General features: G+C 34.4%; 56 protein-coding genes (2 of these 56 cut by a window edge). 42 read left to right on the top strand and 14 right to left on the bottom strand.

Annotated elements, in window-relative coordinates; genetic code table 11:
• On the top strand, positions 1-536 hold the 3' end of the coding sequence (locus tag BP17_RS09865) for an N-acetyldiaminopimelate deacetylase (protein WP_035053974.1). Its footprint begins 604 nt before the window's first position; 536 of the gene's 1,140 nt are visible here — the last part of the coding sequence; the start codon falls outside the window, past its left edge; it ends in the stop codon at positions 534-536.
• Between the two features lie 170 nt (positions 537-706).
• Here BP17_RS09865 and srtB read toward each other — a convergent pair whose 3' ends face one another.
• Positions 707-1,456 carry a class B sortase gene (gene srtB, locus BP17_RS13135; protein WP_051910517.1) on the bottom strand — a complete coding sequence of 250 codons (750 nt, stop codon included), beginning with the start codon at positions 1,454-1,456 and terminating at the stop codon, positions 707-709.
• Positions 1,457-1,580: 124 nt separating this feature from the next.
• Between srtB and BP17_RS09855 the strand changes: the two genes are divergently transcribed.
• A complete protein-coding gene (locus tag BP17_RS09855; RefSeq protein WP_084676345.1) occupies positions 1,581-2,219 on the top strand; it encodes a fasciclin domain-containing protein in 639 nt (212 codons plus the stop codon).
• 277 nt (positions 2,220-2,496) lie between these two features.
• Here the strand turns inward: BP17_RS09855 and BP17_RS09850 are convergent, their stop codons facing one another.
• The 3 genes from BP17_RS09850 to BP17_RS09840 are packed head-to-tail and all read right to left on the bottom strand — an operon-like array spanning position 2,497 to position 5,724.
• Positions 2,497-3,645 carry an MFS transporter gene (locus BP17_RS09850; RefSeq protein ID WP_035053971.1) on the bottom strand — a complete coding sequence of 383 codons (1,149 nt, stop codon included), beginning with the start codon at positions 3,643-3,645 and terminating at the stop codon, positions 2,497-2,499.
• Entirely contained in the window at positions 3,620-4,786 is a 1,167-nt protein-coding gene (locus BP17_RS09845) for an MGDG synthase family glycosyltransferase (protein WP_035053969.1), read from the bottom strand. Before BP17_RS09845 ends, BP17_RS09850 begins: the two co-directional genes overlap by 26 nt.
• 38 nt (positions 4,787-4,824) lie before the next feature.
• The gene (locus BP17_RS09840) at positions 4,825-5,724 is read right to left on the bottom strand and encodes a mechanosensitive ion channel family protein (RefSeq protein ID WP_035053966.1); all 900 of its coding nucleotides are present in this window, start codon (positions 5,722-5,724) and stop codon (positions 4,825-4,827) included.
• Between the two features lie 303 nt (positions 5,725-6,027).
• Here BP17_RS09840 and BP17_RS09835 point away from each other — a divergent pair, with 303 nt between their 5' ends.
• Positions 6,028-6,474, top strand: a complete 447-nt coding sequence (locus tag BP17_RS09835; RefSeq protein ID WP_035053964.1) for a DUF948 domain-containing protein — start codon at positions 6,028-6,030, stop codon at positions 6,472-6,474.
• Positions 6,475-6,520: 46 nt separating this feature from the next.
• Complete coding sequence (locus BP17_RS09830; protein WP_035053962.1) at positions 6,521-7,159, top strand: YtxH domain-containing protein; 639 nt, start codon at positions 6,521-6,523, stop codon at positions 7,157-7,159.
• Positions 7,160-7,251: 92 nt separating this feature from the next.
• On the opposite strand, the gene BP17_RS09825 is transcribed toward BP17_RS09830, so the two are convergent.
• Positions 7,252-8,346, bottom strand: a complete 1,095-nt coding sequence (locus BP17_RS09825) for a M24 family metallopeptidase (RefSeq protein ID WP_035053959.1) — start codon at positions 8,344-8,346, stop codon at positions 7,252-7,254.
• A gap of 228 nt (positions 8,347-8,574) precedes the next feature.
• On the opposite strand from BP17_RS09825, the gene ccpA reads away from it, so the two are divergent.
• Complete coding sequence (gene ccpA, locus BP17_RS09820) at positions 8,575-9,585, top strand: catabolite control protein A (protein ID WP_035053956.1); 1,011 nt, start codon at positions 8,575-8,577, stop codon at positions 9,583-9,585.
• 86 nt (positions 9,586-9,671) lie between these two features.
• On the opposite strand, the gene BP17_RS09815 is transcribed toward ccpA, so the two are convergent.
• Entirely contained in the window at positions 9,672-12,479 is a 2,808-nt protein-coding gene (locus BP17_RS09815) for a transglycosylase domain-containing protein (protein WP_084676343.1), read from the bottom strand.
• A 575-nt stretch (positions 12,480-13,054) separates the two neighbouring features.
• Here BP17_RS09815 and BP17_RS09810 point away from each other — a divergent pair.
• Genes BP17_RS09810 through BP17_RS09800 form a run of 3 tightly spaced genes read left to right on the top strand, consistent with a single transcriptional unit; the run spans position 13,055 to position 15,772 of the window.
• On the top strand, positions 13,055-14,041 hold the full coding sequence (locus BP17_RS09810; protein ID WP_035053954.1) for an ABC transporter substrate-binding protein: 987 nt from the start codon (positions 13,055-13,057) through the stop codon (positions 14,039-14,041).
• Between the two features lie 32 nt (positions 14,042-14,073).
• On the top strand, positions 14,074-14,967 hold the full coding sequence (locus BP17_RS09805; RefSeq protein WP_035053952.1) for an ABC transporter permease: 894 nt from the start codon (positions 14,074-14,076) through the stop codon (positions 14,965-14,967).
• Position 14,968: 1 nt separating this feature from the next.
• Complete coding sequence (locus BP17_RS09800; RefSeq protein WP_035053950.1) at positions 14,969-15,772, top strand: ABC transporter ATP-binding protein; 804 nt, start codon at positions 14,969-14,971, stop codon at positions 15,770-15,772.
• A 41-nt stretch (positions 15,773-15,813) separates the two neighbouring features.
• Here the strand turns inward: BP17_RS09800 and trhO are convergent, their stop codons facing one another.
• Positions 15,814-16,779, bottom strand: a complete 966-nt coding sequence (trhO, locus tag BP17_RS09795; protein WP_035053948.1) for an oxygen-dependent tRNA uridine(34) hydroxylase TrhO — start codon at positions 16,777-16,779, stop codon at positions 15,814-15,816.
• A gap of 143 nt (positions 16,780-16,922) precedes the next feature.
• On the opposite strand from trhO, the gene BP17_RS09790 reads away from it, so the two are divergent.
• A complete protein-coding gene (locus tag BP17_RS09790; protein WP_035053946.1) occupies positions 16,923-17,468 on the top strand; it encodes a DNA-3-methyladenine glycosylase I in 546 nt (181 codons plus the stop codon).
• Between the two features lie 145 nt (positions 17,469-17,613).
• A complete protein-coding gene (locus BP17_RS09785; protein WP_035053943.1) occupies positions 17,614-19,059 on the top strand; it encodes a C40 family peptidase in 1,446 nt (481 codons plus the stop codon).
• A gap of 61 nt (positions 19,060-19,120) precedes the next feature.
• Here BP17_RS09785 and BP17_RS09780 read toward each other — a convergent pair whose 3' ends face one another.
• A complete protein-coding gene (locus BP17_RS09780) occupies positions 19,121-19,501 on the bottom strand; it encodes a hypothetical protein (protein ID WP_035053941.1) in 381 nt (126 codons plus the stop codon).
• A 527-nt stretch (positions 19,502-20,028) separates the two neighbouring features.
• Between BP17_RS09780 and BP17_RS09775 the strand changes: the two genes are divergently transcribed.
• On the top strand, positions 20,029-20,925 hold the full coding sequence (locus BP17_RS09775; protein ID WP_035053939.1) for a diacylglycerol/lipid kinase family protein: 897 nt from the start codon (positions 20,029-20,031) through the stop codon (positions 20,923-20,925).
• Positions 20,926-21,004: 79 nt separating this feature from the next.
• Here BP17_RS09775 and BP17_RS09770 read toward each other — a convergent pair whose 3' ends face one another.
• Complete coding sequence (locus BP17_RS09770) at positions 21,005-22,816, bottom strand: M3 family oligoendopeptidase (protein WP_035053937.1); 1,812 nt, start codon at positions 22,814-22,816, stop codon at positions 21,005-21,007.
• Positions 22,817-23,028: 212 nt separating this feature from the next.
• Between BP17_RS09770 and BP17_RS09765 the strand changes: the two genes are divergently transcribed.
• The 20 genes from BP17_RS09765 to recN all read left to right on the top strand — a co-directional run bounded on the left by BP17_RS09765 (position 23,029) and on the right by recN (position 38,266).
• Positions 23,029-23,559 (top strand): VanZ family protein, encoded by a 531-nt coding sequence (locus tag BP17_RS09765; RefSeq protein ID WP_035053935.1) that lies wholly within the window; start codon positions 23,029-23,031, stop codon positions 23,557-23,559.
• 101 nt (positions 23,560-23,660) lie between these two features.
• Positions 23,661-24,386: a YebC/PmpR family DNA-binding transcriptional regulator gene (locus tag BP17_RS09760; protein ID WP_035053933.1), complete on the top strand. Its 726-nt coding sequence runs from the start codon at positions 23,661-23,663 to the stop codon at positions 24,384-24,386.
• Between the two features lie 158 nt (positions 24,387-24,544).
• Entirely contained in the window at positions 24,545-25,615 is a 1,071-nt protein-coding gene (comGA, locus tag BP17_RS09755; RefSeq protein ID WP_332248694.1) for a competence type IV pilus ATPase ComGA, read from the top strand.
• A complete protein-coding gene (gene comGB / locus BP17_RS09750) occupies positions 25,563-26,627 on the top strand; it encodes a competence type IV pilus assembly protein ComGB (protein WP_332248693.1) in 1,065 nt (354 codons plus the stop codon). The genes comGA and comGB overlap by 53 nt, the downstream gene beginning before the upstream one ends.
• Positions 26,624-26,944 (top strand): competence type IV pilus major pilin ComGC, encoded by a 321-nt coding sequence (gene comGC, locus BP17_RS09745; RefSeq protein ID WP_035053928.1) that lies wholly within the window; start codon positions 26,624-26,626, stop codon positions 26,942-26,944. Before comGB ends, comGC begins: the two co-directional genes overlap by 4 nt.
• Positions 26,944-27,381, top strand: coding sequence for a competence type IV pilus minor pilin ComGD (comGD, locus tag BP17_RS09740; protein ID WP_035053926.1), 438 nt, complete (start codon positions 26,944-26,946; stop codon positions 27,379-27,381). Before comGC ends, comGD begins: the two co-directional genes overlap by 1 nt.
• Positions 27,359-27,709 (top strand): prepilin-type N-terminal cleavage/methylation domain-containing protein, encoded by a 351-nt coding sequence (locus tag BP17_RS09735; protein ID WP_035053924.1) that lies wholly within the window; start codon positions 27,359-27,361, stop codon positions 27,707-27,709. Before comGD ends, BP17_RS09735 begins: the two co-directional genes overlap by 23 nt.
• Positions 27,654-28,160, top strand: a complete 507-nt coding sequence (gene comGF, locus BP17_RS09730) for a competence type IV pilus minor pilin ComGF (protein ID WP_035053923.1) — start codon at positions 27,654-27,656, stop codon at positions 28,158-28,160. Before BP17_RS09735 ends, comGF begins: the two co-directional genes overlap by 56 nt.
• Positions 28,153-28,542, top strand: coding sequence for a hypothetical protein (locus BP17_RS09725; protein ID WP_035053920.1), 390 nt, complete (start codon positions 28,153-28,155; stop codon positions 28,540-28,542). The genes comGF and BP17_RS09725 overlap by 8 nt, the downstream gene beginning before the upstream one ends.
• A 136-nt stretch (positions 28,543-28,678) precedes the next feature.
• Positions 28,679-29,743, top strand: coding sequence for a M24 family metallopeptidase (locus BP17_RS09720; protein WP_269544566.1), 1,065 nt, complete (start codon positions 28,679-28,681; stop codon positions 29,741-29,743).
• A 91-nt stretch (positions 29,744-29,834) separates the two neighbouring features.
• The gene (efp, locus tag BP17_RS09715) at positions 29,835-30,392 is read left to right on the top strand and encodes an elongation factor P (RefSeq protein WP_035053916.1); all 558 of its coding nucleotides are present in this window, start codon (positions 29,835-29,837) and stop codon (positions 30,390-30,392) included.
• A gap of 47 nt (positions 30,393-30,439) precedes the next feature.
• Complete coding sequence (locus BP17_RS09710; protein ID WP_035053915.1) at positions 30,440-30,865, top strand: Asp23/Gls24 family envelope stress response protein; 426 nt, start codon at positions 30,440-30,442, stop codon at positions 30,863-30,865.
• Positions 30,865-31,308 carry a transcription antitermination factor NusB gene (gene nusB, locus BP17_RS09705; protein ID WP_035053914.1) on the top strand — a complete coding sequence of 148 codons (444 nt, stop codon included), beginning with the start codon at positions 30,865-30,867 and terminating at the stop codon, positions 31,306-31,308. Before BP17_RS09710 ends, nusB begins: the two co-directional genes overlap by 1 nt.
• 339 nt (positions 31,309-31,647) lie before the next feature.
• A complete protein-coding gene (locus BP17_RS09700; protein ID WP_035053913.1) occupies positions 31,648-32,517 on the top strand; it encodes a bifunctional methylenetetrahydrofolate dehydrogenase/methenyltetrahydrofolate cyclohydrolase in 870 nt (289 codons plus the stop codon).
• A gap of 41 nt (positions 32,518-32,558) precedes the next feature.
• Entirely contained in the window at positions 32,559-33,899 is a 1,341-nt protein-coding gene (gene xseA / locus BP17_RS09695; RefSeq protein WP_035053912.1) for an exodeoxyribonuclease VII large subunit, read from the top strand.
• Positions 33,896-34,132 (top strand): exodeoxyribonuclease VII small subunit, encoded by a 237-nt coding sequence (locus BP17_RS09690; protein ID WP_035053910.1) that lies wholly within the window; start codon positions 33,896-33,898, stop codon positions 34,130-34,132. The genes xseA and BP17_RS09690 overlap by 4 nt, the downstream gene beginning before the upstream one ends.
• A 21-nt stretch (positions 34,133-34,153) precedes the next feature.
• Positions 34,154-35,053 (top strand): polyprenyl synthetase family protein, encoded by a 900-nt coding sequence (locus tag BP17_RS09685; protein WP_035053908.1) that lies wholly within the window; start codon positions 34,154-34,156, stop codon positions 35,051-35,053.
• An 18-nt stretch (positions 35,054-35,071) separates the two neighbouring features.
• Positions 35,072-35,896 (top strand): TlyA family RNA methyltransferase, encoded by an 825-nt coding sequence (locus BP17_RS09680; protein ID WP_035053905.1) that lies wholly within the window; start codon positions 35,072-35,074, stop codon positions 35,894-35,896.
• A gap of 167 nt (positions 35,897-36,063) precedes the next feature.
• Positions 36,064-36,513, top strand: coding sequence for an arginine repressor (argR, locus tag BP17_RS09675; RefSeq protein WP_035053903.1), 450 nt, complete (start codon positions 36,064-36,066; stop codon positions 36,511-36,513).
• A 34-nt stretch (positions 36,514-36,547) separates the two neighbouring features.
• The gene (gene recN, locus BP17_RS09670; RefSeq protein ID WP_035053901.1) at positions 36,548-38,266 is read left to right on the top strand and encodes a DNA repair protein RecN; all 1,719 of its coding nucleotides are present in this window, start codon (positions 36,548-36,550) and stop codon (positions 38,264-38,266) included.
• Between the two features lie 82 nt (positions 38,267-38,348).
• Here the strand turns inward: recN and msrA are convergent, their stop codons facing one another.
• From msrA to BP17_RS09660, 3 genes are all read right to left on the bottom strand, one after another.
• Positions 38,349-38,996: a peptide-methionine (S)-S-oxide reductase MsrA gene (msrA, locus tag BP17_RS09665; RefSeq protein WP_035053899.1), complete on the bottom strand. Its 648-nt coding sequence runs from the start codon at positions 38,994-38,996 to the stop codon at positions 38,349-38,351.
• 74 nt (positions 38,997-39,070) lie between these two features.
• The gene (locus BP17_RS13295) at positions 39,071-39,223 is read right to left on the bottom strand and encodes a DUF4044 domain-containing protein (protein WP_156956027.1); all 153 of its coding nucleotides are present in this window, start codon (positions 39,221-39,223) and stop codon (positions 39,071-39,073) included.
• Between the two features lie 52 nt (positions 39,224-39,275).
• On the bottom strand, positions 39,276-40,232 hold the full coding sequence (locus BP17_RS09660) for a magnesium transporter CorA family protein (RefSeq protein WP_035053897.1): 957 nt from the start codon (positions 40,230-40,232) through the stop codon (positions 39,276-39,278).
• A gap of 282 nt (positions 40,233-40,514) precedes the next feature.
• On the opposite strand from BP17_RS09660, the gene gndA reads away from it, so the two are divergent.
• The 3 genes from gndA to BP17_RS09645 all read left to right on the top strand — a co-directional run bounded on the left by gndA (position 40,515) and on the right by BP17_RS09645 (position 44,480).
• Positions 40,515-41,951, top strand: a complete 1,437-nt coding sequence (gndA, locus tag BP17_RS09655; protein ID WP_035053895.1) for an NADP-dependent phosphogluconate dehydrogenase — start codon at positions 40,515-40,517, stop codon at positions 41,949-41,951.
• 292 nt (positions 41,952-42,243) lie between these two features.
• The gene (locus BP17_RS09650) at positions 42,244-42,936 is read left to right on the top strand and encodes a response regulator transcription factor (protein WP_035053893.1); all 693 of its coding nucleotides are present in this window, start codon (positions 42,244-42,246) and stop codon (positions 42,934-42,936) included.
• 146 nt (positions 42,937-43,082) lie between these two features.
• Entirely contained in the window at positions 43,083-44,480 is a 1,398-nt protein-coding gene (locus BP17_RS09645; RefSeq protein WP_051910575.1) for a sensor histidine kinase, read from the top strand.
• Positions 44,481-44,635: 155 nt separating this feature from the next.
• On the opposite strand, the gene yidC is transcribed toward BP17_RS09645, so the two are convergent.
• Together yidC and BP17_RS09635 are read right to left on the bottom strand one after the other, a co-directional pair.
• Positions 44,636-45,559, bottom strand: a complete 924-nt coding sequence (gene yidC / locus BP17_RS09640) for a membrane protein insertase YidC (protein WP_156956026.1) — start codon at positions 45,557-45,559, stop codon at positions 44,636-44,638.
• Between the two features lie 68 nt (positions 45,560-45,627).
• Positions 45,628-45,999, bottom strand: a complete 372-nt coding sequence (locus tag BP17_RS09635) for an acylphosphatase (protein ID WP_198022530.1) — start codon at positions 45,997-45,999, stop codon at positions 45,628-45,630.
• A 213-nt stretch (positions 46,000-46,212) separates the two neighbouring features.
• On the opposite strand from BP17_RS09635, the gene BP17_RS09630 reads away from it, so the two are divergent.
• The 8 genes from BP17_RS09630 to yfmH all read left to right on the top strand — a co-directional run.
• The gene (locus tag BP17_RS09630) at positions 46,213-48,288 is read left to right on the top strand and encodes a DNA topoisomerase 3 (protein WP_035055399.1); all 2,076 of its coding nucleotides are present in this window, start codon (positions 46,213-46,215) and stop codon (positions 48,286-48,288) included.
• Positions 48,289-48,612: 324 nt separating this feature from the next.
• The gene (locus BP17_RS09625; protein WP_035053891.1) at positions 48,613-50,955 is read left to right on the top strand and encodes an FtsK/SpoIIIE family DNA translocase; all 2,343 of its coding nucleotides are present in this window, start codon (positions 48,613-48,615) and stop codon (positions 50,953-50,955) included.
• 264 nt (positions 50,956-51,219) lie between these two features.
• Positions 51,220-52,269 (top strand): BMP family lipoprotein, encoded by a 1,050-nt coding sequence (locus BP17_RS09620; RefSeq protein ID WP_035053890.1) that lies wholly within the window; start codon positions 51,220-51,222, stop codon positions 52,267-52,269.
• 210 nt (positions 52,270-52,479) lie between these two features.
• Positions 52,480-54,060, top strand: coding sequence for an ABC transporter ATP-binding protein (locus tag BP17_RS09615; protein WP_035053889.1), 1,581 nt, complete (start codon positions 52,480-52,482; stop codon positions 54,058-54,060).
• On the top strand, positions 54,050-55,117 hold the full coding sequence (locus tag BP17_RS09610) for an ABC transporter permease (RefSeq protein ID WP_035053888.1): 1,068 nt from the start codon (positions 54,050-54,052) through the stop codon (positions 55,115-55,117). The genes BP17_RS09615 and BP17_RS09610 overlap by 11 nt, the downstream gene beginning before the upstream one ends.
• 1 nt (position 55,118) lies before the next feature.
• Complete coding sequence (locus tag BP17_RS09605) at positions 55,119-56,078, top strand: ABC transporter permease (RefSeq protein WP_035053887.1); 960 nt, start codon at positions 55,119-55,121, stop codon at positions 56,076-56,078.
• Between the two features lie 110 nt (positions 56,079-56,188).
• On the top strand, positions 56,189-57,451 hold the full coding sequence (yfmF, locus tag BP17_RS09600; RefSeq protein WP_035053886.1) for an EF-P 5-aminopentanol modification-associated protein YfmF: 1,263 nt from the start codon (positions 56,189-56,191) through the stop codon (positions 57,449-57,451).
• On the top strand, positions 57,451-57,671 hold the start of the coding sequence (gene yfmH / locus BP17_RS09595) for an EF-P 5-aminopentanol modification-associated protein YfmH (RefSeq protein ID WP_035053884.1). The gene runs 1,081 nt beyond the window's last position; the window shows 221 of its 1,302 coding nt (coding positions 1-221); it begins with the start codon at positions 57,451-57,453; its stop codon lies beyond the right edge, outside the window. Before yfmF ends, yfmH begins: the two co-directional genes overlap by 1 nt.

Below are 57,671 nucleotides of genomic sequence, written 5' to 3'. Positions count from 1 at the left end.
CTGCGAGTCAATTTATCAGCCAAATCCAAACAATCATTAGTCGAAGCGTTAATCCAATGGAAGGCGCAGTGATTACGTTAGGGACAATGCATGCTGGGACAGCTGGAAATATTATCAGCGGATATGCTAGCCTTACGGGTACCATTCGCACATTAACTTCTGAGATGAGTAAATTAACTCAGCAAAGAGTAAAGGATATTGTTAAAGGAATTGAGTTATCTTATAATTGCAAAATTTATCTGGATTTAGACCAAGCTGGGTATTATCCTGTAGTCAACAGCGAGATGGAAACATTATCTTTTATTGATTATATGACTAAAAAACAAGGGGTCGAATATAGAGAAATGAAAACAGAAATGACAGGTGAAGATTTTGGTTATTATTTAGACAAAATTCCTGGCACAATGTTTTGGTTAGGTGTCGACAGCCCTTATGGCTTGCATCACCCACAAATGACGCCAAAAGAAGAGGCTATTCCATTTGCTATTGAACATGTCGGTGACTTCTTAGAAAAGAAAGCTAATAGGCAATTGTAAAGAAACTAAAAAGATTTCAGTTCAAACCAATCGCTGTACAAATACACCCCGGAAGTTAGAGGAAAAGCTAACTTTAGAGGCGTATTTGTGTAGTTAAATAAAGCAAATAATTTAACTTAACGAGCAATGAAAAATAGCAAAGTATATCCTTTAAACAATAAAATTTTGAATTATTCTGTTATTTCAACGGCATGAATGAATAGTCGGCCATTATTAACACTATAATTACAAGTAACAAGAGTTAAGATATTATCTTCTGGAGAAACGGGAGTATCCAATTCAAAAATAGATTCTTTTTTTAAGGTGTCAACAAAATCAGTAAATTCATTTTCTTTAAAGGATACATCGAGAAATTTAGGATCAGCATCAGAAGGATGTACGGAAAATATTTTGTACGTTCGTTTGGTAAAAGCATCGGTAAAAATAAATTCAGAATGACTAGTTAAAAAATCTTCTGATAAATACTGCTCTAAATCCCTGAACATTTGCCCGTATTTAGTATAATGCCCATAAATAATGGTGTGTTTATCCATGCCCATACCCACGTTACGATGATCCATAAAGATTGCACCTAGAGCATCTTCCTCTTTATAAAAATTATGACTTAAATAAAATTCATTATTTGTTCCACGTACAACGGGATAATCAATAACGGTATCAGCTATATTTAACCAACCAACATAATCAGAATTAAGTAAGTAGTAATCTGTCGCTGTATTTTTGACAAACACTTTTTCGGTATCTATTTTTGTAGTAGGAATAGAGTCTTTTATAGGCTCTTTACCTTCATCTGTTGTTTGAACCAAAGCGCTTTCTGGAACTTTAACATCTTTGCGTTGAGCGGATACAATATTATAATAATAAACAATTTGTACTAACAATAGACTGGATAAAATCGCTAACCAATATTTTTTTTTCATAGTTATTCCTCCATTTTCTTTTCCTTGGAGTTAATTTTTGACATCGGTTACAGTATGATGATAGTATAACTTATGTAGACAAAGATAACAAAATATAACTTTGTCACAAAGGAGATGGATAGAAATGAAAAAGTTTTCGAAGATTGCATTTTCCCTTGTCACTATACTGCTACTATCGCCATTTTTCGCCGCAACTGTCAATGCTGCACCTACAGATGATGTAGTAGGTATCGCTTTAGGTAACCCTGATTTCAGTATCCTCGTAGCTGCTCTTCAAAAAGCTGAACTAGTTGAGACACTTCAAGGAGAAGGCCCATACACTGTATTTGCGCCAACTAATGCCGCATTTGAAAAACTATTAACGGAATTAGATATTACCGCAGACGAATTGTTAGCACAACCCGACTTGGCAAAGGTTCTTACGTATCATGTCGTTCCAGGAAGTGTGTTGGCTGCTGATTTAACAGACGGGATGGAAGCAACAACAGTAAATGGTCAAGAATTGATGTTTGATCTTTCAGGAGATCCAATGGTCAATCAATCTATGATTACTCAAACAGATATTGAAGCAACAAACGGTGTTGTCCATGTTATTGACACAGTCTTGGTTCCTTCAAACTTCACCCTTCAAGAAGTTGATATGGAAGAAACAGAGGTTGCACAAACAGGATTTGAAAGTAGCACACCGCTTCTTGTAGCTATGCTTGCTACGGCTAGCGTAATTATTTTTATGGTTATCAAAAACAAAAAGAAAGAAACTTAAACAAAAAATAAGATAATTTATGTAGTTAATCAAACCTTTGAGTAATAAAGATTTAACTACGTTAAATAGCGCTAGTGAGTAAAAAAACTCACTAGCGCTATTTTTTTTATTTTCTAATTTGTCAAATAAAGTTATATTTTATATCGCTTATTTAAAAGATCATAATTTTTTGTATTGAATAAACAAAGACTGTATAATTTTTGGTGTGGATAAACAAATTAATTAAGCTTCACAAGCAAATACGACTATTGCAGAAAAAAATTTTGAAGCAGCTACACTATTTGACAAATAAATAAAGTAAGCCCATTAGAAGGAAAAGCGAAGCGCTAACAATAATCGTTATACTTGCGCTATATGAAGCAAGTACCCCACCTATTATGGGACCAAGCATAGTTCCCACACCTTGAAAAGAGGAAATGATTCCCCAACTGACATTTTGGTCTTCTTTAGTAATTTTTGTAGCTACAAAAGTATTCCAAGCCGGTAAAAAAAGCGTATAAGCAATCGCCATGGATATAACTAGAATATAAATAGTCAGAATAGAGGTATCAAGTGTAGTAGAAATCATCGTAAGGCCAAAAAGTATAAATCCTCCAATAAATAGTAAGCGTGGTTTGAAGTAATCACTTAACCGGCCAATTGGCAGCATAAGGATACCAGCTGTTAAACCAGCAATAACCAATAAAAAGGTATATTGATTATAGGAGAAACCAAGATATTGCAAGACAAATGTTGGCAAAATAGGAATTAACATTCCAATAGAAATGCTTTGCATTAAAGTCCCCGGTAAGATTACGCGGCTTTGTTTTAAAATAGAGAATGTTTTTTTGAATATGTCCGTTATATTTTGTCTAGCTGTGTGGGGTGTATGATGGTTCCCTGATAAACGGAAACTGATGTAAGCACCTACTATAAAGAGTGGTAGAAGCCAATAAGAAACGGTTAGATTAATATTCATTAAGTAATTCATTACTATGACACCACTAGCCATACCTGATAGCCAACAAAAATAAACTAAACTCATATTTTTTCCTCTTGATCCTGAACTAGCCTTAGATAGAAGTACAATCCAAATGGGACAAGCCCCAAAACCTAATAGGATCGCGGCTAAAATAATAACGATACTATTAAATTGAAATAAAGGAACAATAATCAAAGAAGTAAAAATCAATAGAAAAGAAAATGAGATGACTTTTTTAATACCAAAACGATTCATGAAAAAACCGGCTTGAAAATTTGAAAAAGCGTCGCTAATGTAATGTAAACTAATGGCTAAGCCAACTAAAGTTAGATTAAACTGAGTTCCCACTGCAGCCTGAACCGGTAAATAGCTAATGATAAAAGCAGCACGAACGTATTCAACGAGCATTAATGAGATAAGTAAAAATAAAAATTTTTTATCAATTTTTAATCTCTTTTGAGTCATGACTAGGCTCCTTATGGACACGAGGATTTTCAATCAGCGCAAGGACTCTATCTACTATAAGCCCAGATGCATGTGGATAAAAATGGTTTTCCATTTGTTTCGTTAAGCTTCTTGCCAAAAGAGGTTGTTTCAATAAAATTAAAATAGCCGGTACAATTTCTTCTTCTGATTTTGTAAGAATGGCCATTCCCTCTTTTTCAAAAAATCTTGCATTATCTTTTTCTTGTCCAGGAACAGCAGGTGCCAAAACTAAAGGAATTCGAATTGCTAGAGCTTCTGAAAGAGAGATTCCTCCAGCTTTTGTAACCATGATGTCGGATTGATTCATTAAATTAGCCATATTTGAAACATACCCAAGAATACTTATGGTGACATCGTTTTGATAGGCTTTCATAAGTTCGTTAAAAAGTAATTGATTAGAACCGCAAACAACCGTTATATGCAAATCTTCCTTTACTTTTAACTTTTCAATAATTTGAGCTAAATCCTTTAATACTCCATGAGCACCAGCAGAAATCAGCAATCTTTTTGTTTGATTAGAAGTAATGTCTTCGCTCATAGAAAACTTATCATAGGAATAAAATTCTTCTTTTATAGGAATACCTGATACGGTAATTTTATTTTCATTTATTCCAGTATCAATCAATTCTTCCTTTAAACTATTACAGGCTACAAAAAAATAATCAATACTATCTGAGATCCAGCGAGTATGCAGACAAAAATCGGTTAGTACATTAATAAACGGGATAACAGGTTTTGTACTCTTGGTATGTTGCTTGTAGATAGGCAAAGCTTGCATTGGAAAAGTATTGATCACAAGATCGAAATCATTTTCTTTCATCAATTGACTGATGCGCATATAACCATATCGATCAATCATTCGATCAATTCTAAAATCGGTTAATCTAAAATCAGATTTATAATAAAGAAAACCATAGATGTTTTGGCCTTTAGTAAAACTTTTAATGTACAATTTCCTAGTAACGTTAGTCAAAATAGGGTGTGCTTCGTAAAATAAATCTGATGTAACAATATTAGAGATGCCACGCTTATTTAGCTCTGTTATTAGTGAACGAGTCACTTCAAGATGACCATTTCCATAACTTCCAGTTAGAATTAATATTTTAGGTGGTACTGACATTAACATTTGCCTCCTTTAGTTCGGATAAGAAATTGTTACTATTTAAGATTAAGAGGATTGACAGGAATCTCAATGCCCTCTTTTGTTAAGGCAGTAACGTACGCTTGAGAAAAAACATTTTTTATTTCGAACTCATGGCCATGTAAGACGAATATCACGATCCGTACACCATAGTGACCATTCTCAAGAGGAATCAAGCCTAAACTAGTAGGAGGTTCGGTAATATCTGGATACTGAGGAACAAGTTTATCATTTACCGTTGTGATGATCCTATCTACTTTTTCAATATCAGTATTTGGCGAAAGTCGGATATCAACTTGAGCACGCATATCTTCACGTGATTTATTGCTTACGATAGTAATATAGCGATTAGGTACAAAGTTAAGTGTCCCATCAAAACTTTTTACTTTAGTTGTTTTTAAATTTACATCAACAACGGTACCTGAAACAGTATCTAGATCCACAATATCGCCAACATCAATCTGCTTTTCAAGTAACAGGAAAAAACCATTTACTATGTCGCTGACAAATCCTTGAGCACCAAGAGATAAAGCTAGACCAATGACTCCGGCTCCAGCAAGTAGCGTACCAACAGGAATGCCAATAGCCGAAAGAATCGCATAAAATAAGAAAAAGCCTACAAAAGATTGAAATAAATTTTTGGTCAAATTATAAAGTGTATTTAAACGATTTGTAGAAATATCTTTTTTCTTTCGATAATTTTCAAATGTCCGCTCAATAAAAAAGGTTCCAATTAATTTTACAGCAAAAAAGAAAATTATGAAAAATAAAATTTGAATAATACTAGCAGTTACCGTTGAAATGAGACTGGGCCAATCGATTGATTTCCAAAATTCCGAAAAAATATTGGTTTGTTCTGTCAAAGTATCAACGACATCTACTGCAATTGAACTATCTAATTGATTACTGCTGTCCATAAACTAAATACCCCTTTAAATAAATATATTTCTATTTGAATGTTCTTTATCATAGTAACAAATTTTCAGACAAAATTATAGTGACAGGACCATTAAGAAAAGCCTAAATTTTAAATAAAAGTGTAAGAATAAGAATAAAATAGTTGTTTTGAGAATAACGACTATAATATAAAGTGATGAGTAAAAGAAGAATTCGGTTTCATATTATTTGATGAAAAAAATAAATAATGGTATTCTATACGTGTAGAAGATTTTTTATTTCTAGATAAAAAATTAGAAAATAGAAGGAAGTGAGGAATTTATATGACAGGTGGAGAAATTGCAGCTTTGATAGCTGCTGTAGCTTTTGCGGCATTAGTTGTGTTCATAATTATTGTATTGTTAAAAGTTTCTAAGGTAGTTGGAGAAGTCCAAAAAACAGTGAATGAAGCTAATAAAAGCATTAGTATATTAACAAAAGATGCGGATAGTCTTTTGATTGAGGTGGAAGGATTATTAAATAAATCCAATACTACATTAGATGATGTTAACGGAAAATTGGGTAAAACTGATCCAGTGTTTAAAGCCATTGGTGATTTAGGAGAAACTGTTTCAAGTTTAAATGATTCTACTCGTAACTTAACTACACATGTTACTGGAGCAACTAAAAAAGCAGGTCAAACAGGTATGGTAACCAAGGTTGGTAAAACAGCAGTGAATCTGAATAAGAAACGCAAAAGTAAAAAAGAGAACGACTCAAGTACTAATTAAAAAATCAAACTATTCATATTGAATTGAGAAAAGGGGAGAAATATAGATGACTAAAAAAAGTGGATTTCTTTTAGGAGCAATTATAGGAGCTACAGCAGCAGGAATTACAGCTCTATTGTATGCACCAAAATCAGGTAAAGAATTACGTGAAGATTTAAATCAGCAAACAATTAATGCTAAAAGCTCGGCAAAAGGATATGCAGATATTGCTAAAGAAAAAGGAAAAGAAATGAAAACTGTTGCTAAAGATGCATCAGAAGACATTAAAATAAGCTTGAAAGAATCGGCTTCTCAAATAAGAGAACAGTTGAATCATGCTTCAAAAGATGTAGGAGAAGGATTGAATGATCTTAAAAAATCTGCAACAGATATAGCTAAAGAAGTTAAAACAACAGCTACTGAAACAGTAGGAGATGTGAAATCAGCTGCAAAAGATACATCAGAAGAAGTTAAATCAAGTTTAAAAGAAGGTAAAGAAGAAGCAAATTTTAGTTCATTCAATGTAAAACATGAAGATCATTCTTTTAAAGAAGAAGCTGAAAGAAAAACAATGGATTTTGATTATGATCAAAAAAAAGCTGCAGAAAAGCCTGATTATTCATCAGCAAATGTTAGTACAGAACAAACTGCAGATAGTGGAAATAAAGACAAACCTAAAACAACCAATACAAATGTAGGAATTTAATTTTAAAAGTAAAAAGCAGTGGACCTCAAAAGATCCGCTGCTTTTTTGCTGTAAATGAATAAATAAATAGTTAATTTTTTAAAACAGCAAATTTAGATAGAGGTATACTCATTTGGTGTATGAGTAAAAACTTCACAACCGTCCTTTGTGACGACTATGCAGTCTTCTATACGAACTCCAGCAACACCTGGTAAATAAATACCAGGTTCTATTGAGAAGCACATACCTTCTTGAATAATAAAAGTACTATCTTGCATAATAGATGGGAATTCATGGACTGAACTTCCTAAGCCATGACCTAAACGATGAGTGAAGTATTGCCCATAACCTGCGTCAGTGATGATATCGCGAGCAATTTTATCTAACTCACCAGCCGTTATGCCAGGTTTAACGGCGATCAAAGCAGCATTGTAAGCTTTTAATACAGTAGCATAAATTTCTTTTGCTTGTTTTGAAGGTTCTCCAAAAGCGATAGTACGAGTAGCGTCACTAGTGTATCCATTGTAAACGACGCCTAAATCAAATAAAACAAACTCATTCAATTTTACTGGCCTTTTTCCAGGTGTACCATGCGGGCTAGCTGCATTAACTCCAGTCAAAACCATTGTTTCGAAACTCATTTCTTTTATACCTTCTTTTTTTAAACGGTATTCAATTTCTGCTACTATCTCTTCTTCAGATACGCCTTCTTTTATTGCGTTAAAGCCAATTTCAAAAGCTTTATCAGCCCATTTACCAGCCTCCATCATTTTGTTGATTTCATCAGAAGTCTTAATTAGCTTCATGGCTTGTATTTTAGGAGTAATATCTGGAAAAGAAACAGCCGGGAAAAAAAATTGAAGTTTTTCAAATCGGCCAACCGTTAAAAAGTTTTTTTCAATTGCTATATTACTAAAATTATTTCTATGAGCTGCCAAGTGAATTGCAATCAGAGACCATGGATCTTCATTATCTAAATAGCCATATACAGCATATGGCCATTCACTTTTTAGGGCATCTTCTTTTTCAAGTTCAGGTGTAAAGAGAAAAGGTTCTCCGACTGCAAAAATTGCCAAAGCTAAAATACGCTCATGTGGATCACTTTCATAACCGCTAAAATAAGCAATAGTATTGGGTTCATTGATAAAAGCAACATCTATTTTTTGTTCGGTTAACCATTTTTTTAATACTTTTAGTTGTTTGTTCATAATAATGATCCTCACCTTCGACTGACTGTATTAAATCAATTGTATCACTATTAATGATGGTTTTCTTTAAGAAAACTAAAAGATAGAAATAAAATCGAATCTAATAATGAAAGAAATTATGAAATTTTCATGAAAACGAAAATGAAACGCTTGCATTGCAGTCGTAATTTTGCTAAATTAGAACTATACAAAAAGTAAACGAATTTAATTATTTGAAGGAGATTGATTATGGAAAAACAAACTATTACTATTTATGATGTTGCAAGAGAAGCAAATGTTTCTATGGCAACTGTCTCACGTGTCGTAAACGGTAACCCAAATGTAAAACCAACTACTCGAAAAAAAGTGTTGGAAGTTATTGATCGTCTGGATTATCGTCCAAATGCAGTTGCTCGTGGATTAGCTAGTAAAAAATCAACAACTGTAGGGGTTATTATTCCTGATGTAACAAACTTGTATTTCTCATCTTTGGCTAGAGGAATCGATGATATTGCTACAATGTACAAATATAATATTATTCTAGCTAACTCTGATCAAAATGATATAAAAGAAGTCCAAGTATTGAATACACTATTAGCTAAACAAGTAGATGGAATTATTTACATGGGCCATAAAATTTCAGACGAATTAAGAGCAGAGTTTTCTCGCTCGAAAACTCCTGTTGTTTTGGCAGGAACAGTTGATCCTGATGAACAAATGGGTAGCGTAAATATTGATTACGAAGCAGCGACAGAACAAACGGTTGCTCAATTGATAGCTAGTGGACATGAACGTATTGCTTTTGTTTCTGGATCAATCACTCAAGAACCTATAAATGGTATCTATCGATTGAAAGGGTATAAAACTGCTTTAGAAAATGCTGGTCTTGCTTATGATGAAAGTTTGATTTTTGAAACAGCTTACACATTTATAGCTGGAGAAGAAGTCTACACTAAGTTAGCTGAAGCAGGAGCAACGGCAGTCTTTGCCGGGGATGATGAAATTGCTGTAGGAATCATGAACGGAGCATTAGATCACTTCGTTAAAATACCTGAAGAATTCGAAGTGGTTACTGCAAATAACTCTAAATTATCTGAAATGGTAAGACCAAAATTGAGTACCATTACTCAACCATTATATGATATTGGTGCTGTATCTATGCGTTTATTAACTAAGTTGATGAACAAAGAAGATGTGGATGAAAAAACAATTATCTTGCCTCACCATATTGCAAATAGAGGGACAACTAAAGAAGTTTAAAAAAATAAGACATTGAAATGTAATGTACCACCAAAAGTCGATTTCTCTAACTTTTGGAAGGCATTACAAAATCGATGTCTTATTTTTTATTCATTCTGTTTTTTTTCTTCAGCTTTTTTCTTAGCTTCTTCTTGTGCTTCTTTTTCTTTTTTTGCCTTTTCTTCTTCAGCTTTTTTCTTAGCTGTCTCAGTTTTTGCTTTCTGCGCTTCTTGAGAGCTTGCTGTTTTAGAAGAACTACTCCAGTAGTCTGTTAATTCTTTTTCAGAAGCTTCAATTGCAAAGTTGTAGGTAGTTGTTTTTGGAGCAAATTTCTTATTAAAAATTTCTGTATGAGTATCGCCGGTTGCTGTAACTTCTTTTCCGTTAGGCAATTTCACTTTCCCTGGAAGCATACCAGTTGCATTAAGAACTTTTGCCTCAACAATACCCTCTGGCTTTTGAAATGTTTGGTCAGTACCTAAAACGGTTGGGTTTGCACTGTAGATAGCATTCATTAAGCGAGCCCAATGTCTTCGATTTCTCAAACTTGGGCTTTCAGAACCTGAGTTAGTTAAGTCATTAACAGAGGTGTCAACAGCATTATCATATCCAATCCAAGAACTTAAGGTAACTTGAGGCGTATAACCGATAAACCAAATATCTTTTTGGCCATCTGACGTTCCTGTTTTACCGGCAATATCAGCTTTAAAGTTTAATTGTCCTTCTATATCTTTAGCAGTACCAGATTCTAATACATCGCGTAAAATATCAGTCGTCAGATAAGCTGTTTCTGCTGAAAATACGTTAACAGGTTCTACTTCGTATTGAAAAATAATATTTCCAGCAGCATCTTCAATCTTATCGATAACATGTCCTTCTGTGTAATTCCCAGCACTTGCTAAAGTAGAGAAGCCATCTGTTTGATCTGATACAGTTGTTCCTTTGGTGATTCCACCGATAGGAAGAGTATAGTAGGTCCCTTGGTATTCTTCTGTCGTGATGACGTTAGTTCCAAATCCCATCTTATGCATATATGATTCAAGTTTCTCTTCCATGTTATAGGTATCTTTCATTTGTTGATAAATTTTTGTTGTAACGATATTACTTGATTGCGCTAACCCATTCCGAACATTGGTCCATTTATTAGGAGTTACGTTACCAAAGTTGGTTATTTCATGAACACCCAAAGAACCATTTTCCCAGCTTGGCACTTTAGCGGAACTTTCAAAAAGCATTGTAGCTGGTGTAATGAAGCCTTCTTCTAGTGCTGGAGCAAAAGCTAGTAAAGGTTTCATCGTTGAACCAGGTGAGCGTGGAGATTGATACGCATGATTAACTTGAGTAATTTCATAGTCTACTCCTCCGATAAAGGAGATGATTCTGCCAGTAGTGTTGTCTCTTAAAATTGCACCATTTTGAACCGGTTCAACAAGTGTTTTTGTTTCCTTTGTTTCCTCATCAACATAGTCAACAACTTTTACGGTACCTAAATCACTTGTATTGCTTATGATTGGATTGTTATTTTCATCATAAGAAATTTCTGGTGAGGCATACTCTTCAACTACAGCATTCATAGCTTCGTAAACACCTTTATCAATAGTTGAGGAGACTGTATAACCTTTTGAGCGTAAATCCTCGTCTGCTTGAGTATAATAAGAATCACTCAATTCTTGATCATTAGATAGATCTTCAGCAGAATAACCGTCAGCTATATATAATTGTTCCATCAGAATTTGTCTAGCTTGTTGTTCCACAAAGTTATATACATAGTCAGTACTGTCTTTAACATCGGATTCTTGAGGTGAAAAATCTTGCGCTAAGTCATAAGTTAAAGCAGCATCGTATTCTTCTTTAGTGATATAGTTTTCACGATACATTCTGAACAATACTTCATTTTTACGAGTCATACCAGCAGACAAGTCTTCTTTAAGCGCACCTGTTTGAGTATATGGACTATAAACAATCGGATTTTGAGGTAGCCCAGCTAAAAATGCAGCTTGTGGCAAAGTCAATTCATTGGCTTTTAAACCAAATATACCCGTTGAAGCTTCATTTAATCCTGCAATATTTTGACCTTTATTATTTCTTCCAAATGGTGAAACATTTAAATAACTTTCTAAAATCTCATCTTTTGTAAAATAGTTTTCAATGCGGAAAGCCAATAAAATTTCATTTGCTTTTCGTTTAAAAGAAACTTCATTCGTTAAAATTTGTTGTTTTACTAGCTGTTGAGTAAGAGTGGATCCGCCAGATGTCGTACCTGAACCAGCAACTTCTTGAAATAATGCTCGTACTACGGCTTTTGGAACTACTCCAGAATGTTTATAAAAATATTCATCTTCGGTAGCAATAATTGCATTTTGAACCAAAGGAGACATTTCACTCAATGGGATTTCAGATCGTTTTAAATCAGTTTTTAAATCACTGATTTTTTCTCCTGTTGCGTAATACATCGAAGAAGTTGCTGAAACATTCCCAATGTCTGTTTTCATTTCGTCATAAGTTGGAATTTCCTCACCAGAAACAAGATAGGCAAAAAATCCTGCTCCAACTCCCCCTGCAAGTGCTCCTCCGATTAGTCCAATAATCACTATCGTAATAATTAAATTTTTGATTACACTGTAACCAACATTGAAGCCAAATAAAAATTTACCAAATGTTAAACCTTGATTTTCTTTATTTTGTTCTCTTTTCTGAGAACTGGCTGGTTTAGCTTTAGTAGTAGCTGTTAGAGGTCCTGATTCGTCTTGTGATAGTTCCTTATGCGAATTTGTTCCTTTTAAATAGATAGATTGATAAAAATTTGTTCTTTTGAAAGAGCTCCATTGCCTCCTCATGAACCGTGTTATTCTTTGAAATAAAACTTTTATTTTCTCTAAGAATGTTGATTCATTAGTATTTTGTGGACTACTCAAATTTAGGTCACCTCATAAAATTATATTTGATTTCTCTAATTGCTTGACCTATTATAACAAAAAGAGGGTAGAAAGAGCAATTTTTGAAGAAATATTGCAGAAACTTAATGTTTTATAAAAAATCAATGCATAGGCGCGTAGAATCTATAGTTGAAAGACAAGATAAAAAGTAAATGAATATAAGATGAGTGAATTTTAATTTAATAGTTGACTTTCCTCATTTGTTTTTTTATAATTGTAAAAACAACTACAAAATAAAAATTGTGAGGGATTATTATGAACAGTCATCTTGTTAACCAAACACAACTAAATAATTATTACTTTAGCTATTTTAGGAGCTGTTTGTAGACATGATTCATTATGGATGCAAACAAGAAACAGAAATGTTTGTATCTATATGGCTAAAGCAATTTGATTTGCTAAATATTTGCCACATAGAGAGTATCTAAGTGGTAGATCATAATGATTGTTTATTTTACATAAAATAAACGCCCACTTTAGATAGTATTCTCTCTAAGTGGGCGTTTTTACTTTTTCAAAAGAATAGAGATTCAAAAAAATAGGGGGATATTAAAATGAGAACAAGAGAAATGAAGAAAAAAGTAATTATAGGTTTAACAACAGTTACAGCGAGTTTACTATTAGTGGCTTGCGGAAACACAAGCGAAACTGGGGACTCTGAGATAGAAAATGTGAGTATAGGTATTTTGCAATATATGGAACATGATTCATTAACTAGAGCCAGAGAAGGTTTTGTCAGTGAGTTGGAAGAAGCAGATTATATTGAAGGAGAAAACCTAACCATCAATTATCAGAATGCTCAAGGAGATCAAGCAAACTTACAAAGTATGAGTGAAAGTTTGGTAGGAGAAAATGAGGTCATCTTATCTATTGCAACGCCAGCAGCGCAATCTTTAGCAACAGTGACACAAGAGGATCCGATTTTGTTCACCGCAGTAACAGATCCAGTTGATGCTGGGCTAGTTGCTGACAATGAGGCTCCAGGTGGAAATGTAACGGGGACAAGCGATATGGTTCCGATAGAAGAACAAGTTGCTTTACTACTATCTTTGGCACAAGATGCTGAAACCATTGGAATCATTTACAATTCTAGTGAACCAAATTCAAAAATCCAAGCAGATCTAGCTCAAGAAGCCATTGAAGCAGAAGGATTAGAAGTGAAGATACTAACCGTTACAACCACCAATGACGTCCAACAAGTGATGACGACATTGGCTCAAGAAGTGGATGCAGTCTACATTCCAACAGATAATACATTAGCAAGTACAATGCCAACTGTTGGTGAGATTGCTTTAGAGTACCAACTACCGGTTGTTCCAGGTTCAGCAGAAATGGTAGAAGCAGGAGGATTGGCAACATACGGAATTAACTACGAAGAGTTGGGACGTCAAACAGCACAAATGGCCTTGCAAATTATTGAAGATGGTGCTGATCCAGCAGAGATGCCAGTTGAAACTTCCAATAGTTTAGAACTTGTCATCAATGAAGAAGTAGCTGAATCACTAGGTATAGACCCTGAAAGCATTGTTTTGCCTGAGTAAACCGTAAATATAAAGGAGAATTAAAAAATAAAATGGATATTATATTATCAAGTATATCGCAGGGACTATTATGGTCGGTTATGGCAATTGGGGTTTACCTTACCTTTAGAATTTTGGATATCGCAGATTTAACGGCTGAAGGAAGTTTTCCATTGGGTGCCGCTATTTGTTCGATAACAATCGTTTCAGGAATGTCTCCTTTAATCGCCAGTTTATTAGCAATGGTTGGAGGAATGCTAGCTGGTATCGTATCAGGTTTATTGCACACAAAGCTTAAAATACCGGCTTTGCTTACAGGGATTTTAACCATGACAGCTTTGTATTCTATCAATCTAAGAATAATGGGACAAGCAAATGTCACTTTATTGGGACAAGAAACATTGATGCGTAGTTTACAATCTTATGGGTTAGAAAATCGTTTAGCAGTTTTAGTTGTTGGTGGAATCGCCGTTGGATTAGTTATTCTTGTGCTTTACTTATTTTTCAGCACTGAAATAGGATTAGCACTAAGGTCTACTGGGGATAATGAGGATATGAGTGAAGCAAATGGTGTTCATACGGATACAATGAAAATTATAGGTTACATGATGTGTAATGGGTTGATTTCTTTATCAGGCGCATTGATTGCACAAAATAACGGCTATGCAGATATCAGTATGGGAATTGGAACGATTGTTATTGGATTAGCCTCTGTCATTATCGGTGAAGTGATTTTCCATAACTTATCTTTTGCAAAACGTCTAGTGACGATAGTAATTGGTGCGATAGTTTATCGGCTGATTATTGACTTAGTCCTACAATTAGGCGTAGAACCTCAAGACATTAAATTGTTCTCAGCTATCATATTGGCAATTGCTCTTTCTACTCCACTATTGAAAAAGAAAGTAAAAAAAGCAAAAAGAATAGTAGGAAGGGAGTTGAATTAATATGACTGCAATTTTAGAATTAAAAAAAATCCATAAAAGTTTTGAAGTAGGAACAGTCAATGAAAACCATGTTTTAAAGGGAATTGATCTAACGATTGAGAAAGAAGAATTTGTTACGATTATTGGGGGAAATGGTGCTGGAAAATCAACATTATTAAACAGTGTAGCTGGAACCTATATAGTAGATGAAGGTGTTGTTCTGCTAGATGGAAAGGACGCTACTAATAAAAGAACAAATGAAAGAGCAAAAGATATTGGACGAGTTTTTCAAGATACAAAGATGGGAACAGCAACACGACTAACAATTGAAGAAAATTTAGCGGTAGCCTTTAAAAGAGGGAAAAAACGAGGCTTGACTTTAGGCGTAAAGGATAGGCAACGAGAACTTTTCAAAGAACAACTGAGATTACTAGAATTAGGATTAGAGGACAGATTGAAAATGGAAGTGGGATTATTGTCGGGTGGGCAAAGACAAGCTTTGACGTTACTGATGGCGACGATTGTTCCGCCTAAATTACTTTTATTGGATGAGCATACAGCAGCATTAGATCCTAAGACAAGTCAAATGGTATTGAAGTTAACGGATAAAATTGTTCATGAAAAAAAATTAACGGCATTGATGATCACTCATAATATGGAAGATGCAATTAAGCATGGAACTCGATTGATCATGCTTCATAATGGGAAAATAGTAGTAGATATCTCGGGAGAAAAGAAAAGTCAATTAACAGTACCGGACTTATTGGCATTATTTCAAAAAAATAGTGGAGAAGCAGTCACTGAAGATGCCCTGATACTAGGATAAATAAAAAAGGAGTTGAGAAAATTCTCAATTCCTTTTTTGTATTAAACAGAAGTTGGAAGTTTTTCTCCAATGACAGCTAGACGATCTGCAACTTCTGCTGGGCTCAAATTATTGCGTTTTACGTATAAGTTTGCTGGAGCTATACGGCATTCATGACTACACCCACGTAAATATTTATGTTCATTACTTTCTGAAGATAAAATTTGACGGTTACAAGCAGGATTTGCACAGTTTAAATAACGTTCGCATGGAGTGCCATCAAACCAATCCAGTCCAACAATCACATGTTCTTTTTGATTGACAGGGACGCTAATGCGTTCATCAAATACGTACATTTGGCCATCCCATAAATCTCCTTGAACTTCAGGATCTTTTCCGTAAGTAGCGATTCCGCCATGCAATTGTCCAACATCTTTAAAGCCTTCCTTAACTAACCAACCAGAAAATTTTTCGCACCGAATTCCACCGGTACAATAAGTCACAACTCTTTTATCCATAAATTCTTCTTTGTTATCACGAATCCATTGAGGCAACTCTCTAAAAGTTCTGATCTCAGGGCGTATGGCCCCTCTAAAGTGTCCTAAATCGTATTCATAATCATTCCGTGCGTCGATAACGATTGTATTTTCATCAAGAATAGCTTCACGGAATTCTTTGGGCTCTAAATAATCTCCAGTGACTTTATTTGGATCGATATCATCTAGTAAGTTTAAAGATACGATCTCGGGACGTAGGCGGACAAATATTTTTTTGAAAGGCGGAAGCTCTTCGTCATCTATTTTAAAAACTAAATCTGAAAAGCGAGAATCAGCATGCATGGCATCGATATACTGTTGCGTTTGCTCGAGCGTACCTGCAACTGTTCCATTGATGCCTTCTTCAGCAACTAAAATTCTTCCTTTTAAACCAACTTCTTTACAAAAAGCTAAATGCTTTAATGTATATTCTTCTGGATTTTCGATACGAACATATTTATAGTAAAGTAAAACACGGTAATCTTTAGACATAGTAAATCCTCCTAATCTGTTTCTTATCACTAGGTAGATGGACTACCTTAAACGTTAATCTATACTAACAATACACTAATCAAATAATAGAAAGCAAGACTTCAAAATATAATAATATCAAATAAAAGTAAGGACGTGTACAAATGAAAAGATGTGCTTGGGCTACAACTGAATTAATGAAGAACTATCACGATGAAGAATGGGGTAAACCGCTGCATGATGACCAGGCTTTATTTGAATTGATGATTCTGGAAACGATGCAAGCAGGGCTTAGTTGGGCTACAATTTTAAATAAAAGAGAAAATTACCGAAAAGCGCTTGATGGATTCGATCCTGATAAAATTATTCTCTATGACCAAAAAAAAATAGAAGAATTACTTTCGAACCCTGGAATAATTCGAAATAAATTAAAAATTAATTCACTTTTAAAAAATGCAGTGGCGTATTTAAAAGTAAGACAAGATTACGGTACATTTGATCGTTACATCTGGTCATTTGTAGAAGGAAATACGATCGTTAATCATTTTGACAATATGGAGCAAGTACCAGCTAAAACAGATTTATCAGTGACTCTATCTAAAGAAATGAAGAAAAGAGGTTTTACTTTTATTGGACCAGTAACTTGTTATGCGTTCATGCAAGCTGCAGGTCTGGTAAATGATCATGTCAATGATTGCTCGTTTAAATAAATCAATTATTTGATACACAGTTGTAATCTAAACGATACGATTTTATCACATACCATATGTTATAATGAAATCCGTTAAGAAGTATGGAAAGTCTAAAAAAAGGTGAGAATTTCATTAGTAGGAATTCTATTTGGGGGATAAAAACATGAATAAAAAACTATTAACTGTTGCAATATTAGGAACCATGTCATTTAGTTCTCTTATTTTGCCAACTGCTGTTAACGCTGAAACTTCTACAAATCAAGTTTTTGAATCTCAACAACAACTAAACCAATCTGAAACAGCAATTGAAGAAGCACAAAAAAAAGTTGATGGATTACAAGCTCAATCAAGTCAAACAGAAGCTGAATTAGAAACAGTAACAAATGCAATCGATTCAAACAAGGATAAAGCAGCTACATTATTAGCTGAAATTGAATCAGCTCAAAAAGAAAAAGAAACACTACAAACTGAAATTAAATCTCTTGAAGACAAAATTGAACAACGTAGTGAACAACTTGAAGATCAAGCACGTACAGTACAAGTAAATGGCGATACAAAAAACTACATAGAATTTGTTATTGAAGCTGAATCTATGTCTGATGTACTAGGACGAGTTGATGTAGTTACTGATTTAGTAAAAGCAAATAAAAATCTTGTTCAAGCACAAGCAGACGATAAAGAATCGGTAGTAGAAAAGAAAGAAAAAACAGAACAATCGATTGTTCAACAAAACTCTCTTGCCGCTGATTTAGAAAATGCAAAAGCTCAAATGGAACAGCAATTACTAGAAAAAGAAGTAGTAGTGTCTCAATTAGCTATCGAAACAGCTGGTGCACAAGCTGATAAAGATAAATATGTTGCCCAAAAAGCTGAAGCGGAGAGTCAAGTAGCAGAATATACAGCAGCTCAAGAAGCAGCAGAGTTAGCTGTACTGGCAAGTTACGAAGCAGAACAAGCTGAAGAAACAGAAACAGTTATAGAAGAATCAGCTGAAAGCGAAGATAGCACGACAAAAACAGCTGTAGTTGCTGAAGAAAGCGTTGAAACGCAAACAGCAGTTGAAGAAACCGCAGCTGTAGCAGCTCAACCAACAAAAACAACTACATCTACTTCAACAAAAGCTCCAATAGAGGTCTCAACAAAAACAACTGAAAATACACAAACTAAAGCACCGGTAAAGAAAGTTGCAACAAAAACAGTTACGAAGACAACAGCACCTAAAGTAAGCACTCCAACTCAGTCTTCAAAATCAGGAACTTCTTGGTCAGCTTTACAACCACACGTTTCTAAAGTTTTAGGGACACCTTATTTATGGGGCGGAACTTCTACAAAGGGATTTGACTGTTCTGGCTTTACATCTTATGTTTTTGCAAAAGCAGGAATTTCTCTGCCACGTACAGCAGCAGCACAATATGCATCTTCTACTAAAGTTTCAAATCCGCAAGCTGGAGATTTAGTTTTCTTCAGTAGCGGTGGATCAATCACTCACGTAGGGATATATGTAGGAAATGGTCAATTTGTTGGCTCACAAAGCAGCTCAGGTGTTGCGTATACTTCAGTTAGTTCATCTTACTGGGGACCAAAACTTGTAGGATATGGCCGTTATTAAAAAATATAAAAAAATTCGTTGCCAATTGGTAACGAATTTTTTTGTTTTTTAATAGGTAAAGTTAATTTTTGAAAATAACTGTACCGAATGATGCTAGGGTTAAGATTGTCCTGTCTAGATGATTGCCTTCGTTTTCGAGTTTGATACTCCACCCTTTATACAAATCATCATTAATAGTGGATAAAACTTCTGCTTTATCTGAAAAATTACAATAAATTAGAGCCTTTTGTTCTCCTAACATTCTCACGTAAATATATAAGGTTTCTTTAGAATTTTTTAATTTGAAAGCACCTTCAATAAATAAGGACTCCTTTTTTAGAGATAATAAAGTACTTTTTTGAACGTTCTCTTGGTAGCTTACGTTGTATTTTTCTTCTTGGTTCCGCCCATTCCAAGGTTTAACAGTAGAAAATCCGTTAAATTCTAAATTATCCCATTGCATAATGCCTCGACTAATATTTTTAGCTCGCGTATTAAAGAGTTGTTTAATTTCTTCTACTTGAATCTTGAAAACTTCTAGGATAAATTTGATATATGATTGCTTTTTGCTACCATTTTATATTGTTCATAATAAGACCTCCTATAGGTTAAGTGTTTAAATTTAATTACAATAAACTAATTTTACCCAAAAAAATAGGCTAATATCATATTTGTTGAAGAGAAAATAGTTATTAAAGTTCGTTATATTCGATTAGAAGATAATTTCTTGTTAAACTAATATAAATAAAGTTTTGTTAAGAATGGGTGGTGAGCGTCAATGATGGGTCAAAAAAAGGATATCGTGAAACTAAAGCTCCAAAAGAAAAGTATTGATAATAAGGTGCAAAAAATGTTAGTCAGCATACTTTTTTTATTACGTTTTTCATTATTTTAAGAAAGATCTTTTTTTGTCTATCACACAGGTTTCAAGTTAGACTAAATCTATAAAAATATATAACTCATAGGTTAATAGGAAAGGGTGCTGGGCAAATGACGAAGGCTGTACTAATCGTAAATCCTTCTTCAGGAGGAGAAAAAGGAAAAGAGTATACTGAATTTGCTCTAGAAATTTTAAAATCAATGTATGATGACGTCGTGCTTAAAGAAACAGCTAAAGGTGGAGATGCTGAAGAATTTTCTGAAGCTGCCGCAAAAGAGCGAGTAGAAGCAGTGATTGTGATGGGCGGTGATGGAACAGTAAATGAATGTATAAGTGGATTAGCAGAAGAAGAGTATCGTCCCAAATTGGGTATTATTCCTTTAGGTACAGTCAATGATTTAGGCCGTGCTCTAGGTATACCGCTTAATCCAGAAGCAGCTATCCAAATGTTACCAGATGCAGTCACGAAAAAACTGGATGTCGGGAAAGTAAATGACGGCTATTTTATTAATGTCATAGCGATTGGAAAAATCCCAGAAGCAGTTAAAGACGTAGACATTGATCAAAAAACAAGATTAGGATCTTTATCTTATCTCATTGAAGGAGCAAAGGCGTTTAACGATAGTCAAAGCTATCCTTTTGAATTGATTTTAGATGATGACGAGGTCATTGAACAAGAATCTAGTTTAGTACTTATTGTTTTGACGAATTCAGTCGGAGGATTTGAAAATATGTTACCTGATGCAAAAATAGATGACGGATACTTACATTTAGTTGCACTAAAAGGAAAGACTTTAATGGATAAAGTTAAATTAATTCCTAAAGTGATTTCAGGAAACGTAACTAATGCAGACCAGACACTGTACAGAAAATTTAAATCAGGCAAAATAGCTGTTACAGAAGAAGCTATCGAATTGGTAAGTAATATTGACGGAGATCAAGGAGATAATCTTCCTCTTACTGTCAAAGTTTTACCTAGTCATATCACAATTTTTGTTCCTGCATAACAAATTGATAAAATAGCGAATAAAAAAGAGCCTCTAAACTAGTTTTTTATCTGAAAACTAGTTTAGAGGCTCTTGCCTATTATTTAACGTATTCTTCGGTTAGTTCCATAAAGGTATCTATATCTTTTTTCATGATTGCAATACCAGCTTCCCAAAAATCAGGTTTAGTTAAGTCAACATCTAGATGTTTCGTGGCTAAATCTTCTGTAGACATAGAAGCTGTATCTCTCAATAATGCAATGTATTTATCTTCAAAACCAGCTCCTTCTTCTAATGAACGAGCATAGATTCCTAAACTGAATAAATAGCCGAAAGTATATGGGAAATTATAGAAAGGAACGTCAGCAATAAAGAAGTGAAGTTTACTAGCCCAAAAATGTGGGTGATACTCGCTTAAAGAATTTTGATAGGCTTCTTTTTGAGCTTCTTCCATCAATTCACCAAGGCGATCTTCCGTTATAATACCGTTTTGACGTTCATTATAAAAGCGTGTTTCAAATAAGAAACGAGCATGAATGTTTAGAAACATAGCTAAAGAACTTTGTATTTTTGTATCCAATAAAGTGATTTTTTCTTCTTTAGAAACAGCTTCTTTAACTGTGGCATCAGCCACAATCATTTCCGCAAAAGTACTTGCGGTTTCTGCAACATTCATCGCATATTGTTGGTTAAGAGTTGGCAAATCAGTCATTACATGGCTATGAAAAGCATGCCCTAATTCATGCGCTAATGTAGATACTTCGCTTGATGATTCAGCGTAAGTCATAAAAATACGAGATTCTTTACTCTCAGGAAGCTCCGAACAAAAGCCACCAGGTCTTTTTCCACCGCGATTTTCAGCTTCGATCCAACTATGTTCAAAAGCATATTGAGCAAAATCGGCCATTTTTCCACTGAATTTTCGGAAGTTTTCCACGATGAAGTCAGCACCATCATCATACGGATAAACTTTGGCAGGCGCATTTCCAATCATCACCGGTGCCTCAGTGTCTTGCCAAGATAATTTTTCTTTTCCAAGTAATTTAGCTTTACGATTTAAATAATCAATAAAAGGTTGTTTATGATCGCTAACGGCTTTCCACATAGTATCTAGAGTTTCTTGCTTCATCCGATTATATTCTAAGGGACGTTTCAAGAAATCTTTAACACCATGAGCCTTATAGTCTGCTAAACGAAAACCAGCTAGATGGTTTAAGGTATCACTGAATAAAGGAGCCATGTTTCCCCAAGTTTCTTCCCATTTTTTAAATAACTGCTCACGGACTTTTGTATCTGGATCAGTATTCATTTTATTGTAGGCCTGTCCAGCAGATAATTGCTGAACATGACCTTCAGCATCTTCGAAAGGAATCTCAATTGTAGCTACTAGCGAATCATAATGATCACTCCAGCCTTGAAAACCATCGACAGAAAGAGAATTAATCAATGCTTCTTCTGTTTCACTTAATAGTTCTTTACCTTGTCTGCGAGTTTCGTTTAGGCTGAATTCAATTTCTTTAAAAGCAGGTAATTCAACTAGATCATTCCAACTATCATCAGGCATAGCAACCATTTTTTTTGTGGAGATAGTTTGAAGGGTACTAAAAGCGCTGCTCAATTCGAATACTTGACCAAAAATAATTCCAGCATGTTTATCTAGTACATCTGCAGATTGAACAGCTTCCACAAATGTAAAAACTTGAGAAAGTCCTTTTGTCAGTTTTTCTTGAACAAGTAAAATATTATTCAGCTCTTTAAATGCGGGGCTATCTTTTTCAGTATCCCACTTAGTGGTAAGTGAGGACAATTCATCTAACTGATTTCGAATAATACTTAATTTTTCTTTTAGTTCTGGCGAACTACTCCCACCTGGGAAAATAGATTCAAGATCCCATTTCATATTGTATTTCATAGAGTACCTTCCTTTCAAACGCTGAATAAATTTATTATACTCTAGTTTGCAAAAGATTTAAAATCAATGATTATTTAAATTAAATAAATGAACTATTCTTGATTCAAAATAATTTACTAAAGTAGATCATGTTACGGTAAAATAGAAATAGTGATCCTAAAGAGTAATAAAAAGGATCTTTAACATCAAGTTGTGAAAGAAGGAAGATACACATGCGTTCGACTACTAAAGACAATTTTTTTATTGCGTTAGCACTTATAATAATGGCAGCATTATTTTACAGTTCTTCACAGCCGTATGGAGAACAATCAATGACAGGTCTTTTAGATGAAATCTTAGCTAAAGAACCATTAAAAAATCTTTTAAGCCTGGTTCAATTCAATTATGCCGGTCATGAAGTGAGTATTGCTGCGCAAGGTTATAGTTCGTTTATTGAATTCTTTATTCGAAAACTGGCGCATTTTGGAATTTATTTCTTATTAGGATTATGTTGGTTTTTAGGATTGAAAAACAAGATGACAAGCATTGGTTTAGCAGCGGTTGTTTCCTGGCTACTAGCATCTGGCTATGCAGCTTTTGATGAGTTCCATCAAAGTATTACACCAGACCGGACTCCTTTGATGGAAGACGTCATTTTAGACGCTACAGGTGCATTGACAAGTATTATCCTAGCTGTCGTGTTTTTCCTATTCTATTATAAAAAGAAAAAAAACAATTATTCATTTAAAAAAAGAAAACGGTAGAAGAATTGGCGGAAGGTTGCTCTATAACGGGTTTTTTGATAAAATAAGTAGAGCTATTTGTCTAGCTTAATACACTTATACTATGAAATGGGGAGTTTAGAATGTCAGGACATTCAAAATGGAACAATATCCAAGGGCGTAAAAATGCACAAGATGCAAAACGCGGGAAAATATTCCAAAAAATATCAAGAGAAATTTACATGGCTGTGAAAAGTGGTGGACCTGATCCGAACATCAACCCTTCATTACGTATGGTGATGGACAAAGCTAAGTCTAATAATATGCCAAATGATAATGTTGAACGTGCTATAAAAAAAGGAAGTACAACTGGTGAAAATGAAAATTATGATGAAGTAATCTATGAAGGATATGGTCCAAAAGGAACGGCTGTATTGGTTCATACGTTAACTGATAATCTCAATCGTACGGGGACTAATGTCCGAGTCGCTTTTAACAAAAATAATGGTTCAATGGGTGAAAAAGGTTCGGTTAGTTATATGTTCGATCGTAAAGGATATATCGCAATTGAACGAGAAGGACTAGAAGTTGATGAAGATACCATGTTAATGAGCGTTCTAGAAGCTGGCGGAGATGAAATGGAAACATCAGATGAAGTATTTGAAATTTATACGGATCCTTCTGACTTGCCAGATGTGCGTGATGCTTTGGAAAAAGAAGGTTACATATTGGCACAAGCTGAGGTGACCATGATTCCACAAACAACTGTTCAATTACCAGAAGACAAAAAAGTTTTATTCAATCAAATGATCGATAAACTTGAAGAAGATGACGATGTAACAGAAGTTTTCCACAACGCTGAGTTATAAGCGTGGAACTAAACATAAGAATGCCTTACCTTTCTAGCACCATTAGAAAGGTAAGGCATTTTTTTGTCGAAAATTAATTAAAGAGAATAACGCAATATTTATTTAATTGCACATATTTAAATTAAGAATAATAATAAAATTGCTGAGAAGGGAGGTGAATGATGGAAATTGAAGAGTTTACACGGCATGTGGTCTTGAAAGCTCAACAAACGGGAACAAGTGATATCCATATTTTACCTGAAGATAATCAATACCAAATTTACTTTCGAATCGGTGGGAAAATGAGTTTCTGGAAGGCCGTACCAGAAGAAGAGGGTAAACGATTTATATCCTATTTTAAATATTTAGCAAATATGGATGTAGGGGAGAGAAGGAAACCACAAAGTGGAGCTGCTCAATTAATAATTGAAGGAAAGCCTACTGCACTGCGCTTTTCTACTATTACAAATTTTCGTGCTCAAGAATCTATGGTTATAAGAATTTTGAATCAATCGATGCATTTATCTTTGTTAAAAACAACTTATTTTAAAAAAGAAGTACAAATGATTGAACAGTTGGCTCAATTCAATAGTGGTTTACTTATTTTTTCAGGCCCTGTTGGATCAGGTAAAACGACAACAATGTACCAACTTGTCCGTGACAGCTACCTCATAAGTAAACAGCAGGTCATCACGGTAGAGGATCCAGTAGAAATTGAAGAACCATTATTTTTACAGACACAAGTTAACGAGAAAGCGGGTATTACTTATGAGACGCTATTAAAGTCTAGTCTACGTCATCATCCAGATATCATCATTATTGGTGAAATAAGAGATGAAGAAACGGCGAAAATGGTTATAAGAGGAGCATTAACCGGTCATTTGATTATTGCCAGTGTTCACGCAAAAAATACTGTTGGCGTTATCTCACGTTTACTAGAATTAGGGGTGACACAAGAACAGCTAAAACAAACCATACTTGGTGTTGTCTTTCAGAAGCTGATTCCAAGATATTGCCCTTTTTGTAAAGGAGACTGTGAACCCATATGTGTTCATATAAATTTATATGAAAAAAGAGCGATTTTATATGATGTTTTATCAAGAGAAGAACTTAAACAGTATCTTAATCAAACACAAACAGAAGAACAAATTCAAGAAAAACAAACCAGGTCTTTTAACTTATTGTTAAGAAAGGCGTATGCATATGGTTACATCAGTGAAAAGAATTTTATTAAATTCCAAGTCCCTTAAAAAAAAATCGCTATCTGTACAAGCTTCATTTCTAATTAAGCTTTCTGGATTAATGACAGAAGGATTTTCCTTAAAAGATGCATTGTTATTTTTAAAAATGATATTGCCAAAGGAAGCGCATTGGATTAAAGCTATTCTTGAAGAATTGGAGAATGGAGAACGCTTTGACCATAGTGTAAAAAAACAAGGATTCTCTGAACGAGTTTCTTCTCAAATTTATTTATCTTTTATCCACGGTAATCTGACAGAAGCCTTAGCAGCAAGCGGGAACTATTTAGAAGAAAAGGTGAAACAGCAAAGTCAGCTAATAAAATTATTGCAATATCCCTTATTTTTATTGCTTTTTATGATTGGTATCTTGATGGCGATCCGCTATACAATATTGCCTGATTTTGAACAGATGAATGCCACTAAAGGTTCAGTTGTAAATAGCATTGCAATTGGTTTTGTTTACTACTTTCCAGCTATGTTAGGTGTCGGTTCAGTGGTAGCTTTTTTGCTGATTTTAGTGACTCGTTATCAGTTAGGAAAGCTTACGGCTATTCAACGAACTGCTTTCTTTATGAAAATCCCAGTTATTTCAAATTTGTTAAGGTTATATTATACAAATTTATTCAGCTATGAATGGAGCCAATTGTTAAAAAGTGGTCATCAGATGAATAAAATTATTGAATTAATGCAATCAAAAGAAACTACACAACTCATGCAAGAAGTCGCGTGTAAGATGGAAAAAGAGCTGAGAACGGGACAGAACTTTAAAGAATCAATGAACAGTTTCGTTTTTTTCACTAATGAACTTGGATTCATTATTATGCATGGTGAAGCAACCGGTCGGTTAGGAACAGAACTAGCAGTTTATGCAAAAGATTGCCAATTGCGATTGACTCTTCAAATTCAAAAAATATTCAGTTGGATTCAACCTATCATATTTTTAGTTATTGCCTTTTTTATTATGTGTGTTTACCTAGCTTTGTTATTACCAACGTTCACAATGATGGAGGAAATTTTATGAAAAATAGAAAACCGTTGAATCAAAAAGGATTTACTTTAATTGAAATGGTAATGGTATTGTTCATTATTTCAGTATTGATGCTGCTCATTGTACCAAATGTCGTAAAACAAAAAGATTCAATTGATGCTCAAGGGACAGAAGCCTTGGTTACCGTTATTCAAACCCAAGTAGAACTTTACGAATTAGAGGGAGAAGACGGTGCGGTATCCTTAGATGCACTGCAACAACAAGGATATCTATCAGCAAAACAAGTCAAACAAGCCAGCGCTAAAGCCATTATTATTACGAATGGTATAGTGAGTTCGAGTCAAAATTAATGAAATCCTTAAACCAAAAAGGAATGCTACTTTTTGAAATGCTTCTTGTTTTGCTAATTGCCGCTGGTTTACTGCTTATTCCAACTATTTATACAAAACAAACTAAAATTACTTTAGAAAACCAGTTATTTATTGAAGAATTACAGAGTCATATGACAGCTATTCAAAATTATGCCATTTTATCTGGGAATGTAACTACAATGATTGTATCCTCTCAATACAAAACCATTCAATTTAAAGTTATTGATGATGAACAGAATGAATTAAACCAATTGATCTATCTACCAGAAATGATAAACACTCCAAATCGTAAGACCTATTATTTTAACGGCTACAGTGGAAATTTGCGTAATTTTGATACTTTAGTTTTTTTTATCAATAATAAAAGACATACTATGGCTTTTCAGTTAGGAAGTGGCAGGTATAATTGGGAATAACAAACTAAATCAAAAAGGGTATTTACTGATTGAAAGTTTAGTTGCATTTTCTATTTTAAGTTTATGTATGGCCATTTATATTCCTTTCATTGTAGGTATGCTAAAAAAAATTGATGCAGAGAAGACAGCCGTTGAAATGCATCGCATCCAGTACGAACAAGTACAGAAAATCGAACAGCATCAAATAATTGATAAGACTTGGAGAACGGGAGGAGAAGTTTTTACAATTGAAGAAACGACAATTACTGCTCAAAAAGGAGTACGTATAAAACATGGAGAAGAAGAAATTTTCATTGAAATCCTTTCTTTTCAAGCATCTAACCCTTGACCAAAATGGTTTTACATTGATAGAGGCTTTAGCAGCTTTATTTATTTTAGTTTTATGTATCTCTCTTTTAAACTTTGCAACGACACAATACAAAACAATACGCAAACAAACTTTTGAAGAGAGACAACTTGAATGGCATATGTTTTTGAACCAATTTGAGTATAATATAGAAGGTCTTGTTTTTGTGAAGGCTAAACCAAGTGAATTACAGTTTAAGTTATTGGATGAAGAAGGTCAGTTTAAGGAAATGATTTATTATGAAAGACACTTTGAAGTACTAAGACGCCGAACGGGGTCTGGAGGACATCAACCTATGCTAATGAAAGTAAAATCATTGAATTTTGTTCAAAATCATTCATTTATAGAGATTACAGTAACTTTTTTAAATCAAGAAACCTATCATGCACAGGTACCTATTGAGAATAATTTAGTAGGTGTTCAAGATGAATGAAAAGGGAGCCGTTCTACCTTCAGTGATGGTGTTCGTTTTGCTATTGAGTATCGTACTTTTAGGAACAAATAGAATTTTTGAAAATCAAATCAACCAATTAAGAATGACAAAACACTATTATAAAGTTGAAAGCATGCTAACCCTTTCTAGAATGGAATTAAAGAGACAATATGAATTAAATCAAGAAATAGAAAATGGCATGGTTATTTTTTCTGATGGAACAGTGACGATCCAAAAAACAAGCATAAATTCATTTACTTTAAATGGAACACTTAAAAATGTTTTTTCAAAACAGATAGAAATCCAATTAGAGCAAAAATCTACTGGAATTTTTGACAATAAGGAACTAACCGAAGAGGTGAAATCTTCTGTAGTAAAATAAAAGCAAGAAACGAGGAGTAACTTCACTGTTAGCTTAAGTGAGGTTATTTCTTTTTGTGGTTCTATTTGATATAATGTTTGAATAGAGGCGACTACTTAAAAAGATAGTACGATACATACAAAATAAGGAGTGATGAATAATGACTAGACTAACTAAATTACGTGAAGGAATGAAAAAAAAAGGTGTTGAGGCATTATTAGTAACGAGTCCTTATAATTTACGGTACATTTCAAACTTTACAGGTACAACGGGTTTAAGTGTCATCACAGCAGATGAAGCTTACTTTGTGACTGATTTTAGATATACTGAACAAGTGGCAGCACAAGCGGTAGGATTTGAAGTCATTACAAATGTAGGACCTATTTTTAATGAAGTGGCAAAATTAGTAGATAGAAAAAATATTCAAACTTTAGGTTTTGAACAAGATTTTGTCACATACAGTACCTTTGATTTATTAGAAGAAATTATTTCAAGTGAATTGATTCCAGTAAAAGGATTAATGGAAGAACTAAGAGAAGTTAAGGATGAAACGGAAATCAAGATCATCAAAAAAGCCTGTTCTATTTCTGATGCAGCATTTAAGTTTATCTTGGGAGAAATAAAGCCTGGTATGACAGAAATTGAAGTTGCTAATCTACTTGATTTCCATATGCGCGGTCTAGGAGCAACAGGGGTATCATTTGAAACAATCGTAGCCAGCGGAATTCGTTCGGCAATGCCTCATGGGGTAGCCAGTCATAAGAAAATCGAAACAGGAGATTTTGTCACAATTGACTTTGGCTGCTATTATGACGGCTATGTTTCTGATATGACGAGAACAGTTGCAGTGGGTGAACCTAGCGCAAAATTAAAAGAAATCTATGCGATTACGCTTGAAGCACAACTGAAAGTTATTGACGCAGCTAAACCAGGTATGTCTGGTGTCCAATTAGATGCCATTGCACGCGACCATATTGCAAGTCATGGTTATGGAGAGGCTTTTGGTCATTCTACTGGTCACGGGATTGGATTAGAGATTCATGAAGGACCAAATGTTTCCAAATTAGCGGAAAAATTATTTGTACCTGGAAATGTGATTACTAATGAACCAGGAATCTATCTTCCAGGCTTTGGTGGAGTGAGAATTGAAGATGATTTGGTCATTACTGAAAATGGAAATGAAGTTATTACCCATTCTCCAAAAGAACTAATCATATTGTAATAGTATTTATCTACAATTTATTAGGCAGAACACTGAAAAAATGATACACTTATACAGAAAAATAGGAACGGACTCATAGGAGGAAAATTAAATGATTTCAGTAAATGTCTTTAAAACAGGTGTAACAATCGAAGTAGATGGTGCAATTTGGCGTGTTATAGACTTTCAACATGTAAAACCAGGTAAAGGTGCTGCTTTCGTGCGTTCAAAACTTAAAAATTTGCGTTCTGGTGCCGTACAAGAAAAAACGTTCCGTGCAGGTGAAAAAGTTAAAAAAGCTCAAATCAATAATAATAAAATGCAATATTTATATGAAAGTGCTGGTTCATATGTTTTTATGGATAGTGAAACATATGAACAGATTGAAATGCCCGGTGAGTCTATTGCCGATGAATTAAAGTATTTGAAAGAAAATATGGAAGTTCATGTTTTAATGTATGATACAGAAGTGTTAGGCGTTGAATTACCAAATACAGTCCAATTACGTGTTGCTGAAACAGAACCCGGTATTCGTGGGGATACTTCCTCAGGTGGAACAAAACCGGCTACATTAGAAACAGGAGCAACTGTTAACGTTCCTTTCTTTGTAAATGTGGATGATATCTTAATTGTTAACACTCAAGACGGTTCTTACGTATCGCGTGCATAATCATTTGAATTTGAGTATAAAAGAAATGAATATAGGAGGTTTGACTTATGACTGAAGAATCAACTGTTGCGATACATGATACTAAAGGTACTCTTGGGGAAATAGAAGTAGCTCCTCAAGTAATTGAAGTAATTTCTGGTATTGCTGCAAATAAAGTAGACGGAGTCTATGCAATGCATGGGAAAATCTCTTCTGGTGTTTCTGAATTATTTGGTCGAGTAGACCATAAAAAAGGTGTTCATTTAACATCTGGTGAAGAGGGCCTAAAAGTAGATATTTACTGTTATTTTGTTTACGGTGTATCAGTACCAAAAGTTGCTTTAGAGATTCAAGAAAAAGTAAGAGAACAATTACTTCAAATGACTGACATCGAGTTAGCCGAAGTGAATGTTCATATTGTAGGAATTATCCCAGAAAAAACTGAATTACAAGAATTATTAGATCTTGATAAAGAAGAAGATGGTGACGAATAGTGAGCTTAACAAGACGCGATATTAGAGAAAAAGCGTTACAGTCTCTTTTTCAACTTGCCGTTAATGATGAATTGTCTAAAGATGAAGCTATGCAACAAGCTTTAACAAGTGCAAATGAATTAGTTGACGAAGTTGAAACAGTTTTGGTACCAAGTTATTTAGACTTACTTGTATCAGGTGTAATGGAAAAACAAGATGAAATAGATGAAAAAATTAAAGGTCATTTAGAAAACTGGTCATTAGATCGCCTTGCTAAAACGGATTTAATTATCATTCGAGTAGCCATTTTTGAGATGATGTACGTTTCAGATGTGCCTGACAGAGTTGCATTAAATGAAGCACTGGAAATTACTAAAAAGTACAGTGATGAAAAATCAAGAAAATTTGTTAACGGTGTTTTAGCAAACATAGTAAATGAAGACAGTAAAAACGAAGTTGAATAAGTTTTATTTTTAGAGTGTACATTTTTTGGTGTGGATGAAGAAATTCATTCATGCCTCTTTTTGTATAAAAAGAAGGCGCGTGATTTTAGTGTTGATTGATCAAGTAAATCAAATTATTTATTTAGAATAATAACGCCGTTCATTTCCAAAAGAATATGGTGGAACACTTGTACCAACAACGTTTGTTAAATGATCTATTTTTACTATTTTATAGATTAGTACTCATTTTTAGAAATAGCTACTATGAAAATTTGAGGGTATAACTGTTCGAATTCTTATGATAAGATAAGTATGATAAAATTATTTTACTTTAATTGAGACGAAAAAGGTGGGATTCGTATGAGTGCAATAATTATGAGCGGTAAATTGTTAGCCGATGAAATGACGATTGAGATGCAAGATAAGGTCAATAAACTTAAGAATGAAGGGATTATTCCTGGTTTAGTTGTATTATTAGTGGGAGAAGATCCTGCAAGTCAAATCTATGTTAAAAACAAAGAAAAGCGTGCGAAAAATTTAGGTTTTCATTCAATCGTAAAGCGTTATCCAACAAATATAACAGAAGAAGAATTAGTGAATGAAGTCAAACGATATAATGAGGATCCATCTTTTCATGGAATATTGGTTCAATTACCTTTGCCAAAGCAGATTGATTCAGATAAAATACTCAATACTATTGATTCTGTAAAGGATGTTGATGGCTTTCATCCTGTAAACATGGGGAAATTACTTATAGGACAACCAGATAAAATACCGTGTACGCCTTATGGTATTATGAAAATCTTGGAACGGTATCAGGTGGAAATCGAAGGAAAAACGGCAGTAGTCATAGGTCGCAGCAATATTGTTGGAAAACCAATGGCCCAACTTTTGTTGATGAAAAATGCAACGGTTACTGTAGCTCATTCTAAAACAAAAAATTTAGCTGAGTTGGCTCGTACGGCTGATATTTTAGTTGTCGCGATGGGCAGAGGACACTTTGTGACGAAGGAATTTATCAAACCAGGTGCCGCAGTTGTTGACGTAGGAATGAATCGTGATCAGAATGGGAAATTGATTGGTGATGTAAAAAGTGATGAAGTAGCTGAAGTGGCTGCCTATTTAACGCCAGTTCCTAAAGGAGTAGGCCCAATGACGATTACAATGCTCTTGTATCAAACGATTGAAAGTGCTAAAAAAATTGCTTCTAACTCACGAAAAAAAAGATAGTGTTTTCTTAATGAAGCAACGTTGCCAAAGGAGTGAATAAAGTGTCAGATGATTACTTAACGGTCACCGCATTGACTAGATACATTAAACGGAAATTTGAACGTGATCCTTATTTGGAAAGAATCTATTTGACAGGTGAAATTTCTAACTTTAGAAATAGACCAAATGCGCATCAATACTTCAGTTTAAAAGATGATCATGCAAAAATTTCTGCTATCATGTTTAAGCCGGCTTTTCAAAAACTTAAATTTACTCCTGAAGAAGGAATGAAGGTACTTGTTATTGGACGCATTTCTTTATATGAAGCCAGTGGAAATTATCAAATAACGATTGAACATATGGAACCTGATGGAGTTGGGGCTTTATACCAAGCTTTAGAAGAGATGAAGAAAAAACTGAAGAATGAAGGATTATTTGATGCTCCCAAACAATTGATTCCTACTTTTCCTAAAAGGATCGCGGTTGTTACGAGTCCCAGCGGTGCAGTTGTAAGAGACATTATGACTACAATCAAAAGACGTTTCCCAATTGTCCAATTAGTTATTTATCCTACTCTTGTCCAAGGGAATAAAGCGGCTGATGCAATTGTATCGAGTATCCGTATGGTAGAAGAAAAAGGCGATTTTGATACAATGATTATTGCCCGTGGTGGAGGTTCAATTGAAGATCTGTGGCCTTTTAATGAAGAGAAAGTTGCCCGAGCAATATTCGAAGCTCAAACACCAATCATTTCTTCGGTGGGACATGAAACAGATACGACTATTGCGGATTTAGTAGCAGATGTGCGAGCGGCAACTCCAACAGCAGCAGCTGAACTTGCCGTTCCGTTGTTGTCTGATGAGTTGATTAAAATTGATCAGTTGAAATTGCGCCTTGTTCAAAGCTATGCTCGCAAAGTAGAGGTTTTGAATCAACGGTTGAACAGTCATTTGGGTTCTTATATATTTAATCAACCGCAAAGATTGTATGAAGGATATGCTCAAAAATTAGATCTTTTATCTGAAAGGCTCATCCGAGCAATGGAAGAGAAAAATCAGCAATTAAAAAACGAACTAAACGTACAAATGTTGCAACTAAACGCACAAAATCCAACACAACTGGTGAAGCAAAAATTTAGTGATTTGAGTGTGATGAACAAACATTTAACTACGCAAATGGAATGGTATATGGAAAATCAAAACAAACGATTTCATTATGCTGTTCAATCACTAGATTATTTGAGCCCATTAAAAATCATGAACCGCGGCTACAGTTATGCGACAAAGGATGGAAAAGTGATTAAAGACAGCGCACAAGTTGAATTAGAGGATAAAATACACGTTCATTTGTACAAGGGAAACTTTGAAGCAAAAGTGATAAAGAAAGAAGAGGAATCTAAATGAGTACAGTAAAAAAAATGAAATTTGAAGAAGCCATGCAGCAGTTAGAAGAGATCGTAACGAATTTAGAGCGTGGAGATGTCCCCTTAGAAGAGGCATTAGACCAATTTCAAAAAGGCGTAAGTCTAAGTAAGTTCTGTAAAGAAACTTTGCAAAATGCAGAACAAACATTAACTAAAATAGTTGATGAAAATGGCAAAGAAAAATTATTTGAAGAAAATAGTGAAAAGGAATAGGAAGAAGGAAGAGGGTCGACTATGGATCTAAGTTCGTTTAAAGAAAAAGTAATGCCATCCTTTGAAAAAGAAATGTTAGAATATATAGGAAAAGATTCAACTAAGAAAGAAAAGCTACATGAAGCAATGTCCTACTCTTTGGCAGCAGGTGGAAAAAGAATTAGACCCTTACTCCTATTAGCAACGATCCAATCGCTAGGCGGTAATATAAAAGATGGCTTTGCTACAAGTGCGGCTTTAGAATTTATTCATACTTATTCTTTAATTCACGATGACTTGCCAGCTATGGATAATGATGATCTTCGCAGAGGAAAGCCAACCAACCATATTGTATACGGTGAAAATATTGCGATTTTAGCTGGAGATGCTTTGTTGACGCAAGCTTTTGAAATTATTGCTGAATCAAATATACCAGTAGAAAAGAAAATGAAAATCATTTTAGCATTAGCAAAATCAGCTGGTCCAGAAGGTATGATTTTAGGCCAAATGGCAGATATTCAAGGTGAGAAAAAAAAGCTAAACTTAAAAGAACTGCAACTTATTCATAAAAATAAAACGGGTGAATTACTAAAATTCCCAATACATGCGGCTTGTGTGATTGCTGATGCAATGCCAGAAATAGAAGAACAATTGATGGAGTTTGCTGAACACATCGGATTGGCTTATCAAATTCGGGATGACATTCTAGACATAATTGGCAATGTTGAAGAAATAGGCAAAAATACAGGAATGGATGAAGCCCATCATAAAAGCACGTATCCGGGTTTATTGACACTTGAAGGAGCTCGAAATGCTTTGGAGCAAGAGTTAACACTTGCAAAAGTAAATCTAAGAACGGCTGAAGATATTAGTAAAAAATCAGCGAAGCCGATTCAACTTAATTTATTAGTAGAAATTATCGATTTATTGGCAATTGATTAAAAAGATAGGAGCCATTATATGAAGAAAGAACGAGTAGATATTCTCCTAGTTGAACAAGGTTTTGCAGAATCGATAGAAAAAGCAAGAAGCATGATTATGGCTGGTCAAGTCTATACAGTTAAAGAAGAAAGAATTGACACTGCTGGAGAAAAAATTGCAATTGACACTCAACTCCAATTAAAAGGTAAGCATTCTCGTTACGTGAGCCGTGGAGGGTTTAAATTAGAAAAAGCTATGAAAGTATTCGATGTGGCTATTGCTGATAAAATTATGTTAGATATCGGCTCCTCTACTGGAGGATTTACAGATGCAGCTTTGCAACATGGAGCTAAAATGAGTTACGCTTTAGATGTTGGGACTAATCAGTTAGCATGGAAACTTCGTCAAGATCCAAGAGTCATAGTTATGGAACAAACAAATTTTAGGTATTGTAAGCCAGAAGATTTTTCAAAAGGCAGACCAAATTTATCATCAATTGATGTTTCATTTATTTCACTACGCCTTATTCTTCCAGTCTTGAAGAATATTATTGCTTCTGGTGGAGATGTTTTGGCTTTAATAAAGCCTCAATTTGAAGCTCATCGGGAAGATGTGGGTGAAAAAGGAATTGTCAGCGATAAACGGGTTCATGAACAAGTCCTGACAGACATGCTTTCATTTGTAATAAGTATTGGTTATGATGTATTGAACTTGACGTTTTCACCTATTACTGGTGGTGAAGGAAATATTGAATTTTTAGCTCATTTAAAATGGAATGACAAGATACAAGGTGAGTTAGCTCAAACTGTAGACATAGAGTCAGTTTTAGCAGAAGCTTATAGCACACTAAAAAAGCGAAAATGAATAAAATAACGAATGTACTGTTTGGAATCAGTATATTCGTATTTTATTTTAAAGTTTTAGTTTTTTTGTTTTTAAGTTCTTTTATTTTTTTCTTTTCTATCTGAAATAAGTACGCTATGATAGGAGTATTAAATGAATAATAGTAGTTATGAAAATGAGGTGGAAACATGAAAAAAAGAGATCGTCACCATTTATTGCAAGAGTTGATTAAAGAAAATGTTATTGAAAAACAAGAAGATTTTGTGCGTATATTAGAAGAAAAGGGTATCGAAGTCACACAAGCAACTATTTCACGTGATATTAAAGAATTGCAATTAGTAAAAGTACCCTCACAAACAGGAGGATACCGATATAGTTTGCCGCCTGATATTCAATACGATACATCAAAAAAATTGGAACGTTTATTTAAAGATGCTTTTGTTTCAGTGGATACGCAAGATTGTTTTCTACTCATTCGAACCATTCCTGGAAATGCTTTTGCGCTGGGTAGTTTAATTGACTCTTCAAATTTTGAGAGTGTTTTTGGAGCTATTTCAGGGGATGATACAGTACTTATTATTTGTCGATCACATGAAGAAGCGCTACAGTTAAAAAACCATTTCATACAATTAATTTAAGTGTTTAAGAAAGAAGTATTGGAGGTGATAAACAGTGCTTCAGGAATTAACAATCAAAGATTTTGCTATTATACAAAATTTAAATCTTAGTTTTAACAGCGGTATGACCGTTTTGACCGGAGAAACAGGAGCAGGAAAATCAATCATTATTGATGCTGTTGGATTGCTTGCAGGTGGAAGAGGATCTAGTGAATTTATCCGACATGGCGCAGCTAAGTGTGTATTAGAAGCTTTGTTTTCGTTAGACGGAAATTCGCTTACTTATGAATTACTAAAGGCTTATGATATTGACAGTGAGGAAGATAGCGTTATTATTCAACGTGATATTCATCGTAGCGGAAAGAATATCTGTCGTATCAATGGCCGTTTAGTGACTATAGCAACGCTGCGTTTAATTGGAGAATCAATTATTGATATCCATGGTCAAAATGAACACCAAGAGTTAATGAATCCGGAACGCCATTTAAGCATGTTGGATCATTTTGGTGATAAGGAACTAATCGCATTAAAAAAAGATTTTCAAGAAACATACATTCAATATAAAAAAGTAGAAAAAGCCTATGAAAAATGGCAAAACGGAGAGCAAGCATTAGCACAACGGTTAGATATGTTGCAGTATCAAACGAATGAAATTGAAATGGCAGAACTTCTTGATGGAGAAGAGGAAGAGTTGTTAGAAGAAAAGAATCTTCTATCTAATTATCAAAAAATTATGTCAGCCTTATCTTTGAGCTATGATGCACTGCAAGGAGATGAGGTAAACGGTATTGATTTAGTTGGAAATGCAATGACTGATATGAGTTCTTTGGAAACGATAGATGAAAAATATAAAACTTTATCAGAAGCTATTTCAAGTAGTTATTTCCAACTCCAAGAAGCAGCTAGTGATATTTTGCGGGAAATAGATCAAATGGCCTATGATGAAGACCGGTTAAATGATATTGAAAAAAGATTAGAAATCATAAAACAATTAAAACGAAAATATGGGGAATCTATTGCGGGAATAAAGGGTTATTACGAAAAAATTTCAGCTGAACTAGATCAAATAATGAATCGTGAAAATCATTTAACGAATATGACAAAAGAATTAGCTGTTTTATCAAAAAAACTAATAAATAAAGGCAGTCAACTATCTATAAAACGCAGAACAGTAGCCAAAGATATAGAACGATCTATTCATGAGCAATTACAAGAACTTTATATGGAAAAAGTTGTTTTTGAAGTTCAATTCTTTAAACCAATTAAAGAATTTTTGAGCGAAGAAGCGCGTGAATCAGGTTTTGACGTAATAGAGTTTTATATTGCTACAAACATGGGTGAACCGTTAAAACCTTTAGCTAAGGTAGCTTCTGGAGGAGAATTGTCTCGTATGATGTTAGCAATGAAGACCATATTTTCTAGATCTCAGGGGATCACGAGTATTATATTTGATGAGGTAGATACAGGTGTTAGCGGACGGGTCGCACAAGCTATTGCAAATAAAATTTATATGGTAGCTGTTCATTCTCAAGTTCTGTGTATTACTCACTTGCCTCAAGTAGCAGCGATGGCCGATAATCATCTTTATATTTCTAAGAGTGTTGAAAATGATCGAACAAAGACACATGTTAATGCCTTAGAAACTTCAGAGAAAATAGAAGAGATTGCGCGTATGTTAGCAGGAACTGAAATCACAAAGCTAACATTAGAACATGCAAAGGAATTAACCGTACTAGCTAAAATAGAAAGACAAAAACAAAAAAAATTTAGTTGAAATAAATATTCTTGCAATCAATCAGACTTTTAATCTGATTGATTGCAAGAATATTTTTCTTTAGAACTAGTAACAATTAACTTTACCAATGAATAGTATCAAGCAAATCCTCTAAAATATATTTTTCACTTTTGGTTAGGTTCCAAAAATCCAGTTCTTTTTTGATATCTGCTAGCAGAACAAATTCTCTAACAAAACTATTTAAACGTGCAGCAATAGTAGAATCGATATAATCAGAATAAGTGGGGAAAAGATTGGAGATAGCTGTATGAGCTTTTGGATAACGTTTCAAAAAATATTTTTGATGACGATCTTCCGCTTGATAAAAATGAGTATAAGGTTGGATTTCTGTTTGTATTTTTTTGTGATTCTTATTTTCCCAATTTTGTTTAACTTGGTGAGCTACCTTTTGCTGCTCGGCATCATGATAGAACAAAAGAGAAAGATATTGGCGTCCTTTATAGGTACGATCTTTGACAGCGTCATGACTGTCCCAGAATAAAGTCAAAATAGTTGGGTAACTAATAACCTCAGGATCAAAGTCAATTTCTAAAGTTTCCGTATGGTCTGCCATTAAATAATAGGTAGGATCAGTTGTTGTCCCACCAGCATAACCAACACGTGTATGAATTACGCCTGGGAGATGACCAAATAAACTATCTGGCCCCCAAAAGCAACCCATACTAAAGGTAGCTGTTTGAATACAAGTTGAGTGTCTATTTAAATTCATCTTTTATTAAACCTCCAATTTTTAAAATAAAAACCACAGAAAACGATTAGCAAAATCGTTTTCTGTGGTAAACTTTAATTCATAGTGATTAGTGTGTAAAGAACAGAAAGAAATCCTGAACCTAACATTGCAATGAGCATTATCCAGACAAACGCTTTTGTGAAGCGTTGTGTTTTAGAAACTCTTTTTTTATTTTTTGCCGCCAAGAGGTAATCCCTCACTTTCATAAACCTATTTCTTATAGTTTACAACAAAGATGCCAGCAGAATCAATAGACTATTAAAAATAATCTTTTTTTCTTAACATCCAAACCGTTACAGCACAGATAATAATGATGATCAAACAAATAATCCAAAAAACACCGGGTGTATCTTCTAGTGGTAAAGAGACATTCATTCCCCAGAGTGCTCCAACAATATTTGGAATAGTTAAGACAATGGTAATTGAAGTCAAAACCTTCATGATATTATTCAAATTATTTGAAATAACTGAAGAAAAAACAGTACTAATTTGCTTTAGTAATTTACTAGATTGTCTTATCATAGCTTCCGCTTGTTGATTTTCAATGACAACATCATGTAAAAAGGAAAGAATGTTTTTATCGGTATTAAAACGCTCAATATCTTTTAAACGTTTGAAAATCGGATGATTGCTTTCGATAGCAGTACTAAAATAGACTAAACTTTTTTGTAAGGACATTAAAACAAATAATTGACGGTTTTTTGAGGTCTTTGTAATAGTGTCTTCTAATTTTTCTATTTTAGCATTGATATCTTTTAAGTAAATAATGTAATTAGACGAAATGTGCCAAGCAATATCTAACAAAAAACGCTCTTGATTTGTACTAGATATTGGAAAATCCGGCTTATTCTCAATCATTTTTGAAATGAAATCAGGTGTATTAACAGCAGCAGTAATAACGGTTTTGGAGGTCATAATAACAGCTAAAGGTCTGGTAACATATTCACTATCGTTTGGGTTACCCGTTATTTTTAATGGATAAAGAAACATAGCCAATGAAGAACTTTTGCTTTCATCTAATTCTAAATTTTCATGTCTTGAAACCTCATCTGGGTCCAAAACACTAGAAAGGTAGTCTTTTGGAAACCCGAAATGGTTAACCACCCGATTAATTTCATCATCTGTTGGATCAGAAAGGTGAATCCACTCTACATGAGCAAAATCAGTATCTTGAATAATCTCTCCTTGATTTGTTGTGTAATAGGACTGGATCATAGCAAACGCTCCTTAAAATAGGATTAATAGAAAATGTAGTTAAGCAATAAAGTCTACTTTAACACCTATTTTACACTAATTAGGAATAAAATAGGTGAAAAGGAATATTAAATACAGGTAAAATCGGTATAGTTTAATTAGAAAGCAGATAAAATAATTCTTAAAGTAGTCAGTTTAAATGAAACAACTTTTAATTTCTTCCTTTTTTTGCTAGGATAGTAAAGAACAGAGAAATAGTGTTAAAATAAAATCAGTTTTTAAGTGAAGGGAGTTTAAATAAATATGAGTAAGCAAGAGATTGGTGTAGTTGGAATGGCTGTTATGGGGAAAAACTTAGCTTTAAATATTGAAAGCAGAGGGTATTCTGTATCAGTTTATAATCGAACAACTTCTAAAACAGAAGCAGTTGTTGCAGAGAATCCAGATAAAAAATTAGTATTGACTCGTACAGTTGAAGAATTTGTAGATTCACTTGAAAAACCAAGACGTATTTTATTAATGGTACAAGCTGGTAAGGGTACAGATGCAACGATTCAATCCTTATTGCCACATCTTGATAAAGGTGACATATTGATTGATGGCGGAAATACTTTCTTTAAAGATACAATTCGTCGTAGTGAAGAACTTGCTGAGTCAGGGGTAAACTTTATTGGAACAGGTGTTTCTGGTGGAGAAGAAGGAGCATTAAAAGGGCCGGCTATTATGCCTGGTGGACAAAAAGAAGCATACGATTTAGTTGCTCCAATTCTTGAACAAATTGCTGCTGTAGCTGATGAAGATGGCGAAGCATGTGTTACTTATATTGGACCAAATGGAGCAGGGCATTACGTTAAAATGGTTCACAATGGTATCGAATATGGAGACATGCAATTAATTGCTGAAGCTTACCACATGTTAACTAATGTTGCTGGACTATCTGTAGATGAAATAGCTGAAGTTTTTACCGAATGGAACAAAGGCGAATTAGATAGTTTCTTAATTGAACTTACAGCAACTGCTTTGACAAAAAAAGATCCTGAAACAGGTAAACCAATGGTGGATATTATTTTGGATCGTGCTGGAAATAAAGGAACTGGTAAATGGACATCACAAAGTGCACTAGATTTAGGTGTTCCGCTTCCAATGATTACAGAATCCGTTTTTGCGCGTTATATCTCAGCACTAAAAGAAGAACGAGTTGAGGCAAGCAAAATTTTACCAAAACCTGCTAGTTATAAAGTTGAAGGAGACAAAGCTGAATTAGTCGAAAAAATTAGACAAGCGTTGTACTTCAGTAAGATTATGAGCTATGCTCAAGGATTTGCACAAATGCGTACAGCTAGTGAAGAGTATGATTGGAATTTACAATATGGTGAAATAGCTAAAATATTCCGTGCTGGTTGCATCATTCGTGCTCGATTCTTACAAAAAATCACGGATGCTTACAATCATAAACCAGATCTTAAAAACTTAATGTTAGATGGTTACTTTATGGATATTGCTAAAAACTATCAAGATTCTGTTCGTGATGTTGTCGGGATCGCCGTTAAATCAGGCGTGCCTATTCCAACATTCTCTTCAGCAATCGCTTATTATGATTCTTATCGTACGGCTGATTTGCCAGCAAATATTATCCAAGCTCAACGGGATTATTTCGGTGCACATACTTACGAAAGAAAAGATAAAGCAGGAACATTCCATTTTGATTGGTATGGTGATGAAGGAGAAGAACAACTTTAATTATTGAGTTATCTCAAAAAAAGACGACAAAAAAGAGACTAAATTTTAATTTAGTCTCTTTTTTGGTTCTCTAACAGTGTATGTTAGTTGAAAATTGAAGGAATAAAGCAAAAAAATATTTAAATGGTTTGATAGTTCTTAAATATAGATTTCAAGGTCCTCACTTATTTTTAATTTATGGTAAAATGATAACGGACACATTAAAAATTGATTGTGAAAAACTATTTATCATGGTATCTTAATAAGAGCTAAATAGAAAAAAGTGATTTTAGAGGAGCAGGTGTGCAATAGCATGAATAAAATTTTAATTATTGAAGATGAAAAGAATCTGGCTCGATTTGTAGAACTTGAATTAAAACATGAGGGTTACGCAACAGAGGTTCGTTATGATGGTCGCAGCGGATTAGAAGCAGCGGTTGCAGAAGATGCACATTGGGATGTTATCTTATTAGACTTAATGTTACCAGAATTAAATGGAATAGATGTTTGCCGTCGTATCAGACTAGTTAGCAATGTACCTATTATTATGATGACTGCTAGAGACTCTGTTATTGATCGAGTATCTGGATTAGATCATGGTGCGGATGACTATATTGTTAAACCATTTGCAATTGAAGAATTATTAGCACGATTACGTGCCTTATTCCGTCGTATTGAGATTGAGAGTGAACAAAATATCACGAAACAAACAACCGTTACTTACCGAGATTTAAAGGTCGAAAAAGAAAACCGGGTTGTGCGCCGTGGAGATGAAGTCATCGAATTAACAAAACGTGAATATGAATTGTTATTAGAATTAATGGAAAACGTGAATGTTGTTTTAGCTCGTGATGTACTGTTAAATAAAGTATGGGGATACGAAACTGAAGTTGAAACGAATGTAGTAGATGTTTATATTCGTTACTTACGCAATAAAATTGATGTTCCTAACGTTGATAGCTACATCCAAACCGTTCGTGGTACAGGTTACGTGATGCGTTCGTGAAGTTCCCTTTTTATAACAAAAAAGATAGCAAAAAGAAAAGGAAACGGCTTTCGTTAAAATGGAAGTGGACAATTGGTGCTACACTAGCAATTTTCCTAACGTTTTCGGTTTTTTCTGTTGTTATTTTTGTAGGCTTTAGACAAATTATGTTTACACAAGAGGAAGAAAACTTCAGAGAGGTTTTATTCGGGGCTTCAAACCGGTTAGTTGATGAAAATAAATTAACCGATAGTGATTCCACTGCTTTATCAAAAGCAATTGTCTACTCCGCTTTTAACCCTTCTTACTTTCCAGATGCTATGGAATTAAGGGAAGAGTATGGTCAGGGAAATACAACCTTTGAAGATTCTGGAAATTACCAAGATACGCTATATGCAAAAATGAATGAAGAAGATGTAATCGTACGGGTCTACACTCCGACATCGCGCTTACTTTTCGAGTCAAAATTAGGGGACTTTTCTTTTGAAGAAAGTTCAGAACCGGTTATTAAGATGATTGAAATAGACGGTGAAGAAGGCTATTACGGGGTAATGCCTGTTATTTCTGATGAAACAAACCAAATTATTGGTTATGTACAGATTATAGATGGAATGGCCGATTATCATAACTTGATTGAAGTCACAATCATCAGTCTGATAGCAATGAGTTTTGCCGCACTTATTTTTAGTGGTATCTTGGGCTATTTATTGGCATATAATTTTTTGAAGCCAATAAAAAATATTACTAATACGATGAATGATCTTCGTAAAGATACGCAATCAACTTCTAGAATTGAAGTTGCTGAAGGAAATGATGAATTAGATCATCTCTCGATGGTGTTCAATGATATGTTGGATAAAATGCAAAAGTATATTGAGCAACAAAAACAATTTGTAGAGGATGTTTCTCACGAACTAAGAACTCCAGTCGCTGTTATGGAAGGACATTTGAAGTTGTTAAATCGATGGGGAAAGGAAGATCCTGAAATATTAGATGAATCACTAGCCGCTTCATTACAAGAAGTTATACGAATGAAAAGTTTGGTTCAGGAAATGCTTGATTTGTCTAGAGCTGAACAAGTAGAAATCCATTATAAAAGTGAAAAAACAGCCATAAAACAAGTTATTCAACAAACTTACAATAATTTTAGCCTGATTCATCCTGAATTTGTTTTTAATTTAGATGACGATATTTATGATGAAGTCTATGTTTCTATATACCGAAATCATTTTGAACAGATTCTAGTTATTTTGTTAGATAATGCAGTGAAATATTCTACTGATCGTAAGGAAGTTCATATTTCAGTTGCAACTAATGATGGAAAAGTTCAAATTGCTATTCAGGATTTTGGTGAAGGCATGACTCAAGAAGATTCAGAGAAAATATTTAATCGTTTTTATCGGATTGATAAAGCTCGCAGCCGACATAGAGGTGGAAATGGGCTTGGTTTATCAATAGCAAAAGAATTATTAAATGGATATAAGGGAAATATTACGGTTGAAAGTGTTTTAGATTATGGCACAATATTTAGAATATCATTACCTATATATAAGGAAGAATCATAAAAAAATTCTATATCAAATTAAAATGGGCGCTATAGACTGGACACTAAAAAAGTGTTCTCTATAGCGTCCATTTTAGATAATCGCTTGGATTAAATTTATCATTACTAAAAAATATAGTCAAAAAAAGTACCTACTCATTTGAGTAGGCACTTTTTTTAACGTTTATTTTGCTGTTTACCAGCATTTCTTCCATGAGTATTTTTATTATTAGAAGGTTGATTTAACTCTTTAGTTTTTTGTTCAACGGGCTCAGCTTGTTTAATCGTCCGTTTTGGTTTAACAGGACGTTTCTTAGCTTCTTCTTCTAACTGGGCTCTTATTCTTGGTTTAAAGATAAAATTGGTAATAAGTGTTTGGAATACCGCGAAAACCCCTCCGACAAACCAATATAATCCCAATCCAGCAGGAGAAGTAAATGAAACCATTAAAATCATTATTGGACTAACATACATCATTGTACGCATTTGTTTCTTTTGTTCATCTGGAAGGCCAATCATAGAAACATAAGATTGAACAAAATAAACTGCACCAGCTGCAATAGCAAGAGCGATATTTTGATCTCCTAAACTAAAACCTAAGAAAGTACTACTTCCAATTTCTTTCGATAAACTGATAGCTTGAAACATAGCAGTAAAAATCGGCATTTGGATCAATAATGGTAAACAGCCGATACCGCCTAGCATACTCATGTTATTATCTTTATATAAGCTCATGAGTTCTTGTTGTGCAGCAGCTTTTTCTTCAGCACTAACAGCAGCTTTTTGTTTCTTTTGAACCTCATCCATTTCTGGTTTGATCATAGCCATTTTTTCTTGTTGAATAATTGATTTTTTAGATTGACTTAAATTTAAAGGTAAAATAATTAGACGCACAGCTAATGTAATAGCTATAATGGACAGTCCATAACTACCTCCAAATAAATCAGCCAGTTGAATAATTACTCGTTGTGTTGGAACTACTAATAACTCATAAATTGTACCACTAGGATTACCATCAGAGTCACGACCCATACAACCTGACAAAAAAAACACGACACTTAAAAGTGTTCCCGATAGAAGTAATTTTTTGAAATTTTTCATTGTTCACAATCCTTCATTTTTATTAAATTAAGTAACATTACTTACTATACAGGATTGCTGTCTGGTTTTCAATTGCTTATTGTGAACTTATCTCTAATCTTTAAGGAAGGAAGTTCTTCAACTATTATAGAATCAACATTGCCACTTGGCGAAGGGGAATTTCTTATTTTTTCGATAAATAGGTCAATTTTTTCTGGAGCCCCGTTGGCTTCTATATAGACACTTCCATCAGATTCATTTCGAACAATACCATAAACACCTATCTGATCGGCCACTAATTTTGTTGAGAAACGAAAACCAACACCTTGCACCAATCCTGCTACACGAATAGAAACTTTTTTCATAGAAATCCCTCCATTATTGGTCTGATTTTTTGAAGACTCATCTGCTTTGTTTATTGGAAAAATAAATTGTTTGATTGTTCTAAAAAATGAAGTCATTATATCTCCTTCCTTTTCAAAAGAAATCGGTTGCTTATGTTAGTTTATTTTAACGATTCCTTTGAATTTGGTCAAATATTCTTTGTTCTGAATATAAAGGAATAGAAATCATTTTTGGGATTGTTGCATTGAGTATAGAGATAATTTACAATGAATGCACAGCAATTCATAGAAAAAATTGAAATGATAAGCTGTTTTAAGAAAGGAACAATCATGAAAACATTAATTATTGCCGAAAAACCAAGTGTAGGAAAAGAAATTGCACGAGTACTAGGAGCCACACAGAAAAGTAAAACGCATATTGAAGGAAAAGACGTTATCGTAACGTGGGCACTAGGTCATTTATTAGGGTTGAAAATGCCTGAAGAGTATAAAAAAGAATGGGCAACCTGGGATCTAAATACCTTGCCACTTATTCCAGAAAAAATGATGATTACACCATTGAAAAATACAAGAGGTCAATTAAAAGCAATCAAACAACTTGCTGAGCGAAAAGACATTGAATCAGCCGTCATTGCTACCGATGCTGGACGTGAGGGAGAACTAGTTGCACGTTGGATACTAGAGTATGTTCATTTTAATAAGCCAGTAAAAAGACTTTGGATCTCTTCACAAACGGATAAAGCAATCAAAGATGGTTTTAATCAGTTACAGCCTAGCAAAAAATACGACACACTATACGATTCTGCTATAGCACGCTCAGAAGCAGACTGGCTGATTGGCTTAAATGTCACAAGAGCATTGACCGTAAAATATCAAGATAATTTATCTGCTGGACGAGTTCAGACTCCGACGTTAGCTATGGTGCGTAAGCAAGAAGCGAAAATACACTCATTTGTTCCAGAAACTTTTTATACTATTCAATTGATTGTTAATGGAAAAAAAGCGTTGGTGCAATCGGGTGCGCCCCGTAAATATAATGAACGAAAAAAGGCGGAAGCCTTAGTAGCCTCATTAAAAAACCAGCCAGTGTCAGTTCTGGATATAAAAGAAAAGCAATCTGTTCAACAAGCTCCTTTGCCGTTTGATTTGACCGAACTTCAGCGCGAAGCAAACCAACGCTATCAATTTTCAGCAAAGAAAACACTTAGTTTGATGCAAACATTATATGAACGTCATAAGGTGCTGTCTTATCCAAGAACAGACTCAAAATATTTAACGCAAGACATGATGGGAACAATGAAAGAGAGAGTATTGGCTATTCAAAATTTTGCTCCTCAGGAAGTTAAAGAAATCTTGAAAAATGGAGCCAAAGTAACTCAAAAAGGTGTCTTTAATACTGCAAAAGTAACGGACCATCATGGAATTATTCCAACTGAAGAGCGTCCACGCCCAGAAAAAATGGAAGCCGATGAGTTGAAAATTTACCGTATGGTTGTTGAACGATTTGTAGGATTGTTTTTACCAGCCTATAAAGTATCTAAGACAACCGTCGTTTTTTCGACAGCTAACATCTTATTTGAACTGCAGCAAGAAGAAGTAATTGAAAAAGGGTGGAAAAAAGACGTACAAAAACAGTCTGAAAATGTTTATAAGTTGAATGAGCAAATAAACCATGCAACTTATAAAATAGAAAAACAACTGACAGAAGCTCCAGCTCGGTTATCTGAAGGGAATCTGCTTCAGAATATGGAGAAAAATGGATTAGGTACGCCTGCTACTCGTGCTGAAATCATTGAGAAACTCATTAAAAGCGACTTGATGGAACGGAATCAGAACAAGTTAAGTACTACACCTAAAGGTCAACAACTGCTAACATTAGTAAATCCAACATTAGTGACTCCAGAGCTCACAAGTAAATGGGAGAAGTCATTGGAAGAAATTGCAAAAGGTATGTTGGAAAAAGAGGAATTTTTAAAACAAATTAGAAAAGAAACAGCTCGTTTAGTATCAGAAATTAAAAAAAGTACAGAAACCTACAAGGATCATGCATTAACAACTAAAATATGTCCTGACTGCGGCGAATTATTGAAAGAACGAAGTGGTCGTGATGGGAAATTGCTTATTTGTAGCAGTTCAACTTGTTCGTATAAACGGAGAAAAGATCCGAAAGTTTCTAATCATCGATGTGCACAGTGTCACCGGAAAATGGAAATTCATGAAGGGAAAAGTGGGAATTATTTCAAGTGCAAATATTGTAATGTATCTGAAAAAATAGAAGGCAAGTCTAGTAAAAAACCTAGTAAACACGAAACGAATAAATTGATGCAAAAAATAAATAAACAAGAAGAAGCTGAAAGTCCATTAGCCTTAGCAATGAAGGCTGCAATGGAAAAAAAAGATAATTAAAGTTAAGAAGGGGTGGATCAGACAGTAACGATTGTCTATTTCATCCTTTTACTTTGTTCCGTTTAACGTAGATTTTGTGTATAATTAAAGAAAAACGGTGATATGACAAATAGTATTGATACTTCAAAATGAAATTTATTCCAGAATGGACGGGTTTTCTTGTGGAGCAATTGAATCGCCTGTATGCTATCAATAGCCTCATAAGGCTTCCTTTCTGGCTACAAGCAACCCGATTGCTCCAAAAAAATTTGGATAAGTAATTGAATTAAAATTATCAACACTAAAAATTATAGACCTAGAAAACTGTAAGGAGGGAAGAAAATTTTGGCAGTGAAAAAAAAGAGTAATGTATCTAAAAAAAACGCGAATAATCGTCTTTCTTTTGAAATTATTGGTTTTATTTTTATTATCTTAAGTATTTTTTCAGTCTCACAAACGGGTTTTGCGGGAATCTTTAGTGCAAATTTATTCCGTTTTTTTGTTGGAAATACCTTTATCATAGCAGCGATTTTAGTTGGGATATACGGGGGTTATCTAGTTTTCAAAGGTAAGGAGCCTCTTTTTAAAAATAAGCGGATTATAGGTTTTTCACTTATTTACAGTAGCTTATTATTAGTATTGCATGCCAATTTATTCGCACCTATTATCCATTCAGATATCAATGTTATTTCTGCTACTTTTCGTTTCTTTATAACAGATATGGCAAATAATGAAATTACACAGCCACTTGGTGGAGGAATGATTGGAGCAATTTTGTATGCGGGCAGTTACTTCCTGTTTTCACAATGGGGAACATATTTTATTGCAGGACTTAGTTGCTTTTTTGGAATATTTTTATTGTTTCAATTGTCGTTTAAATCTTTTTTGAGAAAAACTGGCAATTTAGTACTACTCATTTGGCAAAAATTAAAGGCAGTGATGAGTAATTTGAAAATTATTTTCCAACAAAAAATAAGCCATATAAAAAAATCATCTGAAGTAGCTGATACAAAAAAAGATGAGAAAGAAATAAAAGAAAAGAAAAATAAAATAAAAACATTATTAAAAGCAGATTCAAAGAACCAGTCAGTTGATGAAGGGAAAAATGAACAATTACAGTTAGAAATTGACAATTATCAAAGTAGAGTTGAAAAGCCTTTAATAGAGAAAACAGTAGAAGATGGTCTTGAAGATACTGAAGGAGGGACAATCGATTTTGAAATAGGAACTGAAAAAGAAAATAAAGACTATCAGTTACCACCTTCTCATTTGCTAAGCGAAATACCACAAAATGATCAAACCAACGAGTATGCTCTTATACAAAAAAATGTTCTAAAATTAGAAAAAACGTTTAAAAGTTTTGGCGTAGACGCAAAAGTTACTAAAGCAAGTTTAGGTCCTGCTGTCACAAAATATGAAGTCCAGCCTGCTAATGGAGTAAAAGTGAGTAAAATTGTCAGCCTTAGTGATGACATTGCATTAGCATTAGCAGCGAAAGATATTCGAATTGAAGCCCCTATTCCAGGGAAATCGTTTATCGGTATTGAAGTACCTAATAATGAAGTAAGCTTAGTTTCTTTTAGAGATGTTATTGAAGGTCAAATTCATAATAAAGAAAAAATGTTAGAAGTGCCGCTTGGAAGAGATATATCCGGTAATATCGCCATGGCTGATTTATCAAAAATGCCTCACTTGCTTGTTGCAGGGTCTACAGGTAGTGGGAAATCTGTTTGTATTAATGGGATTATTACTAGTTTGTTAATGAAAGCTAAACCAAATGAAGTGAAATTAATGATGATAGATCCTAAAATGGTAGAATTAAATGTTTATAATGGTATTCCACATTTATTGACACCGGTTGTGACCAATCCTAAAAAAGCAGCTCAGGCTCTACAAAAAGTAGTTACTGAAATGGAAAGAAGATATGAATTATTTGCTGCTAGTGGAATGCGTAACATTACTGGATACAATCAGCATTTAAAAAAACATAACGAAGAAAATGAAGAGAATTATCCAATATTACCTTTTATAGTTGTAATTGTCGATGAGTTGGCAGATTTAATGATGGTAGCTAGTAATGAAGTTGAAGATGCTATCATTCGCTTAGCTCAAATGGCTAGAGCAGCTGGTATTCATATGATCTTAGCCACTCAAAGACCCAGTGTAGATGTTATTACTGGAATTATTAAAGCTAATGTTCCTTCACGTATTGCTTTCGCTGTTTCCAGCGGTGTCGATTCTAGAACTATTATCGATGGTAGCGGAGCAGAAAAATTATTGGGTAGAGGAGATATGTTATTTTTACCAATGGGAGAAAATAAACCCGTTCGGGTCCAAGGTGCATTTATATCTGATGAAGAAGTTGAACATATCGTAACTTTTGTAACAGATCAACAAGGAGCAAACTATGTTGAAGAAATGATGCCTACAGAAGAAACTAAAGAGACACAAAGTGAAGTCCAAGATGACGTTTACGAGGATGCTGTGGCCCTTATTGTTGAGATGCAGACAGCTAGTATATCGTTATTGCAACGTCGCTTTAGAATTGGATATAACAGAGCTGCTCGTTTAATTGATGAAATGGAAATGCGAGGTATTGTTGGCCCTTCTGAGGGAAGTAAGCCTCGTAAGGTAAATGTTACTCAAGTTCCCGGTGATGACCATTTAGCAGACATAAAAGCAGAATAGTAGCAACGAAAGTATCCATTAAGTAATCCACTTCTTAATGGGTACTTTTTAAGGGAAATCAGGTTAATCCTATTACGAGCTCGAACTTAGGTAAAAGTGAATCAAATAGATTAAAAATAGATTAAAAACTGAACGTTTTCAAGCTAAAACGTTTTCAATAATCACATTTGTTGTTTGTTTTTTAAAATAAAAATGGTATTATAAATATGAGGATGAATTGATTTAGAATTAATTCGTACTAAAAAATTAATGGGGGTTTTTTGAGTGAAAAGTAGAAATTTCAAGAGTTTATTAACTCTAGGTTTATTGTCAAGTTTAACATTGGCAGCGTGTGGTGCTGATGAAGGAAGTGATACTGCTTCAACTTCTGGTTCAGGAGTAGACTACTCAATTGTCATGGTTACTGACGTAGGTGGAGTAGATGATAAATCATTTAACCAATCTGCATGGGAAGGTATGCAAGCTTGGGGAGAAGAACATGGACTTGAAGAAGGACCTGAAGGCTACAATTACATTCAATCTGATGAAGATTCTCAATTTGTTACAAATTTGAATACGGCTTTAAATAATGATTTTGATTTGATCTACGGAATCGGTTATAAATTAAAACCTGCAATGCAAGATGTTGCTACACAAAATCCAGACCAAGATTTCGTAATCATCGATGAAATGATCGAAGAAGATAATGTTGCTTCTGTATTGTTTAAAGATCATGAAGCTGCATTTTTAGCCGGTGTTGCTGCTGCTGAAACGACTGAAAAAAATCACGTGGGATTCATTGGTGGACAAGAAAGTGATGTCATCGATCGTTTTGAAGCTGGTTTTGTAGCAGGAGTAGAAGCTGTTGATCCAGAAATCGAAGTTGATGTTGAATATGCTGGTTCATTTGGAGATGCTGCTCTTGGTAAACAATTAGCAGCTGCAATGTATAGTTCTGGCGCAGATATTATTTATCATGCATCTGGCGATACAGGTAATGGTGTATTCTCAGAGGCTATTGACCGTATGAATTCTACCCCAGATGAACAATTATGGGTAATCGGAGTTGACCGTGATCAAACTGCTGAAGGCGAATACGATGGTGGAAACTTAACCCTTACTTCAACACTTAAAGGTGTCGGTCAAGCTGTTCAAGATATCGCAAATGCATCGATGGAAGGAAACTTCCCAGGTGGTGAAATCAGTAACTTTGGTTTAGCTGAAGACAGTGTTGGTATTACAGATGGCGCTTTATCTGAAGAAGTAATCACAACTGTTGAAGATTACAAACAACAAATTATTGATGGCGACATTACAGTTCCAGAAGCCCCTTGATTTTTGAGTACACAATAGTTTAAGGAATAAATAAAAGTGAAAGGACCGGGTAATTATATACCGGTCTTTTACTCTTTATTGAATTATCAAATTTTCTATAAGGTGGCATTTATTTTTTCTATTAAAATTAAAAGAGAAAATTTAATAATCGCTTGTCTGTAAAACAACTATCATAGATAATAGATTGAGCAATAGAAAAGGAGTGAATCCATGGTGTCAGAATCAGTAAACGTCATTGAAATGAAGGGCATTACAAAAGAATTTGGTACTTTTAAAGCGAATGATAATATTAATTTGCAGCTTAAAAAGGGAGAAATACATGCACTCTTAGGAGAAAACGGTGCTGGGAAATCTACTTTAATGAATATTCTTTCAGGTTTGTTAGAACCTACTTCTGGCGAAATTCTAGTAAACGGACAAGCAGTAAACATAAGTTCACCAAGTGTAGCAAATAAACTAGGTATTGGAATGGTTCACCAACATTTTATGTTAGTGAAAAAATTTACTGTGACTGAAAATATTATTTTAGGAGTTGAACAAACTAGAAAAGGTTTTCTAGATAGAGATTCAGCTAAAAAAGACATCAAAGAATTGTCTGGAAAATATGGTCTGCTAATTGATCCTAATGCAAAAGTCGAGTCTATTTCAGTTGGGATGGAACAAAGGGTAGAGATTTTAAAGACTCTTTATCGTGGAGCGGACATTTTAATCTTTGATGAACCTACAGCCGTATTGACCCCTCAAGAAATTGACGAACTGATTAATATTATGAGAGCCCTAACAAAAGAAGGGAAGTCCATCATCTTAATCACGCATAAACTTGACGAAATAAAAGCAGTCGCAGATCGGTGCACAGTAATCCGTCGTGGGAAAAGTATTAATACGGTAGATGTTGCAACTACATCTCCACAAGAGTTAGCCGATATGATGGTTGGACGTTCTGTGTCATTTAAGACGAAAAAGAAAGCTTCGCAACCAAAAGAAGTTGTGTTATCAATTCAGAATATTGTTGTAAAAGAAAATCGTGGGTTAGAGGCAGTTAAAGGATTAAGTTTGGAAGTTCGGGCTGGAGAAGTTATGGGAATCGCTGGAATCGATGGAAATGGACAAAGTGAATTGATTCATGCAATAACAGGTCTAACAAAAGTTGAAAGTGGAAAAATTGTATTAAACGGACAAGAGATCCAAAATAAATCACCGCGTAAAATTACAGAGGTAGGATTAGGTCATATTCCAGAAGACCGTCAAAAACACGGCCTAGTCTTACCAATGTCATTAGAAGAAAATATGGTATTGCAAACATATTATAAAAAACCTTTAAGCAAGTATGGAATTCTAAATCAAAAAGAAATAAATAAATTTGCTTTAAAATTGATTGAAGAATTTGATGTGCGTTCTCAAAGTGAGTCCGACCCTGCTGGTTCGCTATCAGGTGGGAATCAACAAAAAGCTATTATTGCTAGAGAGATCAATCGCAATCCTTCTTTATTGATCGCTGCTCAACCAACTCGTGGACTTGATGTAGGAGCAATTGAATATATACATTCACGTTTGATTGAACAAAGAGACAATGGAAAAGCTGTATTGCTAATGAGTTTTGAATTGGATGAAATTTTAAATGTATCTGATCGAATCGCTGTCATGTATGAAGGAAATGTTGTTGCTATTGTAGACCCTAAAGAAACAACTCAACAAGAACTTGGTCTGTTGATGGCAGGTACATCTCTTGAAAAAGCTCGTTCTTTGATTAAACAAGGAAATGGAAAGGAGGGTGTCCACATTGACCAATAAAAGAGAATCGTTAAATAATCTATTAGTTCCTTTACTATCTGTGGTCATGGGGTTCATTCTTGGTGCAATTATCATGGCTATTTTTGGGTATAATCCGATAAGTGGGTATTCAGCCATGATCAATGGCGCTTTTGGTTCATCTTTTTATATTGGAGAAACGTTGAGACAAGCCACACCGCTTATTTTAACGGCGTTAGGTTTTTCTGTAGCTTATACTGCTGGATTTTTTAATATTGGGGTTGCAGGTCAAGCATTGCTAGGATGGCTTTGTTCTGTCTGGGTGGCTAATATATTTGCGGATCTGCCAGGATTTATTTTACTTCCATTAAGCATATTGGGAGGAGTGTTGGCTGGTGCGATTTGGGCAGGGATTGCCGGATTCTTAAGAGCTTATTTTAATACTAGTGAAGTCATTGTTACGATCATGCTGAATTACATTGCTCTTTATACTACCAATTACTTGATTCGAAATATTTTAACGGATTCAGCAGATGCAACTCCGCGCATTTCAGAAGGCGCTAGTTTGCGCGTTGGCTGGATAACTGAATTAACAAGTAATTCTACGCTTCACGCTGGAATTTTCATTTCATTAGTCATGGCTATTGTTGTGTGGTTCTTAATGAGAAAAACTACTACTGGATTTGAAATCAGAACCGTTGGATTGAATCCGAGTGCTTCTGAATATGCTGGTATGAGTTCTAAGCGCAATATTATTATATCTATGCTGATCAGTGGTGGTTTAGCTGGTTTAGGCGGAGTAATGGAAGGTCTTGGAAATTTCCAAAATATCTTTACCCAAGGTGCAATGCCAACAATTGGATTTGATGGTATGGCGGTAGCTTTGCTGGGATTAAGCAATCCTGTAGGAATCATCTTTTCAGCTATTTTATTTGGGGCATTGAAAATTGGTGGAAACAGTATGCCAATCATTTCTGGAGTGCCAACTGAAGTTGTCGATATTGTTATTGCATCTATTATCTTCTTTGTAGGAGCTAATTATTTAATTCGCTACTTTATTGACAGACGAGCTAGAGTGAATAAAGGAGGAGTGAAATAGGATGGATATTATCAGTTTGCTTCAATTAATAGTTGCATCATCACTTGTCTACTCAGCTCCTCTTGTCTTAACTGCCCTTGGTGGAACATTCTCTGAACGAAGCGGTATCGTTAACGTAGGACTAGAAGGAATCATGGTTATAGGAGCTTTCAGTTCGATTGTCTTTAATTTAACATTTGCAGGAGCTTTTGGTGGGTGGACTCCTTGGATCGCCGCTTTAGTTGGTGGACTGATCGGTGTGATCTTTTCATTGATCCATGCGGTAGCGACAGTCAATCTAAGAGCGGATCACATTATCTCTGGTACCGTAATTAATTTAATGGCTCCAGCCTTAGCCATTTTCTTTACACGAGTATTGTATAATGGCGCTGGACAAACAGATCGTATCACAGAAAGCTTTGGTAAAGTAACGGTTCCCTTATTAAATCGTATCCCAATTATTGGCGATATTTTCTTTAGAGGAACTTCAGCACCCGCATTTGCAGGTATTTTAATTGCAGTTATTTGCTGGGTAGTGCTATTTAAGACTCGTTTCGGTTTACGATTAAGATCTGTAGGAGAACATCCTCAAGCAGCAGATACATTAGGCATTAATGTTTACTTAATGAAGTACGCTGGTGTCATGTTGTCCGGTTTACTAGGTGGTATGGGTGGAGCTATTCAAGCTCAGTCTATCTCGTTAAGTTTCTCAGCTTCAACGATTGCTGGTCAAGGGTTTATCGCTATGGCTGCAATGATATTTGGCAAGTGGAATCCTCTTGGTGCAATGGGAGCAGCCATATTCTTCGGGTTTGCTCAAAGTCTAGGCGTTATTGGAAACTACATTCCAATCATCCAAGATATTCCAAGTGTATGGTTGCAAATCGCACCATATGCCATCACGATTATTGTGTTGGTAGGAGTAATTGGTAGGTCTGAAGGACCAGCAGCTGGCGGAAAAACATACATTAAATCAAAATAAGTACTATTTTGGCAACAACAGACGGATATGTCTGTTGTTGCTTTCTTTTTATTGTTTTTTATTTTAAGATAGATAATGAACAGTTTCCAAGTTAGAGGAGGAATAAAGGTATGTCTATTCAATTAAAAGAAGGAGTTCATTTACATGTGCTCCCTACAAAAAAATACAAAACGATTCGAATCATGTTGAAATTTCGCGCTCCGTTAAATAAAGAAACCATTACAAAAAGAGCTATGCTAGCGAATGTGCTGGAAACAAATAGCATGAAATACCCAACACAAACAGCTTTAAGAAGTGAACTTTCAAATATGTATGGAGCTAACTTTGGAACAGCGGTAAACAAAAAGGGAGGTACACATATATTCTCCGTTAGTTTAAATTTAGTTAATGAGAAATATCTTTCAAAAGGAGATAATGTCTTACAAGAAGGAATTGATTTTTTAAAAGAAGTTATCTTCCAACCAAATGTTGAAAATGGGCATTTTAATGAAAAGACGTTTAAGAGAGAAAAAGAGAACCTCGTCGATTACTATGATTCACTTCTTGATGACAAACAAACTTATGCAAGTCTTTCTTTACAGGAATTATTTTTTAAAGATATCAATCAACAAACACCAAGTGTAGGGTCAAAAGAAGATTTAGAAAATATATCGCCTGTTTCTTTGTATGATTATTACCAAGATTTATTAAATCAAGACAAAATAGATATTTATGTTCTAGGCGATGTTAATGAAAAAGAAATTCAGTCTGCCTTTGAGCAATTTGATTTTTCTCCGCGCAAATTAATAAAAACAAGTAGTTTTTACACTGAGCCAAAAGTTAGTGAAGTGGAAAATAAGACGGAACGACAAGAGATTATTCAAGCAAAATTTAATCTTGGGTACACAACGAACATTTTTTATCATGACCCAACCTATTATGCAGCACAAGTATTCAATGGTTTATTTGGGGGATTTCCGCATTCAAAATTGTTTATGAACGTGCGTGAAAAAGAAAGCTTGGCCTACTATGCTTCTAGTTCGATGGATGCATTTAGAGGAATGATGACTGTTCAAACTGGGATCGATGTTCAAAAAGTAGATCAGGTTAGAGAAATTATTGCTTTGCAGTTGGAAGAAATGCAAGCTGGAAACTTTACAGATGAATCAATTTCTCAAACGAAAGAAATGTTGAAAAATCAACTTTTCCAATCAGAAGATAATCCAGGATCTGTTATTGAACGTATCTATGCGTTACAATTAGCTAAAGGAAAAGTTCTTTCAATTGATGAATGGGTAGCGAGTATTGAGAAAGTTACTAAAAAAGATATTATTGAAGTAGCTAATAAAGTGAAGCTAAAGGCAACATTCTTTTTAACAGCGGAGGCGAAATAATGGAGAAAAAAATTTATGAACAATTACAAGAAATAATTTATACAGAAACGCTAGGAAACGGCTTACAAGTAACTTTGTTGCCTAAAAATGATTTCCATAAGACTTATGGTTTGTTTTCAACAAATTTTGGTTCAATCGATAATCAATTTGTCCCTCGTGGAAAAACTGAAACGATTACTGTGCCAGATGGTATTGCTCATTTTTTAGAACACAAGCTATT

Source organism: Carnobacterium pleistocenium FTR1 (assembly GCF_000744285.1).
Taxonomy (GTDB): Bacteria; Bacillota; Bacilli; order Lactobacillales; family Carnobacteriaceae; genus Carnobacterium_B; species Carnobacterium_B pleistocenium.
This window is presented reverse-complemented; position numbering and strand designations above follow the sequence as displayed.

What these genes read in the sequence shown, in the direction of transcription:
- yidC (WP_156956026.1), bottom strand. Translation starts at nt 45,559, where the DNA reads ATGAAAAATTTCAAAAAATTACTTCTATCGGGAACACTTTTAAGTGTC.
- comGF (WP_035053923.1), top strand. Translation starts at nt 27,654, where the DNA reads ATGGAGAAGAAGAAATTTTCATTGAAATCCTTTCTTTTCAAGCATCTA.
- BP17_RS09660 (WP_035053897.1), bottom strand. Translation starts at nt 40,232, where the DNA reads ATGATCCAGTCCTATTACACAACAAATCAAGGAGAGATTATTCAAGAT.
- BP17_RS09855 (WP_084676345.1), top strand. Translation starts at nt 1,581, where the DNA reads ATGAAAAAGTTTTCGAAGATTGCATTTTCCCTTGTCACTATACTGCTA.
- BP17_RS09830 (WP_035053962.1), top strand. Translation starts at nt 6,521, where the DNA reads ATGACTAAAAAAAGTGGATTTCTTTTAGGAGCAATTATAGGAGCTACA.
- BP17_RS09650 (WP_035053893.1), top strand. Translation starts at nt 42,244, where the DNA reads ATGAATAAAATTTTAATTATTGAAGATGAAAAGAATCTGGCTCGATTT.
- gndA (WP_035053895.1), top strand. Translation starts at nt 40,515, where the DNA reads ATGAGTAAGCAAGAGATTGGTGTAGTTGGAATGGCTGTTATGGGGAAA.
- BP17_RS09845 (WP_035053969.1), bottom strand. Translation starts at nt 4,786, where the DNA reads ATGTCAGTACCACCTAAAATATTAATTCTAACTGGAAGTTATGGAAAT.
- BP17_RS09780 (WP_035053941.1), bottom strand. Translation starts at nt 19,501, where the DNA reads ATGCAATGGGATAATTTAGAATTTAACGGATTTTCTACTGTTAAACCT.
- ccpA (WP_035053956.1), top strand. Translation starts at nt 8,575, where the DNA reads ATGGAAAAACAAACTATTACTATTTATGATGTTGCAAGAGAAGCAAAT.
- msrA (WP_035053899.1), bottom strand. Translation starts at nt 38,996, where the DNA reads ATGAATTTAAATAGACACTCAACTTGTATTCAAACAGCTACCTTTAGT.
- BP17_RS09680 (WP_035053905.1), top strand. Translation starts at nt 35,072, where the DNA reads ATGAAGAAAGAACGAGTAGATATTCTCCTAGTTGAACAAGGTTTTGCA.
- argR (WP_035053903.1), top strand. Translation starts at nt 36,064, where the DNA reads ATGAAAAAAAGAGATCGTCACCATTTATTGCAAGAGTTGATTAAAGAA.
- comGA (WP_332248694.1), top strand. Translation starts at nt 24,545, where the DNA reads ATGATGGAAATTGAAGAGTTTACACGGCATGTGGTCTTGAAAGCTCAA.
- yfmF (WP_035053886.1), top strand. Translation starts at nt 56,189, where the DNA reads ATGTCTATTCAATTAAAAGAAGGAGTTCATTTACATGTGCTCCCTACA.
- BP17_RS09785 (WP_035053943.1), top strand. Translation starts at nt 17,614, where the DNA reads ATGAATAAAAAACTATTAACTGTTGCAATATTAGGAACCATGTCATTT.
- comGC (WP_035053928.1), top strand. Translation starts at nt 26,624, where the DNA reads ATGAAAAATAGAAAACCGTTGAATCAAAAAGGATTTACTTTAATTGAA.
- BP17_RS09770 (WP_035053937.1), bottom strand. Translation starts at nt 22,816, where the DNA reads ATGAAATACAATATGAAATGGGATCTTGAATCTATTTTCCCAGGTGGG.
- BP17_RS09760 (WP_035053933.1), top strand. Translation starts at nt 23,661, where the DNA reads ATGTCAGGACATTCAAAATGGAACAATATCCAAGGGCGTAAAAATGCA.
- BP17_RS09685 (WP_035053908.1), top strand. Translation starts at nt 34,154, where the DNA reads ATGGATCTAAGTTCGTTTAAAGAAAAAGTAATGCCATCCTTTGAAAAA.
- BP17_RS09790 (WP_035053946.1), top strand. Translation starts at nt 16,923, where the DNA reads ATGAAAAGATGTGCTTGGGCTACAACTGAATTAATGAAGAACTATCAC.
- comGD (WP_035053926.1), top strand. Translation starts at nt 26,944, where the DNA reads ATGAAATCCTTAAACCAAAAAGGAATGCTACTTTTTGAAATGCTTCTT.
- BP17_RS09765 (WP_035053935.1), top strand. Translation starts at nt 23,029, where the DNA reads ATGCGTTCGACTACTAAAGACAATTTTTTTATTGCGTTAGCACTTATA.
- BP17_RS09605 (WP_035053887.1), top strand. Translation starts at nt 55,119, where the DNA reads ATGGATATTATCAGTTTGCTTCAATTAATAGTTGCATCATCACTTGTC.
- BP17_RS09700 (WP_035053913.1), top strand. Translation starts at nt 31,648, where the DNA reads ATGAGTGCAATAATTATGAGCGGTAAATTGTTAGCCGATGAAATGACG.
- BP17_RS09710 (WP_035053915.1), top strand. Translation starts at nt 30,440, where the DNA reads ATGACTGAAGAATCAACTGTTGCGATACATGATACTAAAGGTACTCTT.
- BP17_RS09725 (WP_035053920.1), top strand. Translation starts at nt 28,153, where the DNA reads ATGAATGAAAAGGGAGCCGTTCTACCTTCAGTGATGGTGTTCGTTTTG.
- BP17_RS09635 (WP_198022530.1), bottom strand. Translation starts at nt 45,999, where the DNA reads ATGACTTCATTTTTTAGAACAATCAAACAATTTATTTTTCCAATAAAC.
- BP17_RS13295 (WP_156956027.1), bottom strand. Translation starts at nt 39,223, where the DNA reads ATGAAAGTGAGGGATTACCTCTTGGCGGCAAAAAATAAAAAAAGAGTT.
- BP17_RS09850 (WP_035053971.1), bottom strand. Translation starts at nt 3,645, where the DNA reads ATGACTCAAAAGAGATTAAAAATTGATAAAAAATTTTTATTTTTACTT.
- BP17_RS09805 (WP_035053952.1), top strand. Translation starts at nt 14,074, where the DNA reads ATGGATATTATATTATCAAGTATATCGCAGGGACTATTATGGTCGGTT.
- efp (WP_035053916.1), top strand. Translation starts at nt 29,835, where the DNA reads ATGATTTCAGTAAATGTCTTTAAAACAGGTGTAACAATCGAAGTAGAT.
- BP17_RS09825 (WP_035053959.1), bottom strand. Translation starts at nt 8,346, where the DNA reads ATGAACAAACAACTAAAAGTATTAAAAAAATGGTTAACCGAACAAAAA.
- srtB (WP_051910517.1), bottom strand. Translation starts at nt 1,456, where the DNA reads ATGAAAAAAAAATATTGGTTAGCGATTTTATCCAGTCTATTGTTAGTA.
- BP17_RS09690 (WP_035053910.1), top strand. Translation starts at nt 33,896, where the DNA reads ATGAGTACAGTAAAAAAAATGAAATTTGAAGAAGCCATGCAGCAGTTA.
- BP17_RS09800 (WP_035053950.1), top strand. Translation starts at nt 14,969, where the DNA reads ATGACTGCAATTTTAGAATTAAAAAAAATCCATAAAAGTTTTGAAGTA.
- BP17_RS09835 (WP_035053964.1), top strand. Translation starts at nt 6,028, where the DNA reads ATGACAGGTGGAGAAATTGCAGCTTTGATAGCTGCTGTAGCTTTTGCG.
- trhO (WP_035053948.1), bottom strand. Translation starts at nt 16,779, where the DNA reads ATGTCTAAAGATTACCGTGTTTTACTTTACTATAAATATGTTCGTATC.
- BP17_RS09630 (WP_035055399.1), top strand. Translation starts at nt 46,213, where the DNA reads ATGAAAACATTAATTATTGCCGAAAAACCAAGTGTAGGAAAAGAAATT.
- comGB (WP_332248693.1), top strand. Translation starts at nt 25,563, where the DNA reads ATGCATATGGTTACATCAGTGAAAAGAATTTTATTAAATTCCAAGTCC.
- BP17_RS09645 (WP_051910575.1), top strand. Translation starts at nt 43,083, where the DNA reads ATGTTTACACAAGAGGAAGAAAACTTCAGAGAGGTTTTATTCGGGGCT.
- BP17_RS09615 (WP_035053889.1), top strand. Translation starts at nt 52,480, where the DNA reads ATGGTGTCAGAATCAGTAAACGTCATTGAAATGAAGGGCATTACAAAA.
- BP17_RS09810 (WP_035053954.1), top strand. Translation starts at nt 13,055, where the DNA reads ATGAGAACAAGAGAAATGAAGAAAAAAGTAATTATAGGTTTAACAACA.
- BP17_RS09840 (WP_035053966.1), bottom strand. Translation starts at nt 5,724, where the DNA reads ATGGACAGCAGTAATCAATTAGATAGTTCAATTGCAGTAGATGTCGTT.
- BP17_RS09775 (WP_035053939.1), top strand. Translation starts at nt 20,029, where the DNA reads ATGACGAAGGCTGTACTAATCGTAAATCCTTCTTCAGGAGGAGAAAAA.